48 protein-coding genes are annotated in these 57,671 nt (G+C 45.8%); 28 read left to right on the plus strand and 20 right to left on the minus strand.

Translation table 11 applies throughout. From position 1 onward, the window contains the following. Positions 1–330 precede the first annotated feature (330 nt). The 3 genes from M0413_RS17705 to cysK form a co-directional block, all read right to left on the minus strand. The gene (locus tag M0413_RS17705) at positions 331–1,326 is read right to left on the minus strand and encodes a TDT family transporter (RefSeq protein ID WP_249555098.1); all 996 of its coding nucleotides are present in this window, start codon (positions 1,324–1,326) and stop codon (positions 331–333) included. 119 nt (positions 1,327–1,445) lie between these two features. After that, complete coding sequence (locus M0413_RS17710; protein ID WP_069455210.1) at positions 1,446–2,522, minus strand: methyltransferase; 1,077 nt, start codon at positions 2,520–2,522, stop codon at positions 1,446–1,448. Between the two features lie 220 nt (positions 2,523–2,742). Beyond that, on the minus strand, positions 2,743–3,711 hold the full coding sequence (cysK, locus tag M0413_RS17715; RefSeq protein ID WP_011622282.1) for a cysteine synthase A: 969 nt from the start codon (positions 3,709–3,711) through the stop codon (positions 2,743–2,745). 245 nt (positions 3,712–3,956) lie between these two features. Here cysK and M0413_RS17720 point away from each other — a divergent pair, with 245 nt between their 5' ends. The 3 genes from M0413_RS17720 to M0413_RS17730 all read left to right on the plus strand — a co-directional run bounded on the left by M0413_RS17720 (position 3,957) and on the right by M0413_RS17730 (position 6,988). Continuing rightward, the gene (locus M0413_RS17720; RefSeq protein WP_249555100.1) at positions 3,957–5,249 is read left to right on the plus strand and encodes an RDD family protein; all 1,293 of its coding nucleotides are present in this window, start codon (positions 3,957–3,959) and stop codon (positions 5,247–5,249) included. Next, positions 5,246–6,367, plus strand: coding sequence for a beta-ketoacyl-ACP synthase III (locus M0413_RS17725; protein WP_249555102.1), 1,122 nt, complete (start codon positions 5,246–5,248; stop codon positions 6,365–6,367). The genes M0413_RS17720 and M0413_RS17725 overlap by 4 nt, the downstream gene beginning before the upstream one ends. 171 nt (positions 6,368–6,538) lie before the next feature. Beyond that, positions 6,539–6,988, plus strand: coding sequence for a hypothetical protein (locus tag M0413_RS17730; protein ID WP_140906620.1), 450 nt, complete (start codon positions 6,539–6,541; stop codon positions 6,986–6,988). A 59-nt stretch (positions 6,989–7,047) separates the two neighbouring features. Here the strand turns inward: M0413_RS17730 and M0413_RS17735 are convergent, their stop codons facing one another. After that, positions 7,048–9,408: a carbohydrate binding family 9 domain-containing protein gene (locus tag M0413_RS17735; RefSeq protein WP_349628477.1), complete on the minus strand. Its 2,361-nt coding sequence runs from the start codon at positions 9,406–9,408 to the stop codon at positions 7,048–7,050. 186 nt (positions 9,409–9,594) lie between these two features. Continuing rightward, on the minus strand, positions 9,595–10,374 hold the full coding sequence (gene cysZ, locus M0413_RS17740) for a sulfate transporter CysZ (protein WP_037426752.1): 780 nt from the start codon (positions 10,372–10,374) through the stop codon (positions 9,595–9,597). A 240-nt stretch (positions 10,375–10,614) separates the two neighbouring features. On the opposite strand from cysZ, the gene smc reads away from it, so the two are divergent. The 8 genes from smc to M0413_RS17780 all read left to right on the plus strand — a co-directional run bounded on the left by smc (position 10,615) and on the right by M0413_RS17780 (position 20,547). Next, complete coding sequence (gene smc, locus M0413_RS17745) at positions 10,615–14,043, plus strand: chromosome segregation protein SMC (RefSeq protein ID WP_249555106.1); 3,429 nt, start codon at positions 10,615–10,617, stop codon at positions 14,041–14,043. Positions 14,044–14,069: 26 nt separating this feature from the next. Beyond that, positions 14,070–15,110 carry a cell division protein ZipA gene (gene zipA, locus M0413_RS17750; protein ID WP_037419838.1) on the plus strand — a complete coding sequence of 347 codons (1,041 nt, stop codon included), beginning with the start codon at positions 14,070–14,072 and terminating at the stop codon, positions 15,108–15,110. Positions 15,111–15,208: 98 nt separating this feature from the next. Then, on the plus strand, positions 15,209–17,278 hold the full coding sequence (ligA, locus tag M0413_RS17755; RefSeq protein WP_249555108.1) for an NAD-dependent DNA ligase LigA: 2,070 nt from the start codon (positions 15,209–15,211) through the stop codon (positions 17,276–17,278). A 161-nt stretch (positions 17,279–17,439) separates the two neighbouring features. Further along, positions 17,440–18,078: a pyridoxamine 5'-phosphate oxidase gene (gene pdxH / locus M0413_RS17760; RefSeq protein WP_047535211.1), complete on the plus strand. Its 639-nt coding sequence runs from the start codon at positions 17,440–17,442 to the stop codon at positions 18,076–18,078. 18 nt (positions 18,079–18,096) lie between these two features. Then, positions 18,097–18,552 (plus strand): YaiI/YqxD family protein, encoded by a 456-nt coding sequence (locus M0413_RS17765; protein ID WP_055648128.1) that lies wholly within the window; start codon positions 18,097–18,099, stop codon positions 18,550–18,552. A gap of 148 nt (positions 18,553–18,700) precedes the next feature. Then, on the plus strand, positions 18,701–19,276 hold the full coding sequence (locus tag M0413_RS17770; protein WP_037419949.1) for a YceI family protein: 576 nt from the start codon (positions 18,701–18,703) through the stop codon (positions 19,274–19,276). 171 nt (positions 19,277–19,447) lie between these two features. Next, the gene (locus M0413_RS17775) at positions 19,448–19,804 is read left to right on the plus strand and encodes a DUF3802 family protein (protein WP_037419846.1); all 357 of its coding nucleotides are present in this window, start codon (positions 19,448–19,450) and stop codon (positions 19,802–19,804) included. A 362-nt stretch (positions 19,805–20,166) separates the two neighbouring features. Then, on the plus strand, positions 20,167–20,547 hold the full coding sequence (locus tag M0413_RS17780) for a SpoIIAA family protein (RefSeq protein WP_037426761.1): 381 nt from the start codon (positions 20,167–20,169) through the stop codon (positions 20,545–20,547). A gap of 67 nt (positions 20,548–20,614) precedes the next feature. On the opposite strand, the gene M0413_RS17785 is transcribed toward M0413_RS17780, so the two are convergent. The 3 genes from M0413_RS17785 to nhaB all read right to left on the minus strand — a co-directional run bounded on the left by M0413_RS17785 (position 20,615) and on the right by nhaB (position 25,614). Further along, the gene (locus M0413_RS17785) at positions 20,615–23,233 is read right to left on the minus strand and encodes a PAS domain-containing protein (RefSeq protein ID WP_249555110.1); all 2,619 of its coding nucleotides are present in this window, start codon (positions 23,231–23,233) and stop codon (positions 20,615–20,617) included. 156 nt (positions 23,234–23,389) lie between these two features. Next, positions 23,390–23,917 carry a disulfide bond formation protein DsbB gene (dsbB, locus tag M0413_RS17790; protein WP_037426767.1) on the minus strand — a complete coding sequence of 176 codons (528 nt, stop codon included), beginning with the start codon at positions 23,915–23,917 and terminating at the stop codon, positions 23,390–23,392. Between the two features lie 95 nt (positions 23,918–24,012). After that, positions 24,013–25,614, minus strand: coding sequence for a sodium/proton antiporter NhaB (nhaB, locus tag M0413_RS17795; protein WP_037419860.1), 1,602 nt, complete (start codon positions 25,612–25,614; stop codon positions 24,013–24,015). Between the two features lie 302 nt (positions 25,615–25,916). On the opposite strand from nhaB, the gene fadR reads away from it, so the two are divergent. Then, positions 25,917–26,642: a fatty acid metabolism transcriptional regulator FadR gene (gene fadR / locus M0413_RS17800; protein ID WP_037419862.1), complete on the plus strand. Its 726-nt coding sequence runs from the start codon at positions 25,917–25,919 to the stop codon at positions 26,640–26,642. A gap of 109 nt (positions 26,643–26,751) precedes the next feature. Here the strand turns inward: fadR and M0413_RS17805 are convergent, their stop codons facing one another. The 4 genes from M0413_RS17805 to sodB all read right to left on the minus strand — a co-directional run bounded on the left by M0413_RS17805 (position 26,752) and on the right by sodB (position 32,392). Further along, positions 26,752–28,278, minus strand: coding sequence for a SpoVR family protein (locus M0413_RS17805; RefSeq protein ID WP_249555112.1), 1,527 nt, complete (start codon positions 28,276–28,278; stop codon positions 26,752–26,754). A gap of 9 nt (positions 28,279–28,287) precedes the next feature. Then, entirely contained in the window at positions 28,288–29,556 is a 1,269-nt protein-coding gene (locus tag M0413_RS17810) for a YeaH/YhbH family protein (RefSeq protein ID WP_249555114.1), read from the minus strand. A gap of 65 nt (positions 29,557–29,621) precedes the next feature. Then, on the minus strand, positions 29,622–31,556 hold the full coding sequence (locus M0413_RS17815; RefSeq protein WP_249555116.1) for a PrkA family serine protein kinase: 1,935 nt from the start codon (positions 31,554–31,556) through the stop codon (positions 29,622–29,624). Between the two features lie 251 nt (positions 31,557–31,807). Continuing rightward, positions 31,808–32,392, minus strand: coding sequence for a superoxide dismutase [Fe] (gene sodB / locus M0413_RS17820; protein WP_011622352.1), 585 nt, complete (start codon positions 32,390–32,392; stop codon positions 31,808–31,810). Positions 32,393–32,619: 227 nt separating this feature from the next. Between sodB and M0413_RS17825 the strand changes: the two genes are divergently transcribed. Next, positions 32,620–32,952 carry a Grx4 family monothiol glutaredoxin gene (locus M0413_RS17825; protein ID WP_007649079.1) on the plus strand — a complete coding sequence of 111 codons (333 nt, stop codon included), beginning with the start codon at positions 32,620–32,622 and terminating at the stop codon, positions 32,950–32,952. 105 nt (positions 32,953–33,057) lie between these two features. Here M0413_RS17825 and M0413_RS17830 read toward each other — a convergent pair whose 3' ends face one another. Then, positions 33,058–34,296, minus strand: a complete 1,239-nt coding sequence (locus tag M0413_RS17830) for a uracil-xanthine permease family protein (protein ID WP_037426776.1) — start codon at positions 34,294–34,296, stop codon at positions 33,058–33,060. 215 nt (positions 34,297–34,511) lie between these two features. On the opposite strand from M0413_RS17830, the gene M0413_RS17835 reads away from it, so the two are divergent. Next, positions 34,512–35,594: a DUF2066 domain-containing protein gene (locus M0413_RS17835; protein ID WP_037426779.1), complete on the plus strand. Its 1,083-nt coding sequence runs from the start codon at positions 34,512–34,514 to the stop codon at positions 35,592–35,594. Positions 35,595–35,670: 76 nt separating this feature from the next. After that, positions 35,671–36,381 carry a DnaA inactivator Hda gene (gene hda / locus M0413_RS17840; RefSeq protein ID WP_037419883.1) on the plus strand — a complete coding sequence of 237 codons (711 nt, stop codon included), beginning with the start codon at positions 35,671–35,673 and terminating at the stop codon, positions 36,379–36,381. A gap of 112 nt (positions 36,382–36,493) precedes the next feature. On the opposite strand, the gene M0413_RS17845 is transcribed toward hda, so the two are convergent. The 4 genes from M0413_RS17845 to bepA all read right to left on the minus strand — a co-directional run bounded on the left by M0413_RS17845 (position 36,494) and on the right by bepA (position 41,090). Next, entirely contained in the window at positions 36,494–38,446 is a 1,953-nt protein-coding gene (locus tag M0413_RS17845; protein ID WP_249555120.1) for a hypothetical protein, read from the minus strand. Positions 38,447–38,725: 279 nt separating this feature from the next. Continuing rightward, entirely contained in the window at positions 38,726–39,106 is a 381-nt protein-coding gene (locus M0413_RS17850) for a DUF2069 domain-containing protein (protein WP_144375841.1), read from the minus strand. Positions 39,107–39,157: 51 nt separating this feature from the next. Further along, positions 39,158–39,508, minus strand: a complete 351-nt coding sequence (gene arsC, locus M0413_RS17855) for an arsenate reductase (glutaredoxin) (protein WP_037419889.1) — start codon at positions 39,506–39,508, stop codon at positions 39,158–39,160. 112 nt (positions 39,509–39,620) lie between these two features. Next, a complete protein-coding gene (gene bepA / locus M0413_RS17860) occupies positions 39,621–41,090 on the minus strand; it encodes a beta-barrel assembly-enhancing protease (protein ID WP_086904487.1) in 1,470 nt (489 codons plus the stop codon). A 112-nt stretch (positions 41,091–41,202) separates the two neighbouring features. On the opposite strand from bepA, the gene M0413_RS17865 reads away from it, so the two are divergent. Then, positions 41,203–41,436 (plus strand): sulfurtransferase TusA family protein, encoded by a 234-nt coding sequence (locus M0413_RS17865; protein ID WP_037419895.1) that lies wholly within the window; start codon positions 41,203–41,205, stop codon positions 41,434–41,436. Positions 41,437–41,634: 198 nt separating this feature from the next. After that, positions 41,635–42,735, plus strand: a complete 1,101-nt coding sequence (locus tag M0413_RS17870) for an AI-2E family transporter (RefSeq protein ID WP_144375842.1) — start codon at positions 41,635–41,637, stop codon at positions 42,733–42,735. A gap of 111 nt (positions 42,736–42,846) precedes the next feature. Here the strand turns inward: M0413_RS17870 and M0413_RS17875 are convergent, their stop codons facing one another. Continuing rightward, positions 42,847–43,764 carry a LysR family transcriptional regulator ArgP gene (locus M0413_RS17875; protein ID WP_037426785.1) on the minus strand — a complete coding sequence of 306 codons (918 nt, stop codon included), beginning with the start codon at positions 43,762–43,764 and terminating at the stop codon, positions 42,847–42,849. Positions 43,765–43,876: 112 nt separating this feature from the next. On the opposite strand from M0413_RS17875, the gene M0413_RS17880 reads away from it, so the two are divergent. From M0413_RS17880 to M0413_RS17925, 10 genes are all read left to right on the plus strand, one after another. Then, on the plus strand, positions 43,877–44,497 hold the full coding sequence (locus tag M0413_RS17880) for a LysE/ArgO family amino acid transporter (protein ID WP_037419906.1): 621 nt from the start codon (positions 43,877–43,879) through the stop codon (positions 44,495–44,497). Between the two features lie 245 nt (positions 44,498–44,742). Next, a complete protein-coding gene (locus tag M0413_RS17885) occupies positions 44,743–45,216 on the plus strand; it encodes a DUF2919 domain-containing protein (protein ID WP_037426787.1) in 474 nt (157 codons plus the stop codon). Between the two features lie 219 nt (positions 45,217–45,435). Then, complete coding sequence (locus M0413_RS17890) at positions 45,436–46,641, plus strand: HD-GYP domain-containing protein (RefSeq protein ID WP_249555118.1); 1,206 nt, start codon at positions 45,436–45,438, stop codon at positions 46,639–46,641. 68 nt (positions 46,642–46,709) lie between these two features. Continuing rightward, positions 46,710–47,561, plus strand: coding sequence for an NAD(P)-binding domain-containing protein (locus M0413_RS17895; protein WP_144375843.1), 852 nt, complete (start codon positions 46,710–46,712; stop codon positions 47,559–47,561). A 405-nt stretch (positions 47,562–47,966) separates the two neighbouring features. Further along, on the plus strand, positions 47,967–48,590 hold the full coding sequence (locus tag M0413_RS17900; protein WP_047535254.1) for a thiol:disulfide interchange protein DsbA/DsbL: 624 nt from the start codon (positions 47,967–47,969) through the stop codon (positions 48,588–48,590). Between the two features lie 430 nt (positions 48,591–49,020). Then, positions 49,021–49,287: a DUF4212 domain-containing protein gene (locus tag M0413_RS17905; RefSeq protein ID WP_011622295.1), complete on the plus strand. Its 267-nt coding sequence runs from the start codon at positions 49,021–49,023 to the stop codon at positions 49,285–49,287. Between the two features lie 11 nt (positions 49,288–49,298). Then, a complete protein-coding gene (locus M0413_RS17910; RefSeq protein WP_037419920.1) occupies positions 49,299–51,035 on the plus strand; it encodes a sodium:solute symporter family protein in 1,737 nt (578 codons plus the stop codon). A 150-nt stretch (positions 51,036–51,185) separates the two neighbouring features. Next, on the plus strand, positions 51,186–53,048 hold the full coding sequence (locus tag M0413_RS17915) for a DUF294 nucleotidyltransferase-like domain-containing protein (RefSeq protein WP_037419923.1): 1,863 nt from the start codon (positions 51,186–51,188) through the stop codon (positions 53,046–53,048). Continuing rightward, entirely contained in the window at positions 53,048–53,725 is a 678-nt protein-coding gene (locus M0413_RS17920; RefSeq protein ID WP_037419926.1) for an exonuclease domain-containing protein, read from the plus strand. Before M0413_RS17915 ends, M0413_RS17920 begins: the two co-directional genes overlap by 1 nt. A gap of 211 nt (positions 53,726–53,936) precedes the next feature. Further along, on the plus strand, positions 53,937–54,536 hold the full coding sequence (locus tag M0413_RS17925; RefSeq protein WP_037419929.1) for a lecithin retinol acyltransferase family protein: 600 nt from the start codon (positions 53,937–53,939) through the stop codon (positions 54,534–54,536). A gap of 34 nt (positions 54,537–54,570) precedes the next feature. Here M0413_RS17925 and M0413_RS17930 read toward each other — a convergent pair whose 3' ends face one another. Together M0413_RS17930 and M0413_RS17935 are read right to left on the minus strand one after the other, a co-directional pair. Next, entirely contained in the window at positions 54,571–55,635 is a 1,065-nt protein-coding gene (locus M0413_RS17930) for a ketoacyl-ACP synthase III (RefSeq protein WP_037419932.1), read from the minus strand. 92 nt (positions 55,636–55,727) lie between these two features. Further along, a complete protein-coding gene (locus M0413_RS17935) occupies positions 55,728–56,399 on the minus strand; it encodes a GntR family transcriptional regulator (protein WP_037419935.1) in 672 nt (223 codons plus the stop codon). Positions 56,400–56,715: 316 nt separating this feature from the next. On the opposite strand from M0413_RS17935, the gene gmhB reads away from it, so the two are divergent. Continuing rightward, a complete protein-coding gene (gene gmhB, locus M0413_RS17940; protein WP_249555119.1) occupies positions 56,716–57,267 on the plus strand; it encodes a D-glycero-beta-D-manno-heptose 1,7-bisphosphate 7-phosphatase in 552 nt (183 codons plus the stop codon). The last annotated feature ends 404 nt before the right edge of the window (positions 57,268–57,671 follow it).

Genomic DNA, 57,671 nt, shown 5'->3' on the forward strand with positions numbered 1-57,671 from the left:
TAATCATACTTTTTCAGTATGTGTAGATTTAAATTTAAGCAATATTAAATATACAGATTTTTATGCGGTATTTTTGAGTGTTTAATGTTGAAAATATCTTAATGAAAGGATTTAAGAATGGTTTTATAAAGCTGTTATAGCCTTTATTAAATTTTTGAGAGTTCTTTTTACTTTGTCAGTCTAAAGTTTTGTGAGTGAATTGATGGTGTGGATTTTAATTTGAAAAGGAGTGAATATAAATTCACTCCTTATTTTATTCTGTATGTTGTGTTATTAAATTTTTATTTAGTACGTTAAGTAGCCAAATACACTTACCGTATTTTATGCCTATTACTTAAGTTCAACTATAGTTGTGTCAATATTGGCCATTGGGTTGGGTAGATAATGAGTCAGATACCGAACAGCGACGTAGGCAACGACGACAGTGGCGACACCGAGTTCAAAATCTGCCAACAACCTTACCCATTGAGTGAGATCGGCCATTTGACTAAATTGCTCAAGCCAGTGAGCGGTTTTAAAGAGTGCTGTAGCACCGATCACCATGGGGAAAGTAAAGGCTGCATAACCAGGGCTAAAGGGCAATTTAAGTAAATGGAAAAAAGCAAGGTAGATAACCGCTGTCATTAAGATGGCAATACTTGCCAATAAGGCGACTAAGGCGATTGATGGTTGCTCACAAACCGTTAAATAGCCTGCAAGGGATAAACTTGCGGGAGCAGCAAGGATGGCAATAGTGGGCTTAGCTGCGTCAGGAATCGCTTGACAAAAGATCAAGCGATAGAGCATCAGTGGCAGCATGACTAAATAGGCGATCATACCGAAGGCTAAAATGGTGTTAACTAACCAAGGTTCACCATTGCTGGGGAAAGACACAGCAGCCACTATGATGCCAATGGGTGGCACAAACCAGCTAGGCACCATATGTTCGAGTTTGAAGTCGATAGCACGATAGTAGATAAAGGCGCCTAAAAATACGATATGAATCGCAATGGCGGCTAACCAAAGGGCTAATCCCGCATGGGGAAAATAGTGACCGAGCAGGTTAGACACTACCATTAATGCCATGGCAAAAGTCGGTATTACGCTGCCGACGACGGGATGGCTAAGTTCATTTTTGAGCACTGTAGGATGCAGCAAAAACTTACCGGCTAGCATTAGTAACAGTGCTGAGGCAATAATTGCACCAATTAATTGACCCCAGCCATTCAGTGAAGGCATTACACTTTCCCAAGTCCACCCTAAGCTTGCGATTGCGAGTGCGAGTCCGCCCATAGGGCTAGGTAATTTTGCGGCCTGTGCGGTCCAACGTTTACGCTTTGAAGTCATATTACTTACCTCTCAACACTGACATTAATTCGATGTATCTATTTGTTAATGTCAGTGTATGACTAAGGTGTTAATAAATAAAATTGATTAATTTTATCCATTGATTCAGTTTTTATTAACTAGCAAGGTTTTCGTTTACAACGAAGCAAAGTATGCCCAAGCCCAATATTGTCAGTATCCTCATCGACGTATAAACCTGCTTGATGCAGCAAGGCCATCAAGTCCTTAGAGTGGTACATTCGACTATTGCCATTGGCCATTGCGGTGAAGTACAAGCTCGTGGCGTTAACACAATAGGCCGAGGCGGCAGAAGGCTGTCTATCCCAGAAGGTTTCGACAATAAACAACTGACTATTGGCTGTCATCGCATTTGCGGTGCGTTGCAAAATGCTCAAGATTTGCGCCTTAGAGAAGCAGTCAAGAAACTGACTCATCCAATAGGTATCAGCACCTTCAATAAAAGGGCGCGACTCATCGAGTAAGTCGGTGGCAAAGGTATGGACTCTATCGGTAACGCCATGTTTTGCAGCATTTTCTTTGGCAATGGCTAATTGCCCTGGAAAGTCCATCAGGGTCACTTCAACCTTAGGATCGAATTTGCAGCAGCTTAGAGCCCACTTTCCGGTGTTACCACCAATATCGACTAAGTGTTTTGGACTATGGGCAAAGACTAAGGGTAAAAGCTGCGGAAAAGCATGATCAGAATAATAATGATCAAATGCAAACCAACTCTCTTTTGCGGCGTGAGGCAGATCTTTCAATGCGGGATAGATAGTTTGCCAGTCACCAAATACACTCAGCCCCGCGGGTTTACCAGTGAGTAGCGCCTTATCCAGCGTAAATAATCCCTGATAACATACATCCTGCACAAAGTTGAGGTTGATTGCTGCCATATCATCATGCAGTAAAAAATGACCTGTTTTATCGAGGACATAGGCGTCTTCGTTAAGCCATACCAGCCCCATGCTTAGTCCCATATCCAATAACACCCCAAGGGCGTATTCACTCAACAGGTTCGTTTGGGCTAATTTCGCTAAGGTCACCCCTTGCTCACCAGCCTTATCAATAGTGGCGAGCACTTCAAATTTGAGTAGACAATGCGCGACCTGAAAACTCACGGGTCCAAAGGCAATTTTCTGTGCCTCAAACTTAGCATCAAAGGCGCTTAGCGCTTTTGGATTTTGGTAAAAAGACATAAAAGACTGACGTTAATCTTGGAGAGGGCTATTTATAGCGGACTGAATTGTTAAAGCTAGCATTGCACGGAAAAACTATGAACTGTGTCCAATTTCACCAATAAATCAGGCTCTTGATAGAAACAATATTCGTTCGAAAGAGATATGCATGGCAAGAATTAACTGACAGACATAAAAATACCCAGACGGAGCTGGGTATCTTTATCAACAAGCGATGAGATTACTGAATATTTTCTTCGTCGCCAAATTGGCCTTGGAACAATACTGATGATAAGTAACGCTCGGCAGCCGAAGGCAGGATAACCACAATGTTTTTATCCGCAAACTCTGGCAGGGCAGCGATACGGTTCGCCGCAACCACAGCTGCACCAGAAGAAATACCGACTAAAATGCCTTCTTCTTGCATTAAGCGGCGCGCCATGTCGATGGCTTCATCGTTGGTGACGGTTTCAACGCGGTCGATTAACTCAAGATCTAAGTTACCAGGGATAAAACCTGCGCCAATACCTTGGATTTTGTGCGGACCTGGTTGCACAGGTAATCCCGCTAAGGTTTGAGTGATAACCGGTGAATCTGCGGGTTCTACTGCAACAGAAGTAATGGCTTTGCCAGCCACTTTCTTCAGGTAACGGCTCACGCCTGTGATAGTACCGCCAGTACCTACACCCGCAACAAACACATCCACAGCACCATCTGTATCGTTCCAAATCTCTGGACCTGTGGTTTTTTCGTGGATTTCAGGGTTAGCAGGGTTATTAAATTGCTGCAGCATAATGTATTTTTCAGGCGCTGATTGACGGATTTCTTCCGCTTTATCGATAGCACCTTTCATGCCTTTTGCGCCTTCGGTCAGCACTAGGTTTGCACCTAGTGCTTTAAGCAGTTTACGACGCTCTAAGCTCATAGTATTTGGCATAGTTAACGTCAGCTTATAGCCACGGGCGGCTGCCACATAGGCTAAGGCAATACCAGTATTACCTGAGGTAGGCTCAATCAGTTCGTGATCTTTGGTGAGCAGGCCTTTTTTCTCGGCATCCCAAATCATATTGGCACCGATACGGCATTTGACACTGAAACTTGGATTACGTGCTTCGACCTTTGCCAGCACTTTACCTTGGCTTACGCGGTTTAAACGCACTAACGGGGTGTTGCCAATAGTATATGAATTGTCTTCGAAAATTTTGCTCATGGATTGCTTGCTCCTATGTTTGCACTATTGAATCATAATCGCCTGTGGCGCATTTAGAAGTGATTGTTTGTTCTTCTTTATTCGATTTGGTTATTAAAGATAATCCTGTTATTCGCAAAGCCCAATTGGCTGTGGGTTTAACTGTGTTAACCTCTTGCTAACATCAATAAAAAATTACGCGTATAAAAGAATAACCACTTGATGTTTCACTTATAAAACCGCTATCGGAACCGGATTGCCACACTATGAAGCAACAACAAACGGACTTGGGCAAAGATCCAAGAACTATGGTCACCCCTAAGGCATTCACTATTGCCGAATCTGTGCTTTACACCCCGTTAGCGACGCCATTAAGGCGGGCGCTGGCGATGTTAATCGACGGATTATTCATCACTATTTTAGCCGAACAAATGGATTGGCTGTTTGTTCTGCTGGTGGTGGGGATTATTTATATTGAGAAACGCAGTCGCCAATTTGGCCGCGTACTCAAATGGGGCCTCTATGCCGCCATGCTGGGATTAATGCTCTTTAGCTCGGCGGGAAATTTGTGGGATTTGCATCAATCCAATCAATCCACCCGCGACAAGGTCTCCGCGCCCCAGGATAGTAAGACTGTTGTTAAGGCGATTCCAGATCTTGTCTCCCTCGGACTCTGTGAAAATACGGATTGTGCCCGTGAACAAATCCGTTCTTTGCAACAGACGCTCGAAACTCAGACGCTGGAAAATGTACCCATTGAGGGCATGTCGGCAGCTGAGCGCCGCGATATGGTATTAGATACTTTAGCTAGCACGGATTTATCCGAGGCTGATAAAACGCAGTTACGTGATGAAATCATGGCGGGCACTCTCTGGCCCGAGGTGAAAGTGTTTGAAGTCACTCTCGATTCAGCCACGGATTCAACAACACCATCACAATCACCAAAGCCAAGTCATTTGCTTGATGACAAGCTTGAACGTAGGGCGAACCCAGTGTCTGAACCACAAGCCGATGGATTAGCTAACGCGCATACCGATAAACAAGCCGCAGATGAAGATCTTAATTCCGTGCGTCAAACGGAAAGTAACAACACCGAAAACGCCGATGAGGAGGAAAGTGATACCCGCAGTGTGCTGGCGTGGATTAAAGGCTTTATGAGCGATATGGGCTTAGGGTTTGGTTGGGCGGCATTTTACTTTACCGTGTTTACCGCCAAATTTGATGGTCAGACCTTAGGTAAAAAACTATTAGGTATTCGCGTTATTCAACTTGATGGCGCTAAAATCAGCCTTTGGACCGCTTTTGGCCGTTATGGTGGCTATGCGGCGGGCTTTACGACAGGCTTACTTGGCTTTATCCAGATTTTTTGGGATGCCAATCGGCAGGGGATCCAAGATAAAATATCCTCCACAGTCGTGATAGACTTAGCGCAAATGCATAAAAAGCAACAATTAGAGCAGCAACAGGCGCAGGCTGAACACGCATTAGCCGCCGTGCCAACACAGAATAATGCGACGTCTGCTCACCTTACAACAAGCACCCGTTCGGAGCACCTATGAAACAGGTCGTTATTTCTGGCAGCGGTTTATTTACGCCGCCACACAGTATTTCAAATGAAGCTTTGGTGGAGAGCTTCAACGCCTATGTCGATATGTTTAACCTTGAAAATGCAGGATTAATTGAGCAGGGCCATGTCGCGCCGCTGTCTTATTCTTCCAGTGAGTTTATCGAGAAAGCCTCGGGCATCAAGCACAGATATGTGATGGTTAAAGACGGTATTCTCGACCCTGAAATCATGATGCCGCTTATTCCTGAGCGCAGCAGTGACGAGTTATCCATGCAGGCCGAAATTGGGGTTGAGGCGGCATTGGTGGCACTGAAACAAGCGGACGTGAAGGCCGATCAAATCGATTTAGTGATCGTTGCCTGTGCTTATACGCAGCGCGCTTACCCGGCGATGGCGATTGAAATCCAGCGGGCACTCGGTACTCGTGGCTATGGATATGATATGCAGGTTGCCTGTTCTTCGGCCACCTTTGCCATTGTGGCTGCCGCCAATGCGATTGCGACGGGCTCGGCTTCACGGGTGTTAGTGATTAATCCCGAAATTTGTTCGGCACAGGTGAATTACCGTGACCGTGACAGTCACTTTATCTTCGGGGATGTCGCGACCGCTATGGTGCTTGAAGAGCAAAGCCTAGTGGCCGCGAGTAAAGGCTTTAACATTGTTTCAAGCCGTTGTTTTACCGACTACTCGAACAATATTCGCAGTAATTTTGGCTTTCTCAATCGCTGCGATCCAAGTTCGGCGCATCAGGCAGATAAGCTATTCCACCAACAGGGGCGCAAAGTCTTTAAAGAACTGTTGCCGATGATTTATCAGCATTTAGATGAGCATCTGGCCGAGCAATCCCTCACGCCGCAGTCCTTTAAGCGTTTGTGGTTGCATCAAGCCAACATCAATATGAACCTGTTTGTGGTGAAAAAACTGCTAGGGGATGAGGTGACGCCCGATCAGGCGCCCGTGGTGCTCGATGAGTATGCCAATACCGCCTCCGCAGGCTCTGTGATTGCCTTCCATAAATATTCCGCTGACTTTAATGCGGGCGATTTAGGGCTATTAAGCTCTTTTGGTGCGGGTTACTCCATCGGTAGTGTGATTTTGCAAAAACGCTAAATCGACAAAAGCCCCATTGCCAGCAATGGGGCTTTTGCTTTTATATCAGCACATTGGGTTAAACGGCTTGATGCCGTACCTTAACCGAAAATGCTTTTAATCAGACAAGGCAGTTAACAGCCTTAAAAACAGTTTTTTAAAGCCTCAGTTGCAGTACGAGAACCTGTCACCATGACGCTTCTTTACCCTGATTCGGATATTCCGTTCCATCCCAATCCTGGCTGGTTTCTTGGCGCCTTTAATTGTTATGACCGCGAGGAAACGCTCGGGGAAACACTCAATCGTTACGATCCTTTAGATCCCGCGCAGCTGCAAGCGCTGTACGATGCTTATGTATTTGATGAGTTTGGTGAGCAGTTGGGATTTACCTCTGCCCACAGGGTCGCGATGGCGACGAATCTAATCGCTGCGCTGAGTGAGGCAAAGCATGATTTTGCCGCCTATTTAGCGATTGATGAGAGCGAGGAGGAATGGTGTTTTCCTTCAACGTGGGCATTCCCGCGGCCACGCTATCCCTTTGAACAGGCGTATCTTGCGCTGCTGCGGCATTGGGGAGTGGAGCTCACCGCAATGGGGATTGCGCTTCCCAGCCCAAGCTTATTGGGGATCCATGAGTCTTAGCTAGAATTCTGATTTAAGCCCACAAGCCTTGTTGTGGGCTTTATGCTAAACCTTTCTGCCTAGAGCAACCAGGCGTAGCTTAGCTTCATAAAATAGGTCTTCTCGTCCCGAGTGAGCCGCGTGAGTTCATCATCCGAGGTTAAACTGTCGGAATAGCCCAAATAGAACACGCTCTGGGGATTAAGTTTGTAGCCGTAGAGGATTTCATTGCCTAAGTGCGCCGCTTCGCTATCGGGCGACGAATACAAATACTGCGTAAGATTACGCTCGATTTGGGTGTAAATGCTCGATAGGCGAATAAAGCTGTGCAGACTCAGTTGCCAGTGCAGGCGCACATCCGAAAGGTTTGCGGTAAAGAGTTTATCCTGCTCGATTTCCATTTGTTGGTACTGGTGAGAAATTTCTACCGATAAACCGTTGGCAATTTTCCAATTGAATATCGGATTGATTAAGGTGTTGGTGCCTAATCTATCATTAAGAAAATCAATCTCATCGCCGTAATGGATCTCCAGCTCAAGGCTGAGGGCTGAAATCGGCGTAATGGCTCCGTAAAGCCAGCCTTGAGTTTCCTCATATTGATTGCTGTTACCTATTACGGCGAGTTGCGCTGTATTATGGCGTGGTCCGACCCGCTCACGGGTTTCTACCCCAAAGGACAATTCACTTTGTAGTGCGCCATACATTTCCCAAAAGATCTCAAATTCTTGCTCGAGTAGCTCTCCCGCTTGATTGTGGGTGATATCCCAGTCACCACCAAATTTTATCTTGTTAAACACCACTTGCGGATACCAAATTAAGCCACCGCCAGCCATAAAGGTGCGATAGTCAATTTTCTCTACAAAGCCCAAATCGGCACGAAAATTAGGGGAAACATCGTGATATTCGCTGTAGGCAAACCAATCGCGGGCATTGCGTTCATAGGTCAGTTGATACAAGGCGCCACTAAAATCCTCATCTGATTGGCTACGTAATACTTGTTCATTCACTTGGCATTGGCCAAATTCACAGTTTAAGGGCGTTTGACCGCAGAGTAGCCCTTCTGTCAGTTCTCCCTCCACATTGCCACAAAATTGTTGGTATAGGGCTGTGGGGTAACGTGTCTGGGAATGGGCGACCTGAGCAGTAAGTATATCTTGCTCAGTAGGCTGGTATTTGGCATCTAAACTTATGACATAATTGTGGTAATCATTATTATCATCGGTTTGTGCAGCAAATTCAGTCAGTTGATTGTCGGCACTGCTCTTAGCCGTGATAAGACCCCCAAAGGAAAAGGTTTTATCCATATCGAAGCGGTAACGCGCAGCCAGATTGAGGCTTTCCTCTGCTAATGAGGCGACCTCTGAACTTAAATTACCCGGCATTAAAAAGGTGGCTTGGCTGTCATTGGCGGCCAGCAGTGCCCAAGTGTGTTGCTCGGTTTGGCTGGTGAGTTTGAGGCCATAATCCGGCGATACGATATTGCGGGTATGTAGCAGATTCACTTGGGTATCGAAGTAGTCTTTATTATCGAGGAAGAAGGGGCGTTTTTCGTCGTAAAACAATGCGAAAGTACTGTTAATATCGAGCTGACCCGCATCGGATTCGACTTGAGAGAAATCGGGGTTAATGGTTGCATTCAACAAGGTGCGGGCATTCATTCCCCAGCGTAAATCAAACCCCGGTTCATAGTCCGTATCTGTTTGCCAACCATGTGCAGTTTTATGTTCATTGCGAGTTGCTACAAAAGCGGGAGTAATTTGCAGATCTTGCCCTTGCTTGGCGGAGGCTAAGCCTGTGGCGACACCGAGCTGACAGAGCTGGCAACTGATGTTGCGGTCAATTTTATGGGTGGAGAGACGATGGTTTTCATTACGTGGATAGTAGCGAATAAGCTCAAATCCCCAGTCTTGAATGGGCTTTTTATCGTCAAAGTTGAATAGCCGTAATGGCAGTTCGACTTCCACTTGATAGCCATCGGCGGTGATTTTACCGGCGGTTTTCCAAATGCCATCCCACGCTTCGCTCTCTTCGCCCGTGAGTTCATTCTCTATCGAGTCTAGTTGCACGCCCAGCGGGTTGATAAAAAACTGATAGGCCAAGCGTGCGTTATTGAGGGTATCGAGTTTGATCCTCACCAGATCATCACCCCAGAGATTATCCCTGTCCTTGAGAGTGGCACGAATGCGTTGAGGTTGACTGTCTTTGGCGATAAAGGCCACAAATAGGCTGGTTTGGGTGGCGTAGATTCTGGCCTCGGTATAAACCGGAACGGCAGTGTTTTCTCCGGGCTGAGTCTCATAGCGTAACTCGGCCAGCGCCGCGTGCTGCCACACTGCCTCATCAAATTCACCATCAATCTCGGCGGCATCAGTTAAGGTTGGAATTGTTAACTGAAATTGGCTAACTGAGCCGGCTTGACTCGGTAAGCTCAGAAACATCATGCTCGATAGCAGAAAGGGGAGAAACGTCTTCAACAACAGGGCCCAAAATAATCCATAAATTACGCGCAGTGTGCCAGAAGTTTTGAGTTAACAAGAATGAGTAATTGTTACAAGGATTGTATTTAAATTGGATTGAGTTAGAGCAAAAGCGCACTGGATGGCATGCATCCAGTGCGATAAGGATGATTATTCAGGTGCGACCACAGGATTACGGTAGGCTTCACGGTACTTATCGACCCACATGGCGGTGGCACCACAAATAGCCACAGGCATCACAATAAAGTTCACCACAGGGATCATCGAAAACAGTGTCACTGTTGCGCCAAAGCTGAAACTGGTGCCGCGGGTTTGATTCAGTGCAAAGCGCATATCCTTGAAGCTCACCTTGTGGTTATCGAAGGGATAGTCGCAGTATTGAATCGCCATCATCCAAGCACTGAATAAAAACCACAGAATAGGCGCCAAGGTTTGCCCGACCATTGGCACTAAAAATAGCAGTAAAAATACCAATGCACGGGGCAGATAGTATTTAAGTTTGATCCATTCACGGCCAAGAATGCGCGGTAAGTCTTTGACTAAGTCCATGCCTGAACCGGTATGCATGGGTTTGCCGGTTAATAGTTGTTCAACCTTTTCGGCCAGTAAGCCATTAAAAGGCGCGGCTAGCCAGTTCATCACTGAGCTGAACACAAAGGCTAGCATCACCAACATAGTGACAACCGCCAGCGGCCAGAGCAGAAAGTTAAGCCAGCTTAAGTATTCGGGGAGCTGGGCATTCATCCAAGTAAAGAGCAGATCGAGCTGACCGACAGCCACATAAATCACGGCGGCAAAAAGTAACAGGTTAATCATTAAAGGAATAAATACAAAAGTACGAAGACCTTTACGTGTGATCAAACCAAAGCCATCGAGAAAATAATTCACACCACTTTTAGCCTGTGAGGGCGAGGGAAATTTCTGTGTCATATCGTCATTCCAAAAAGTTGAGATACAGCGCGGGAGACAGATAACTGCGATTGTGATCAACTCGTCGCGAGATGACAAGCTAAAAGCCGCATGAATTCAATAAAAAGCGTTACAAAATGCGGCTTGCTTTGTTAAAGTTGGCCTCAGAATTCTATGACACGACTCGGGCTAATATTGGCCTGCACCGATATCTGCCATCGCCCTGATGGCTTTTTAAACTGAGACGCGCTAACTGGCACTATGAGATTAAAACAAATAAAACTTGCCGGCTTTAAGTCGTTTGTCGATCCCACCAAAATTCCGTTTTTACAGGCATTAAGCGCCATTATTGGCCCTAATGGCTGCGGTAAATCGAACGTGATTGACGCCGTGCGTTGGGTGCTAGGCGAAAGCTCGGCAAAGCATTTGCGCGGCGACTCCATGAGTGACGTGATTTTTAACGGCTCCAGCGCCCGTAAACCCGTGTCTGTGGCGGGCGTTGAACTGGTGTTTGAAAACAAAGAGGGCCGCCTAGCGGGCCAATACGCCTGTTATGAAGAAATCTCGGTCAAGCGGCAGGTGAGCCGCGACGGCGAGTCTTGGTATTTCCTCAACGGCCAAAAATGTCGCCGCAAAGACATCACCGATCTATTTATGGGCACCGGGCTTGGACCGCGCAGCTATGCCATTATCGAACAGGGCACGATTTCACGTTTAATCGAATCTAAACCCCAAGACTTACGTACTTTTATTGAAGAAGCGGCGGGGATTTCTCGCTATAAAGAACGGCGGCGTGAAACGGAAAATCGTATTCGTCACACCCGTGAAAACTTAGAGCGTTTAGGGGATATTCGCAGTGAGTTAGCCAAACAACTGGAAAAGCTCAGTCAGCAGGCTAAAGCCGCAACACAATATCGCGAGCTAAAGCAGGCCGAGCGTAAAACCCATGCTGAATTGCTGGTGATGCGCTACCAAGAACTGCAAAGCCAGATGACGAGTTTATCGGAGCAGATTAGCTCGCTTGAGCTGCAACAAGCGGCAGCGCAATCCTTAGCGCAAACGAGTGAGCTAGAAAGCACTGAGCTGCAAGTTACGCTTTCACAGTTAGCCGAGCAAGAGCAGCAGGCGGTCGAAGCCTATTATCTAACGGGTACTGAAATCGCAAAGCTTGAGCAACAGTTACAGAGCCAAAAGCAGCGCGACGCCCAGCTACATACTCAGCTCGAGCAATTAAGCGAGCAAATCACCCAAAACCAAGCCAAATTAGCCGCTTATCAAGCCAGTTTTCAAGCGCTGGAGGCAGAGCTTAGCCAACTTGCGCCGCAACATGAATTGCAGCAAGAAATGCTCGATGAGCTTCAAGTCCAATGGGAGATGAGTGTTTCGCGCAGTGAGGCACAGAGTGAAAGCGCCAGAGTGCTGGCGGCGGCCGCCGCTCAGCATAAGCTGCAATTAGAATTACACCGCAGCAAACTGGCGCATCAGCAGCAATTAAATGCCCATAAAACCCAGTTACATCAAGAACAACAGCAAGAGTTAGCCTCACTCAATGAGCATGCCCTTGAAGATAACAGCGCATCACTCAATGACGAGATTACCCAGTTAGAGCAAGCATTAGCTGAACAAGTTGAAATTAATCAAGAGTTTGAATCCACTCTGGCTACCGATACTCACGCGTTAGATTTGGCGCGCGGTGAGTTTGAGCAATTATCGCAGCGTTTAACTTCGATGCGGGCGCGCTTCGAACTGGTTGAACAATGGCTGGCAAAACAAGAAGAGTTAAGTGATAAGCCGCAGCTGTGGCAAAGTATTCAAGTGGAAAATGGCTGGGAAGCCGCGGCAGAGCTGGCGCTGCAGGGATTAATGACGCTGCCCGTGGGCGTTGACGCCAATGAGATAGGGTTTTATGCCGATGCAGCCTTGGCGGCGGATGCGCATCTCGATGGTTCTCCCATCTTAGGGGCAAAATTGAACCTTGCCCCTTGGCTTAAGAGACTTAAATGGGCCGATAATCTGGCCAGCGCACAAGCACAAGTGGCGAGCTTGGCGGCCGATGAGCGAATAGTGACCGCTGATGGTTATCTGCTCGGCAAAGGTTTTTTGATTGCCAAACAAGACAATAGCCAATCGTTAGTGCAACTGAGTAAAGAACAAACTCAATTAAGCGAAGCGATTAATGAGTGTGAGCAGGCGCGGGTAATACAGCAGTCAAAGCTCGATGCGTTGGCGCAGCAATTAACCCAAGTACGTGACAGCTTAAGCCAAGGTATCAAACGCTTACACCAGTTACAGCTCGATAAAGCCACCAAATCTACCCAGCTTAATAACGCAGAGGCCCAGGCCAAGCAGCGCGAAGTTAAACGGGGACAACTAGCAGAAACCGTTGCGCGAACGCGCAATGAGTTAGCCGAGCTGGCTGAGCAGTTAATGCTGCTTTCGGAACAAGAGGATGAATTGGCGGAGGCGCTAGCGTTAAGCCTTGAGAAACAGCAACAACAAAGCCTTGAAGCCCAAGGGGATTTAGCCCGTCACCAAATGCTAAAGGCACAAATTAGCGATGCCGAGCGCCGCTTAGCGAGTCTCAATGCCAGTCTGCAATCGGTCACCACTCGGATGGCGGTGAGCACAGAACAAATTGAATTACAGCGGGTACGTGTCAGTGAATTAGTCCACTCACAGGAAACACTGTCAGCCCAACTTGCCAGTGTTGTCGCACAGCAGGGTGATCAGCAAACGGCAAAGCTGAGTGAACAACTGGCGCAGCTACTCAATCAGCAACAGAGTCAGCAACAGGCACTTAAAACGCTCAGGGCACAACAAAGTTCGCTCACTGAAACGCTAAACAGTATAGGATTAAAGCAAAAACAAGAGCTTGGTAAGCTTGAGGGCTTGACTCAAAGCCTCAGCACGTTAAAGTTACGTCGTGAGGGATTAAAAGGGCAGGCTGACAGCCAGTTGGCAGCCCTGGCGGAACAGCAAATTGTGCTTGCTCAGGTGATTGATTCACTGCCTAGCGATGGTCAGCCAGACAAGTGGCAGCGTGATTTGGATCAGATCCGCCAAAAAATTATCCGTTTAGGTGCGATAAACCTCGCGGCGATCGAAGAATTTGAGCAACAAAGTGAGCGAAAATCCTATTTGGATCATCAAGATGAAGATCTCAATAAAGGGCTTGCAACACTAGAAGAAGCCATTCGTAAAATCGACAAGGAGACCCGCACCCGCTTTAAAGCCACATTTGATGCGGTCAACGAGGATTTAGGGCGATTGTTCCCCAAGGTGTTTGGTGGCGGGCGTGCTTACCTTGCGCTAACGGAAGACGATTTATTAGAAACGGGCGTGACCATCATGGCCCAGCCGCCAGGTAAGAAGAACAGCACAATCCATCTTCTTTCCGGTGGTGAAAAAGCCCTAACGGCTTTATCATTGGTATTCGCGATTTTCAGGTTGAATCCAGCTCCCTTCTGTATGTTAGACGAAGTGGATGCGCCCTTAGACGATGCCAACGTAGAACGTTTCTGCCGATTATTGAAGGAGATGTCGCAGAGCGTACAGTTTATCTATATCAGCCATAACAAAATTACGATGGAGATGGCTGATCAACTTATCGGTGTGACTATGCATGAGCCGGGTGTATCCCGTATAGTCGCAGTAGATTTAGAGCAAGCGGTGGCGATGGCCGACGCGTGATAACTAGAAGAAAGACAGGGTAACCAATGGAAGATTTGCAACTAGTTTTGTTCGTTTTAGGCGCCATAGCCATAGTTGCTGTGCTGGTGCATGGATTTTGGTCTATCAGAAGACAACAGCCTAAGTCATTGAAAGATAGTCCGATGGGCAATTTCTACAAAAAGCAGGCAGAGCGTGGCGAGGCTGCCCCCAAGCGTATCGATGCCGATGGTTTCGACGCCGATGGTATTGGCGCCGTCAGAGTTCGTAAAGCGAATGAAGCTCATACCCCAGAGGCACCTGCGTTTAACCCTTATTTAAAGCAAGAAGCCAAAGCACAACCGCAACCAGTGGAACCCGTTCAAGTTGAACCTAAACCACTGTTTAAGCAAGAACCAAGCATGGCGCAGCCCGACTTTAATTTGCAATCACCGAGTGTGAAAGAGCAACACCGCGGCCCTAAAGCATCGCGCCAAGAGCCAGTATTGCAAAGCCATACAGCGCATTTAAATCAAGCTCACGTTGGCCAATCCCATGCGGCGATAGTGGCGCAAAAGGCGGCTGAAGAGCAACGTGCCCAAGTGCAAATGCCTACCCAAACCGCGTTGTTTGATGATGAAGAGGCGTATGAAGAAGAGCAACCTCAAGCCGTTGAACAGGCCGATGATGATTTAGGTGAACCACGCGACGTATTAGTGCTGCACGTAGTGGCAAAAGAAGGTCAGCAACTTAATGGTGCCGAATTATTACCTTGCTTTTTAACCCTTAACTTTAAATATGGCGATATGAATATTTTCCATCGTCATGTGGATAATGCGGGTAATGGTAAGGTGTTGTTCTCCATTGCTAATATGGTAAAACCTGGTGTTTTTGACCCAGACAATATGGAGCAATTCAGCACCCAAGGCGTGGTATTCTTTATGACTTTACCTTGCTACGGTGATGCGCTAATGAATTTCTCTATCATGCTTAACTCGGCGCGCCAATTGGCGGATGATATCGATGCGGTTGTGCTTGATGGTCAGCGCCAACCTTGGGGCGAGTTTACTAAGCAAGATTATTTACACCGCATTCGCGCAAACGCTTAATGCACCGCCGCGAGACCGCGGTGATGGACAGATGGGGCCGCTAAATGCGGCCTCATTTTTTGCAACTTTTTGATGCTTAAGAATTCTGGATAATGAATATGCAAGACATTCAACTCGATAAACGCCTATCTGAACTGCTTTCACAAGCTGTTACGTCGGAAAATGCGCAGCCATTGATGCAGGCGCTCTGCCAATCTCTGAATGAACACAATATTCGTTACTATGTCGACGATGCGCCAAGCATTACTGACTCAGAATACGACAGATTAATGCAGCGGCTGAAACAGCTTGAGGCCGAGTATCCTCAGTTTGTTGCTGCCGATTCGCCTACCCAAAGAGTGGGCGGCATGGCGCTGGCAAAGTTTGAACAAATTACTCACCTTAAACCCATGTTAAGTCTTGATAATGCCTTCGATGAGGCGGACTTTAGTGCATTTCATAAGCGTGTCAGCGACAGAGTGGGGCAAGTGAGTTTTTGCTGTGAGCCGAAACTCGATGGTTTGGCGGTGAGCATTTTATATCGCAATGGGGTGCTTGAGCGCGCTGCGACCCGGGGCGATGGCACTGTGGGCGAAGATATTACCGAAAACGTTAAAACCATTAAGTCGATTCCGCTCAAACTGCGTGGTGACAACTATCCCGAATTGGTTGAAGTGCGCGGCGAAGCCTTTATGCCCAAGGCGGCATTTGAGGCGCTAAATGAGCGTGCACGCTTAAAGGATGAAAAACTGTTTGTGAATCCGCGTAATGCGGCAGCGGGCAGCTTACGTCAGCTCGACAGTAAAATTACCGCGTCACGGGCGCTGTCTTTTTATGCCTACGCCTTAGGTGTGGTGGAGCCGACTTCCCACGAGTTAGCTAAGACGCATTACGAGCAATTGCAGCAACTTAAATCTTGGGGGCTGCCAGTCAGTAGCGAGATTAAAGTCTGCGACGAACTCAGCCAAGTGTTTGGCTACTATCAAGATATATTGACTCGCCGCAGCGATTTACCCTTTGAAATCGATGGTGTGGTAATGAAGGTGAACGATATCGCCCAGCAGCAAACCTTAGGGTTTGTGGCCAAATCACCCCGTTGGGCGATTGCCTATAAATTCCCCGCGCAGGAAGAAATGACCCTGCTCGAAGGCGTAGATTTTCAAGTGGGCCGCACTGGCGCGGTGACTCCTGTTGCGCGCCTAAAACCTGTGTTCGTTGGTGGCGTGACGGTATCGAACGCCACTTTGCACAATGCCGATGAAATCGAGCGTTTAGGTGTGATGGTGGGCGATACCGTGATTATCCGCCGCGCCGGCGATGTGATCCCGCAAATTGTGGCCATAGTGCCAGAGCGTCGCCCTGAAGATGCTAAGGCGATTGCCTTCCCACAACATTGCCCCGTTTGTGGCAGTTTGGTTGAGCGATTAGAAGGTGAGGCCGTGGCGCGTTGTAGCGGCGGCTTATTCTGTGAGGCCCAGCGTAAAGAGGCGATCAAACATTTTGCCTCCCGCAAGGCATTAGATATCGACGGCATGGGCGATAAAATTGTTGAGCAGTTGATTGATAAGGAGTTGGTTCAAAGCCCGGCGGACTTATTTAAACTCACCGCCTCTATGATGACTATGCTGGACCGTATGGGAATGAAGTCGGCCACCAATCTCGCGCTGGCGATTGAAGCGGCTAAAACCACGACTTTGCCTCGTTTCCTCTATGCCTTAGGCATTCGAGAGGTGGGGGAGGCCACGGCGGCGAACCTTGCGACTCACTTTGGTAGTCTAGAGGCACTGCGCGTAGCTACCATTGAGCAACTCATTCAAGTTGAAGATATTGGTGAAGTCGTTGCCCAGCACGTAGCGCATTTCTTTGCTCAGCCCCATAACCTAGAGGTGATCGATGCTTTGATTGCGGCTGGTGTCAACTGGCCTGCGATTGCAGCGCCAAGTGCCGATGAGCAGCCATTGAAAGGGCAGACTTGGGTGTTAACGGGTACCTTAAATCAACTCAACCGTAACGATGCTAAGGCGCAGTTACAGGCCTTAGGCGCCAAAGTAGCGGGCAGTGTATCGAAAAATACCGATTGTTTAGTGGCGGGCGAAGCAGCGGGTTCTAAGCTTTCCAAAGCGCAGGAGCTTGGCGTGAAGGTGATTGGCGAAGACGAATTGCTCGCGCTGCTCGCTGCCAATACCTAATGCGAGTTTGATTTGATGAGTAAAACGCCTTGCTTAGCAAGGCGTTTTTGTTGAGGGTTCATCTTGGTTGGGCGCGGTTTTCTGGCGGAGCCATGATAAACTTGATCTATCCGCAGATTGCACAGATAGCAATCATTGTGCGCTTATAAAAAGGAAAACCTATGACAGATCTCAGTGATATTCGCCGTGAATACACCAAAGGTGGCTTAAGACGCGCCGATTTACCCCAAAACCCGATGCAGTTATTTGAATTGTGGATGACACAAGCCAGAGATGCGCAGTTAACTGATCCTACCGCGATGTGTGTTGCCACAGTGGATGAACATGGCCAACCTTTTCAACGAATTGTACTGTTAAAGCGTTTTGATGAAACGGGATTTGTGTTCTTCACTAACTTGGGCAGTCGCAAGGCACAGCAGATTGCGGCCAATAATAAAGTGAGTCTACATTTTCCTTGGCATCCGATTGAACGCCAAGTGTCGATTCTCGGTGAGGCGCAGCCGCTTTCTACCGCCGAAGTGCTGAAATACTTTATGACCCGCCCCAAGGATAGCCAGATTGCCGCTTGGGTGTCGCAGCAGTCGAGCAAACTGAGTGCCAGACAAGTGCTCGAAGGTAAGTTCTTTGAAATGAAAGCGAAATTTGCTAAGGGTGATGTACCATTGCCGAGCTTTTGGGGCGGTTACTTAGTTAAGCCGTCAAGTATTGAGTTTTGGCAAGGTGGAGAGCATCGCCTGCATGACCGCTTTCTCTACACTCGCCAAGCGGATGAATGGATGATTGACCGTTTAGCACCCTAATGGCTTTAGGAGCTTAATGTGGAACAGTATAAGATTTGGGTGGATGCCGATGCTTGCCCAAACCCAATTAAAGAGATTTTATTTCGTGCAGCTGAGCGAAAGGCGCTGCCGCTAGTGCTGGTGGCGAACCAAATGCTACGGGTGCCACCGTCACCGTATATCAGTCAAGTGCGTGTTGGCTCAGGCTTTGATGTGGCGGATCAATACATTGTCGACCATGTTGAGGCCACACATTTAGTCATCACTGCCGATATCCCGTTGGCGGCGCAAGTGATCGAAAAGGGCGCGCTGGCGCTCAACCCCCGCGGTGAACTCTACACCACTGACAATATTCGCCAAAAGCTTACGATGCGTGATTTTATGGAAGATTTACGTTCATCGGGTGTACATACAGGTGGACCTGATACTTTGTCTGCGGCCGATAAGCAGGCTTTTGCCAATAGTTTAGACAAATGGCTTGTGCGGGTTAAATGATAGTTCACTGGTCGCTAATCAATAAAAAGAGTATCTTTAGTGAAGCTTAGGTGATCTTTGTCACGGTTTGCTAAGTGCTGGGCAGCTTTGTACTTCATAACAAGGAGCTGCTGCTGGGTCTTACAACTCACAATTGAGGATGGATACGATGAATAAATGGATAGGAATCGCGGCATTATCGACGTTGATCAGCTTCAGCTCCGTTGCCCAATGGCAAGTGATTGAGCAGGATTCTAGGGTCAGTTTCGTGTCGGTAAAAAAGGGGGATATTGCTGAGGTTCATCATTTTAAGCAGCTAAAAGGTACTCTGAAGGATACTGGCCAATTTGAGCTAACAATTCCGCTGATAAGCGTAGCAACGGGTATTGATGTGCGTGATGAGCGTATGCAGCACTTATTGTTTGAAGTGTCACTGTATCCTGAACTTAACTTGAGTGCCCAAGTCGATAGTCAAATGCTCAAAGCGCTTGCCGTGGATGAGTCAAAGGTTGTTGACATCGAGGGCAAAATTGCCCTGCATGGAAAACAGCAAACAAAAACTTTTTCGGTAATTTTGACCAAAGTATCTGATAATAAACTGATGGTTAGTAGTTTTCAGCCGATAATTATCAATGCCAATGAATTTGGCTTGGTTGCTGGGGTTGATAAGTTGCGTGATATTGCAGGTTTATCTAGTATTAGCCAAGCCGTTCCGGTGTCGTTTGTACTAACCTTAACTCAGTAACAACAATAAGATTGGTTTAGATCAATACGTCAGCTGTTGTATTTAAGATAAGGTTATGAGGTGGCTGACGTATAATGCTCATACTGACCACTTAATGGGTGGATGTTGAGGCTTTTTAGATGTTAACAGTGTCCTTAATGGCGCTCGATTTAGTTGTTTTAAGGGTTAAAAATGGTCACAGATAAAGACGGTTACATGCATTTAATCCAGTATTTGACTGAGCATCTTGGCTTGTTCGAAACGCCTGATACCCAAAATGTGTCCGACGATACTGTGATGGAATTGTTTGAGGAACAATTATCCGCGCAGATTATTATGGTCTGTGGTCAAAATCCGTCACTCTCCTTTAGTGAGCGTAATACCATTATCCGTGAGGTCGATGCCATTGTGTATGATCTCGAGGAAATTCTCGCCTCTGTAGCCAATCATAGGGCAACACCTGAGCAAACGCTGTTTATCACTGAATTTTCAGGACTCATCAAAAATTTATTTGATCAAGAGATCGCAAAATTTCAATCCCATGCTTAATGTTTGAGGCTAGTCATCGGGTTACTCTTACTCCCATTGCTTATCGTTAGCTCTTGGGAATTGAAGTCGTGTTTTAATCCCGTTCCTTGCCTTCAGCAATTGCATATTGGTTTTTCCATCATGGCTTGTCTCTTCACGCTGGATTGATTGCCGTTGTTAGTAACAACCCTTTGTGCTCATTTTTCTGTTTTCTGTCGATATTCGCACAAAAGCCTATGTGGTTAGGGGAGATAAGCTATCACTCTGCTTATTTTGCTTTCCGAGCCGTAGAAAAATCACCAGTTGTTTAAGCATCTTTGCTTACAGGGTATATCTTTACTCTATAACGATATTTTTGGGTGATATACGAAGGGAGATGCATAATGTTAACCATATGTCCTAGCTATGCCGATGATTTATTAACCATTGCTGTTTCCGGTCAGGTAACGCATCAGGATATTGAAACCATTTTGTTTCCGGCCATTGAAGCTAAGTTATTGGATCATGCTTGTATTCGTTTATGGTATGAATTTAGTGCTGATTTTATGGGTGTTACAGTTGGAGCACTTTGGGACGATGCTTTACTCAGTGTGTTCCATTTCAGTGATTTCGCGCGGGTAGTGATGATTGCGGATACGCAAATGCTTGGGACTATGGTCAATACGTTAGCTTTTATGTTGCCTTGTCCGGTTAAAGTCTTTGGCGAAAATGAGCGTGTACTGGCTAAGGAATGGCTAGACGACGACAAAGTGATTGCACTGTAACAGAGAGTAACTGCTCGGATTGTTGATGCTTAATTTGTAAAGCATAGAGCCGGGCGGCAAAGAGCTGTTACACCGTAGCCAACGGCCAATAGCACTCGATTTGAGTGCCTAGATTGAGTTCGCTGTTTACGATTAGCTCGCCATTTAACTCATATTTTATCCACAAATTGAGGCAGGATAGCGTTCCTGTGCATTGTCTTTGAAGTATGTCATGCCTGAGTTGCTCAAGATGAGCTGTCGAGATCCCCACACCATTATCCTGTAGCAGTATATGTAATTCATTACCTCGTTTATCGAGTTGCAACAGTATTTCGCGATGTTGATGATGCTCTTTAAATGCGTGTTGTAGAGTGTTATTAAGCAATCGATAGAAAAACTGCAAATATTGCCAAGCATTACCATCGATAATTAATAGTTCATCGCAGTTAAGATTTACTTTCACCTGTGCTTTGAGTAATTGTGGCTGTAATAGGCTGAGCAAATGTTGGAGAAACTGCGCTAAATGGAGCGGTCGTATTTCACTATGTTGATCAGTAAATAGCTGCGATATTTGTCTTAATCTTACGGCCTGTTGACTCATGAGATGCACCGCTTTAGCAGACTGGTCGACATATTCACCTTGACGAATCTGACATACTTGAGCGAGGAGGCGATCCTGCTCTTGCATCATTTGATTAATCACTTCGGCGAGGAAGTGCTGCATGAGTTTTAGACTTTGCTGTTTATTGAGGTTGAGCTGGATTTGCTGTGTAATTTCATGATTGAGCTCACCTATCTGCTCCCTCATTAAGGCGAGTTCTTGCTGGGCTAACTGAGTTTGATGTTGCTGTTCCTTCATTTGTTGCTGTTGTTGTTCTAGCAGTTTTTCTTGTGCTTTCTCTTGGCGCTTTTTGAGATCCACATTAAAGCCAATTGCACCAACGCCAATAGAATTATCTTCATCATCTCGGATATCAAACTTAGTCATCTGGTAAATAATTTCACCACGGGGAGTTGGTATTGGCTCTTCAAAATGCAGAGCATCGTGGCGATGGTTTACCCGTTGATCGTTCTGTTGGTAGAGTTGAGCGAGAGGAGCTGGGAAGAGTTCAAAATCCATGGCACCGATAATTTTTCGCCGTTCGATACCGAGTACTTCACAATATTTATGATTGACCAAGGTGTATCTGCCATTTAAGTCTTTGATATAAATGATGGTAGATGCAAAGTCTAATAAAGATCTTAATTGTTCCTTATGTCGATTCAATTCCTGTTGAACATGTTGTTGACTAAGTAACTGTTGTTCCAGTGCGAGATTGCTGGCATCTAAACTCGCCATAGCGATTTCAAGCTGTTGAGTACGCGATAAAAAAGTCTTTGCGAGTAATCCGACTTCGTCATGGCGCTCTTTGGCTTTGAGTTCGATGGAGGCAGAGTCATTGCGTTTAAGCGCTCTGACCATTTCCATTATAGGAGCCATGATTAGCCTATGTTGCAGTATGAACAAGGATATAAGGCCTAGCATTTGGATTGCGACTAAAGAAAGCCCCACTTTTTCAATCAGTTTTTTAGCGGTGTCTTGTAACGGCGCGACTGGTGTGACGACTAAAATTTTCCAATAAGTATGGGGCATAAGAAAAACAGAAACGAGTGAAGGCGCCTTTAGGACAGGATCCATTGTCAATGCGATTGAAGCGATACGTCGGGGTGTTGTGAAATGGTTTTTCGCGTTGTCATTCACAATTGCAGAGAGCATTTCTCGCTCATTATCGCTGCTTAATCGAGTGAGATTATCCATTTGCTCTTGAGTAAAAACGCGCTCAGCAATAGCTTGGTCGATAAAACTGCGATCTGCCAACTGAAGCGCTGATGCTATAGGAGTAAAAGCGTGCTCTACTTTAGCTAACGCATCAAAGCTCATTAAATGGTGTGTCGTATCAGACTGAGATTGGCGTGTATTATCACGATTAGGAAAAGCCAGTATTTGATTTTGATGGTCAATAGCCACGACATAGCCACTGACATCCAACATGGCATTGCGTAACAGCTGGTTGAGTTTTTCTAGACTAATATCCGTGGTAGCTGCACCGATAAATTGATGATCTACCCACATGGCGCTTGATGCGGTAACCATAGGTTCATGGGTTGTGGGATCGACATAGGATTTAGACCAAAAGACTTTACCCGCGGGGAAAAAACGGGTTGGTCGATACCATTCTTCAGTATGATAACTTGGGAAGTTATCACTGTTGTAGCTGTCTATCGCTACCAACTCACCGCGAATATTGTGCGCCCAAAACAAGCTGTCACGGAACTTTTGCCGATTAAATGCGCCTGGCTCAGGCCAAATACCGCCACCAGAGATGATGTCTTTTTGACTTTCTATCGAAAGTAAAACGGGAATACTTTTACTGAGCTGTTCAGGTTCATGGCGGTAGAGCATGGCGATTTGACTAATCGCATTCACTTGATTTTCGACTTGTGAGGTCATCTCCTGCAGTTTAGCAATAATTATTTGCCCGTGATTCTGATTAAGCAACGTCTGTTGCTCACTGATTTGTTGGGTCTGGATATTAAGGATGACCCAAGCAGTACTGAAAATCAGTATGCTGGCGATGATGAGTTGGAGCAAGCTGAGCTTAAACGGCAGGCTTTTTTGCCATTGGGTTAACGAGGCTTGTGGCGCAATGATAGGCCGTTTATCCATGTTATACGGGGTCCAAATGCCGCGATCATTGAGCCAGTTTAGCTTTTTTTGATCTAATTGCCATTGGCTTAAATCAAAGTTAAGTCATAACACTAACTAAAGTTATAAATGGAGAGGCATAAAAATAAGGCAGACCTTAAGTCTGCCTATTGAAACTTATTTATAGAGTGACGGTTTATTTGAGCCGCTGAGAATTGGCACAATAAACAGTAATAACATCACTAGATAACCACTAAAGGCAACGACCATCCATTCGGCCATTGTCACTCCCATAAATTGCCATGGCACATCGGTACACATACCCGTCGGCATCATGATGGCAGGAAACCATTCATGCAGTGGCATCCAGGCTGGAAATTCGGGTAAAAACGAGCAGGTAGAAAACGGTGAGGGATTGTTTTGCATATCCACTAAGGCTAATGCTAGCTTTAGGCCCCATGTTGCGCTTATTGCCCAACCCAGTGCTCCCAAAATTCGAACGATACGGTACTTTGGCACCGTCATTCCCACAAGTCCTGCAGCCAAAATACCGAATACAGCGAGTCTTTGGTAGATACACATCACACAGGGATCTAATTTCATCACGTATTGAAAATATAAAGCGGCCGCTTCAAGGACAATCGCAGAGCCTGTCAGAATAAACCAAGATGCACGGGAATGGGCAAAGCGAGTGAATGCTGTCAAAAGTGAACTCCGTATCAACAAAAAACGCCCTTGAAGATAGGGCGTTTGTTTGACTGTACTGAACTCATAAAGTTCAGTCAACTCTGATATTTATGTTAGTGAGCTGCCGCAGGCGCTAAGGCTTCCTTAACACTGTGGTGCAAAATCGCATGGGAATCATAGAAATACTGCGTCATTTGCTCTAAGAAACCCATTTGAATCGCCATTACACCCACAACCGATAGGACGATCGTGTAAGGCAATGCCATCCATACCATTCTGCCGTAGGACAAGCGGATGAGTGGTGCAAGTGCTGATGTCAGTAAGAACAGGAATGCAGCTTGACCATTGGGTGTTGCAACTGAAGGCAAGTTAGTTCCAGTGTTAATTGCCACAGCCAACAGGTCGAATTGATCGCGGGTAATTTGACCATTAATCAAAGCCGCTTTGACTTCGTTAATGTAGACCGTCCCCACAAACACGTTATCACTGACCATAGAGAGTAAACCGTTAGCAATATAGAAAATCACTAATTGGGTATTACCTTCGTGGTTCAGCGCCCATTGGATCACGGGAGCAAATAGTTGTTGATCAATAATCACTGCGACCACGGCAAAGAATACCGCTAACAGTGCCGTAAAGGGGAGAGCTTCTTCGAAGGCTTTTCCTAGGGCATGTTCATCGGTAATACCGTTAAACGCAGTGGCTAAAATAATCACGGATAAACCAATCAAGCCTACAGAGGCTAAATGTAACGCAAGACCTGCAATCAACCAAACCCCAATAATGGCTTGAACAATAAGCTTCATTTTATCTTTATTGGTACGACGTGCATCTTCATAGGCTGCATAGTCACAGAGGATTTTATGAACAGCATCAGGTAATTGCGCACCGTATCCAAAGATACGGAATTTTTCGACTAAGTAGCAGGTTAAGATACCAGCAATCAGGACCGGCACGGTAACTGGTGACATACGAATTGCAAACTCACCAAACTGCCAGTTAGCTTGGGCGGCAATAATTAAGTTTTGAGGCTCGCCAACCATAGTACACACGCCACCTAATGCGGTACCAACGCCTGCGTGCATCAATAGGTTACGTAAGAAGCCACGGAAAGACTCCAGCTCAGCTTCGTTGAGTTGGGCATCACCTTCCTCGTTTTTATCTTCTGAGGTATGGTCATGATCGGCAGAGAAATCTTTACCCGAGGCAACTTTGTGGTAAATAGAGTAAAAGCCCACAGCAACGGTAATAATTACTGCAATAACGGTTAAAGCATCTAAAAAGGCGGATAGGAATGCTGAAGCTAAACAAAACATTAAAGACACTAAGATTTTAGATCGGACTTTGGTGATCATCTTAGTAAACACGAATAGCAGCAGTTGCTTCATGAAGTAAATGCCAGCCACCATGAACACTAGCAATAATAACACTTCAAGGTTAGCTTCAATTTCGTGTAGCACTTGACTGGCTGAAGTCATGCCAATTGCAACCGCTTCGATGGCTAACAAACCGCCGGGTTGTAATGGATAGCATTTTAACGCCATTGCTAGGGTGAAAATAAATTCAAGCACTAATACCCAACCAGCCACAAAGGGACTGACATAGAAAAAGAGTATTGGATTGATTATTAAAAACGACAGTATTGCGATCTTGTACCACTTAGGTGAGTTACCTAAGAAGTTTCCAATAAACGCCTGACTCATTGTCATCGGCATGGCATCCTCTCTTCTAATTATGTTTTAAATTTCACAAGTTATTGTTAGTGACATATGTTTTAGGATTCAGTCTAGCCTAAAGAGAATGCTAATGTAACGAGTTACTCAAACCCAGATTTCAAAAAGCGGAGCTAATCGGCAAAATTGGTACAATTGCTATTGATTTGTGTCGATTTATTAAACATTTTTGTGACAATTGTACGCTGATGAAGCGGGGAGTTTCAGTCAATGGTTTCCATTTTTTACCGCTCTGGTATGATCAGTGACCATTATTAAAGCACAACAACTGGATAAGTGGGCTGATGATTATCAATGCCAAAGGACCTGCAAGTTTTGCAGAGAAGTATATTGTAAGATCGATTTGGGAAAATAAGTTTCCTCCAGGGTCCATTTTACCGGCTGAACGTGAGCTTTCTGAATTGATCGGCGTGACCCGGACGACGTTGCGTGAGGTGTTACAGCGTTTAGCGCGTGATGGTTGGTTGAAAATTCAACATGGCAAGCCGACTCGTGTCAATAATTTTTGGGAAACTTCGGGTCTGAATATTCTTGAGACGATTGCAGATCTCAACCCTGAGGGCTTCCCTGTACTAGTGGACCAATTACTCTCTGCTCGTACCAATGTGAGTGCAATTTATTTCCGTGGCGCACTGCGCAACAGCCCTGATACTGCGATGGAAGTATTGGCTAAAATCCATCAGTTAGAGGATACCGCTGAATCCTTTGCCGAGTATGATTATCTGTTGCATCATACGTTAGCGTTCTCATCGGGTAATCCGCTTTATGTATTGATCTTGAATGGCTTTAAGGGACTATACAGTCGAGTTGGGCGTTACTATTTTAGTAGTCCAGAGGCTCGTCAGTTGGCACTTAATTTTTATAAAGAGTTAGAACTGTTAGCGAAAGCGAAAAACTATCTCGATGTGCCTGCATTAATGCGTACCTATGGGATCAATAGTGGCAAAATGTGGCTGCAATTGCGTGATGATATGCCGTCTTCAATTGCTCAACAGGATTCGCATTCGTAGCTGACGCTGAGCATTCACTATCTGGGTGCTTGTTAACATCAGGTCAAATAAAATATGAAAGCCGTTTTCGCTAAAACGGCTTTTTTGTATGTTGTCTTACCACGGATTATCAGTCCGCTTTGGGCTGCTCAGGGCATGTAGCTAATAATGTAATGCTATTATCAGCGTTGGCTTGTTCAAGGCTAACACTAAAACCCCAAAGACGGTGCAGATGCTTGAGCACTTCTTTGTAGCTATTAGCAAGCGGGATATCTTTGTTGGGAACATACCTTAGCGTAAGGGATCTGTCGCCGTTTATTTCAACATTATGCACTTGAATATTGGGTTCAATATTAGACAAATTGTACTGCTGCGATAATAAATTACGAATATCTTGATAGCCCTGTTCATCGTGGATGGCGGATACGGATAAATAGTTACGTTTTTCATCATCATGGATGCCAAAAAGCTTGAATTGACGGATCACTCTTGGTGACAGGTATTGGCTGATAAAACTCTCATCCTTAAAGTTCTGCATCGCAAAGTGTAGGGTTTCGAGCCAATTACTCCCCGCAATATCCGGAAACCAGGCTTTGTCTTCATCAGTCGGAGCCTCACAGATGCGCCTAATATCGGTAAACATCGCAAACCCTAGGGCATAGGGATTGATACCGCTGTAGTATCGGCTGTTATATTCAGGCTGCGCTACGACGCCCGTATGACTTTGCAAAAACTCCATCATAAAGCGGTCAGTGACAACACCATCATCGTATAAATGATTCAAAATAGTGTAGTGCCAAAAGGTTGCCCACCCCTCATTCATGACTTGTGTTTGTTTTTGCGGATAAAAATATTGTGCCATTTTGCGTACGATCCGGATAATTTCCCGCTGCCATGACTCCAGCAATGGCGCATTTTTTTCAATAAAATAAAGAATGTTTTCCTGCGGCTCGGCGGGAAAACGGCGCTTAGTGGTCGACGGTTGCTGCTGTTGATGGGTGGGAATAGTGCGCCACAAATCGTTCACTTGGCTTTGCAGGTAGGCCTCGCGATCTTTTTGCCTCGCTTGTTCTTCCCTAAAAGAGATTTCAGCAGGACGTTTATATCTATCAACGCCATAGTTCATTAAGGCGTGGCAGGAGTCAATCACGCTTTCAACTTGCTCGACACCGTATTTTTGCTCGCAATCGCTGATATAGTTTTTAGCGAACACCAAATAGTCGATAATCGAACTCGCATCGGTCCAGGTTTTAAATAGGTAATTGTTTTTAAAAAAACTATTATGTCCAAAACAGGCGTGCGCCATCACTAATGCTTGCATTGTAATGGTGTTTTCTTCCATGAGATAGGCGATGCAAGGGTTGGAGTTGATCACGATTTCGTAGGCGAGCCCCATTTGCCCACGTTTGTAGCCTTGTTCGGTCTCAATAAAGCGTTTGCCAAAGGACCAATGGGTATAGCCTATGGGCATCCCAATACCGGCATAGGCATCCATCATCTGCTCTGCGGTGATGATTTCGATTTGATTCGGATAGGCGTTTAATTTGTAAATTGCTGCCACCCGTTCAATTTCCTTTAAATAACTTTGTAGCAGCTCAAAGCTCCCGTCTGGACCATCGCTTAAGGCTGTACGTGTTTTTGCTTCTTTAATCCCCATAGAGCCCCCTTAAACCGCCTGTTTTTTAAATAATTCTCTAAAGACAGGGTAGATATCTTCGGCTTGACGAATATGTTGTACCGCTATGTTGTCGTAGTGTTGTTTTAGGGATTCGTATTCACGCCACAGGGTTTGATGGGCACGATTGGTGATTTCGATATAGCTGTAATAGCGCACCAGTGGCAATATTTTTTGTTCTAACCATTGTCTACAGGTTGGTGAATCGTCGGCCCAATTGTCGCCGTCGGATGCTTGCGCGGCGTAAATATTCCACTCATTGGCAGGGTAACGCGCCTGTTGAATTTCGTGCATTAATTTCAAGGCGCTCGACACTATGGTGCCGCCAGTTTCCTGGGAATAGAAGAACTCATGTTCGTCTACTTCCTTCGCTTGGGTATGGTGACGGATATAGACCACCTCGAGGTTTTTGTAGGTACGAGTGAGGAACAAGTACAGCAAGATATAGAAACGTTTCGCCATATCTTTTGTCGCTTGATCCATCGAGCCTGACACGTCCATTAAGCAGAACATGACCGCTTGGCTTGAGGGCACCTCGCGCCTTGCAAAGTTGTTGAAGCGTAAGTCAAAGGTATCGATAAACGGTACTTTAGCAATCTTCTGCTTTAACTCCTCAATTTGTGCTTTTAAATCCAAAACCAGCTCAGCTTTTGTTCCAGGTATATTTTCAAGCTCTGCCAGTTCCTGTTCCAACTCTTTGAGCAATTTCTTTTTACTCGCCGACATGGCGATACGGCGCGCCAAGGATGAACGCAGTGAGCGCACAATATTGATATTGGCAGGCACCCCATCATTGGTGAATCCCGCACGGTAGATTTGATACTCAACGAGCTTGTTGAGACGGTTTTTTTGTAGATTCGGTAGCTCTAAATCTTCAAATAACAACTCAAGGTATTCATCCTTTGAGATTTCAAATGCAAAGTCATCATTACCTTCACCTGAATCGGAGGCATCACCTTTACCCGCTCCGCCGCCAGCACCTCCCGGTGGTCTGTCAATTTTATCGCCACGGGTGAATTGGTCATTCCCTGGGTGAACTCTGTCTCTTACGCCTCCTTTACCTTGATGGAACATAGGTTCACTGATATCCCGTGTGGGAATACTGATTTTTTCACCTTTATCTACATCCGTTACACTGCGACGCGTGACGGCATCGCTGACGGCTTTTTTGATTTGTTGCTTATATCGGTTGATAAAGCGTTGGCGGTTGACTGTGCTTTTTCCTTTCGCATTCAACCGTCTATCGATAAAGTTCGCCATATGCACCTCCCAAACCCCAGCGAAGGCTTTGGCAACACCAAAGCCTCGTTTTTAGTGAGCGCAAGTTAAGAGGATTTACGAACCCGTAAATACCACTCAGACAGGAGTCTGACTTGTTTTTTGATATAGCCTTTCTCCATCATTCGATTGACAAAATCATCGTGTTTACGTTGATCGTCAGTCGAGGTTTTGGCGTTAAAGGAAATAACTGGCAGTAAGTCCTCTGTATTCGAGAACATTTTCTTCTCGATCACAGTGCGTAGTTTTTCATAGCTGGTCCACAGTGGGTTATGGCCCTCATGACTTGCGCGAGCGCGCAGGACAAAGTTGACAATTTCGTTACGGAAATCTTTTGGATTACTGATGCCCGCAGGTTTTTCGATTTTTTCAAGTTCGGCATTCAGTGCGGCGCGGTCAAACAACTGGCCCGTTTCTGGATCCCGATATTCTTGATCCTGAATCCAAAAATCGGCATAGGTGACATAACGGTCGAAGATATTTTGGCCGTATTCAGAGTAGGACTCTAAATAGGCGGTTTGGATTTCTTTACCGATAAATTCGACATATTTAGGAATTAAGTAGCCTTTTAAAAACTCTAAATAACGTTCGGCGGTATCGCTAGGGAATTGCTCCTGCTCAATTTGCCGTTCAAGCACATAGAATAAATGCACTGGATTAGCGGCAATTTCGGAATGGTCAAAGTTAAATACCCGTGACAGGATCTTAAAGGCAAAACGAGTAGAAAGGCCGTTCATTCCCTCATCGACGCCTGCATAATCGCGATATTCTTGGTAGGATTTTGCTTTAGGATCAGTATCTTTTAAGCTCTCACCATCATAAACTCGCATTTTCGAGTAGATAGAAGAGTTTTCTGGGACTTTGAGCCTTGATAGTACGCTAAATTGCGCTAGGGTTTCTATGGTTCCGGGGGCGCAAGGTGCTTGAGATAGCTCGGAATTTTGTATGAGCTTTTTGTAAATCTGCAGTTCTTCTGATACCCGTAGACAATAGGGCACTTTGACAATATAAACCCTGTCGAGGAAGGCTTCGTTGTTCTTGTTATTTTTGAAGGTTGACCATTCTGACTCGTTAGAGTGTGCCAAAATAATCCCGCTATAGGGCAGGGCAGACAAGCCTTCCGTGCCGTTATAGTTACCTTCTTGCGTCGCGGTTAGCAGTGGATGTAGCACCTTAATTGGCGCCTTAAACATTTCCACAAACTCCATTATCCCTTGGTTAGCGCGGCATAATGCGCCGGAGTAGGCATAGGCATCGGCATCGTCTTGCGAGAAATGTTCTAGCTGACGAATATCGACCTTACCCACCAAGGAAGAAATATCTTGGTTGTTTTCATCCCCAGGCTCGGTTTTGGCAATCGCCAATTGGTCGAGAATAGAGGGGTAGACCTTGACCACACGGAATTTTGAAATATCGCCGCCAAACTCGTGCAGACGTTTCACCGCCCAAGGTGACATGATGGTTTTGAGATAACGGCTGGGAATATTGAATTCATCCCGCAATAGTTGACCATCTTCGTCCACATCGAAGAGACAGAAGGGATGATCATTCACTGGGCTTCTTACCCCATTAGCGCTCAGAATATAAATGGGCACTTTTTGCATCAATGATTTAAGTTTTTCTGCCAGTGATGACTTACCGCCACCCACTGGGCCGAGTAAGTATAAAATTTGCTTAGATTCTTCTAAGCCTTGGGCTGAGTGTTTTAGGTAGGCAACGATTTGCTCAATCGCATCTTCCATACCGTAAAAGTCTTTAAATGCGGGATAGCGTGAGATGAGACGATTCGAAAAGATACGGCTTAGGGTTGGATTTTTAGCTGTATCGATAATTTCAGCATCACCGATGGCGAGCAGTAATCGCTCAGATGCTGACATATAAGCACTGCGATCTTCTTTACAGATATCCAGAAATTCCTGCAAAGTGTATTCTTCATCGAGTTTTTGTTCGTAGCGCTTTTGGTAATGCTCGAAAATGCCCATATAAACCCCCTGAAACGCCAGTGATGTTATGGAAGGGATAACTGATTTTTCAGCTTCCTACATTAATCTTAGACACAAACTTGCTTGCTGTGTCAAAAAAATATCAAATAAAAACAATAACAAATGATTGCAATTGCAATTATTGCACTTGTAGTTATCAGGTGAAGTTTAACGGGAAGTCGAAGATGAATGATTTTTGAGGTAATAAAAAAGAGCCACTTGGGCTCTTTTTATGGATCGCTGAGAGACGATTAACCCGCGAAGTTTTGGTTCACGAAGTCCCAGTTAACTAATTGCCAGAAGTGGGCCAAGTAGTCAGGACGTACGTTGCGGTAATCGATGTAGTAAGCGTGTTCCCACACGTCAACAGTCAGGATTGGTGTCACAGTGCTGTCAGTCAGAGGTGTTGCTGCATTGCTAGTGTTAACGATAGCAACAGTGCCATCGGCTTTTTTCACTAACCAAGTCCAAGCGCTACCAAAGTTGTTTACCGCAGAATCGGTAAATTGTGCTTTGAATGCGTCGAATGAGCCGAAAGCCGCGTTGATGGCATCAGCCACAGGGCCAGTTGGCTCACCGCCAGCGTTAGGCGCTAAGCAGTTCCAGTAGAAAGTGTGGTTCCAAACTTGAGCTGCGTTGTTAAATACGCCACCAGTAGAAGTTTTGATGATTTCTTCTAAAGATTTGCCTGCGAAATCGGTTCCTTCGATTAAACCGTTTAGCTTAACAACGTAGGTGTTGTGATGCTTGCCGTAGTGGTATTCAATGGTTTCTTGAGAAATGTGTGGTTCTAGTGCGTTCTTTGCATATGGTAATGCGGGTAATTCGAAAGCCATTAGTATCTCTCCATGGTCTTAGGTTATCGTTTTTTAAACGTGCTCACTGGACACTATTGTACCGATAAAATTTGTGATGTGAATCATTGTTTGGCTAATTGATTAGATAGGCGTCATCGAAAAACTAATTGCAGGCCATAACCTTACAAACTGTGGGATTTTGTTCTGTGCTTAGCTGTCGTACAATAGCCAGCATTGAGTCAATGTCATCATACTTAGGAATTAAAATGGAAACAGTAGAGAAAATTAAACAGCAGATCGCTGAAAACCCAATCATTGTATATATGAAGGGTTCTCCTAAATTACCTAGCTGTGGTTTTTCATCTCAGGTAGCCCAAATCATGATTAACTGCGGCGAGCAGTTTGCGTTTGTGGATATTCTCCAGCACCCAGATATTCGTGCTGAATTACCTAAGTATGCAAACTGGCCAACCTTCCCACAACTGTGGATTGAAGGCGAGCTGATTGGTGGCTGTGATATCGTGGTTGATATGTACCAAAAAGGCGAATTACAGCCATTAATCAAAGCGACCGCAGAAAAGTACAAAACCGCAGAGTAATTACTCGTCACAGAGCGAGAAGAATAACAAAAAGCCGCTAAGTGAATAACTTAGCGGCTTTTTTATTGCCATATTCCTACTGAGTCAGGAATTGAAGGGCTGCACTTAGTGTGATGCCGCATCTCGATCGTGGTGTTTGCTCGCAGGTAATAGCAGATTCATGGTAATGGCGACAATCCCGCAAAGACTAATGCCTGTAAGGCTAAAAGAACCAATACCAAAGGCCATACCGCCAATACCGAAGACTAAGGTGACACCGACAATGCTTAAGTTACGCGGCTCGGATAAGTCCACGTGATTACGGATTAAGGTATTTAATCCTACAGCGGCAATTGAACCAAATAACAAACACATAATGCCGCCCATAACTGGAACGGGGATAGTTTGCATCAGTGCCCCTAATTTACCTACAAACGCCAAGGTAATGGCAGTGATGGCTGTCCATGTCATGATCCTTGGGTCGAAGTTACGGGTTAAAGTGACTGCACCTGTGACTTCTGAATAGGTGGTGTTTGGTGGACCACCGAAGGCTGCTGCGGCGATTGTTGCTACGCCGTCACCCGTTAAGGTGCGGTGCAGGCCCGGTTTTTTCATAAAATCCTTACCAGTGACATTGGAAATAGCCAAGATGTCACCGATATGTTCAACCGCAGGAGCAATGGCTACAGGGATCATAAACGCAATCGCATGCCAGTTAAATTCGGGGGCGACAAATTTTGGAATGGCGATCCAACTTGCTGCAGTGACTACCGCAAAATCGACGATACCAAATGCTAGACTCAGGCTGTAGCCAACGATAATGCCAGCAAGAATGGGCATCACCTTGAGTAACCCTTTAGCAAAAATCGCTACGGCAATGGTGGTACAAAGGGATACAAGCGAAATGATTAATGCCGTATTGGTTGCGACTAAGGTTAGACTGCCGTCGCCACTTTTGCCCAGCGCCATATTCACGGCAACAGGTGCTAAGCCCAGGCCAATGATAATGATGACGGGTCCTACAACTACAGGTGGTAACAGCCGATGAATAAAGTCAGTGCCGCGTACTTTAACTAAGGCGCCTAGGCATACATAGACCGCGCCTGCGGCCATGATACCGCCCATGGTTGATGGGATCCCCCAAGTTTGTACCCCGTAAAGAATCGGGGCGATAAAAGCGAAGGAGGAAGCCAGAAAAATAGGCACTTGGCGTTTAGTGATTAATTGAAATAGTAGGGTACCAATACCTGCGGTAAAGAGTGCAACACTGGTGTCGAGCCCAGTTAACAGTGGCATCAGTACTAGGGCGCCAAATGCGACAAACAGCATTTGTGCGCCCTGCAATGGAATAGCAAGTCGTCTCATTTATTATTCTCGTAAATTTAGGGTAAACCGCGAGATGATAACAGTTTGTTGCAATATGATCTTTATTAAATGATGTATTTGCGGGTGGCGATCACTGTTTTATGGCTTGTCAGAGTAGCGATCCTTATTCAGAGTATCGAATAAGGCTAAGACTCGCTAAAGGCGCGAACTATGGTACAATTTGCACTATCTGATGTTACTTCAACTACCCAAAGATGCTGAAATTTCTATTAAAGCCAAGCTTAGTCGCGTTTTTATACTGCCTGTTTACCGTTAATAGCCTGCAAGCTGTTGAAGTGAGTAAATTAGATGAGGCCGATGTACCGGTCACTTCCCGTGCGGTTCCAGAGCGTAATAGTGCGCTGAAAACCGCTTTAGAAAAAGTGATCATTAAAAACACGGGGACGGCCCGTTCTTTGGACAATAGCGTCATTCAATCGCAGTTGGCCAATCCTGATGCTTTGCTAAGTCAATTTGGTTATGTTGAACAAAATGGTCAATTGCTGCTGAAAGCAAATTTCGAGCATAGACGAATTGTGTCCTTGTTGCGTCAAGCACAACTCCCTGTATGGGGCACCCAGCGTCCATTGACCCTGTTTTGGGTGGCGATGCCCGGTGAAGGTGACACCATTCTATTAAGTGATTCTTCCACATCGACCGAGCGTCAGGCGTTTAGCTCTTTCTCTGATGAACGTGGGATACCTGTGCTATTGCCTATCCTCGATCTTGATGAACTCATGGGGATTAACCCGAACGATGTCAAAGGCATGTTTGCAGATATAGTGGCCAGTGTCTCTGGACGTTATCAAGCTGATTTCTTAGCGCTTGTTGCCATTGAGCCAGCAGGGAACCAGGTGCGTTATCGCTTAAATCTGTATTCTAAAACTACGATTGATTCATTAACGCCACCATTGTTTAGTTTTAATGGCAGTGCCGAAAATAGTGCGCAGGCGATCACAGCGATGATGGCTGCCCTAGGGGATTACTATTTTACTAAGTATGCTATTGCGGATTCTGGTGAGCAGGTTGGCGCCAGTGTGACCTTTGTGAACATTGATAAAATGGCACAAGTTGTCGAGGTAGAAAAGTATTTAAAACAACTGAGTGCGGTTAAGAATGCGACTTTGTCGCGCATTCAAGGTAACACTGTGACTTTTTCGTTAGATCTATTTGGCTCACAGACAGACTTTGAGCGCTTATTAAGTTTAGAGCCGAGAATTTCGGTGGTCGCTCCTGGAGAGTTTTCCGCCAGTGCGAGCCCTGCAGGTAAAACTGTCTATCAATGGCGGTTACCTTAAACTTCCCTCGTAGAGGCTGGGAAATACTCTACCCAGTCGCGTGGGGTTGATAATTTATTGATATTGAGACGTACGAGTGCCATTAAACTCACCGCTACAACTTTCATTGCCGGTTTATCTGCCAGACGATGAAACTTTTAATAGTTATTATCCTGCAGCGGGTAATGATGAACTTATTCAAAAGCTGCGCGCTAATGCTGAGGGGCATGGTGAAGCGGCTATCTATGTTTGGGGACCCGTAAAATCGGGACGTACTCACTTAATGCATGCCGCCTGTGCCCATGCGAATGAGCTCGACCGCCGCAGCTTTTATCTGCCACTTGGGATCCATGCGAGTATTTCGACGGCGCTATTAGAAGGTTTGGAACAACTTGATTTGATTTGCATTGATGATGTGGACGACATCGCAGGCCATCCCGTTTGGGAAGAGGCGATTTTTGATCTGTATAATCGTGTTGCTGAAAATAAACATTGCGCGCTGGTGGTGAGTGGTCGGTCTGCGCCTGCGGATGCAGGGTTTTTATTACCCGATTTAGTCTCAAGAATGCAGTGGGGACTCAATTATCAACTCCAGCCTATGGCTGATGATGAAAAACTCGCAGCATTGCAACGCCGTGCTGCCATGCGTGGGCTGCAATTACCTGAAGACGTTGGACGTTTTTTGCTCAACCGAATGGCAAGAGACCTACGTACTCTGTTTGATGTGTTAGATAAACTTGATAAAGCATCTTTAGTGCATCAGCGCAAACTCACCATTCCTTTTGCAAAAGAAATGCTGCACCTCTGAGCCGATACCGTATTAGCAAAAAGCCCGTCGCATAATTACGACGGGCTTTTTTATATCTCCAAATGAGCTGAAATACTGAAATCTTGTCTATCTGCTCGCTTAGATCAAGTGACTACTGCTGCGGATGGCGATGGCGATCGCCACTGAAGCGCAGCTCTGGCTCGGCTATGCTATCGCGACTGGCTGCGGTACTACTTTGTTGTCCTTTCACAATGGCAGCATTGGGCGATATCCCTAATGTTTGACGCCAGCTTTGCCCTTGGGTCATCGGGATGGGCTCGGGCAGGCTTGCTAGCAAGGTAATACCATCTAACTCGGGTAACATACCATCGATCACTAAGGCGGCACGGTTTAGCAAATTATCGGCGCCAATGCGGCCTCTTTGTCCCCAGTTGACGATAATCGTATCCGCGGTGATTACATCGGGTGCATTTGTCACTGCTACATCCCGCAGGATCTGATAGCGATAGCTCATCATCGCTTCTTCAAATAGCATTGCAGTGTCTTCGCGGGTGCTGGAATAATTGTAAAAATCATTGGCAATATCACCGGAGAAAAACGTACTGACATCCGAAGGTTGGTAGGCTTTTTGGGTGGCAGTGGCTTTCGCGCCCAAGAAGCTCACTCCAGCAAGCCCAGTCATTTCGGTACTCGTGAGGGGATAACTGCGGCTTACTTGATCTGAAATCAAACTCTTACTGGCATTTCGGCGACTATAGTCATCCAATAGTCTTGGACCTGTAAGTGATGCGTGCACGCTTCTTGGGAAGAAGTCATTAGCGTGGGCGAGCTCATGGTATAAGAGTGAGGCGAGGTCAGGGTTGATTTGGGCCAGAGTCCGTGTGGCACGCGTAGTGATTGGGAAGCCCTGTGAAGCATATTGATTATTTTTAACGTAACGCCATGGCATGATGAAATTCAGCTCATTGCCAAAGCTACTGCGATAATCTGGCGCTTCGTTGATGGTATCGCGCTGCATAGGTGTCAGCCAAAGGTCGTTGGGGTCGAGATAAATCGCCCCTGTAACAACCCAATAGAAAGATGGGCGCACATCATAACTAATCACCACTGCGGTGACCGATTGTAGCAGGCGGGCAAAGTCACTATTAGGATCCATCTGCCGTAAAAATGCGGCAAAATTGTCCCCCATCCAATCGTGGGACACTAGCACCCGATCAAGAATCGTATCGACATCAAGGTTATCCGAAACTTGACCTATCAGTGGCAGTTGATTGATTGTACAAGCCTCTTTTAACTGATTCGAGTACACACAGCTCGTTAAGGCTCTGGCATAAGGTGAGGTTGGATGATAAGCATGAGTACGTGCAAGTGGCGTATCAAAGTAACTGGAGCTTATCGTGGGCGCTGCTGTGGTTAATACAAAGGCTTCATCTGTCACTGCATTACCGTTAATCGTGGCCGATGCCCTAAGGCGAGTTAAGGTATCCTGAGCAACCGTGGGTGCGGTAAAGAGGGGTCTAAAGGGATCGCTTATGTCAAGGCTGACATCGGGGCCTTCGGCGATACACCAATTGATATTGGCGGCACTGAGGCCGGCTTGCTGACCAATTCGCAAGCTCACATCGTTACCCTCAACGGCTTGATGATCTTGACGAATATTCAGTAATCCGCCCGTGTTGTTATCGGCATTAATGCTGATGTCACCCGTCACATTGGTATTGGTGCTGGTGATTTGTAAGCGAAAGCGGTAGCTGCCCGCGGCCGGGAGCTCCATCGCTAACACAGGACTATTTTGACTAACGAGTTCAATGTTGGGGCCTTCGAGTTGTTGCCAACGGAAGGTGAGATCCTGCGAATCGCGATTACTTAGACTTGCAATAATGGCACTGGATTGTCCTACACCATATTGAGATTCCGTTTTAAACCGAATAGCACCAGTATCTGTGGTCACTAATGGTGTGACTGAGGTACAACGTGGCACATTGGTTGTGGGAGGCGTAACTGTGCCGCCATCGCTGTTGCTATCACCTCCGCCGCCACAGGCACTCAGTGTTGCTGCTGCGGCTATGATACTGAATCGACGAATTGGGCCCCATATTTCCATCATGACTCACTCCAATTAATTCGCTGTTATTGTTTGTTTTTGTTGTTTGACAGGCACGATTCACCGTCATTTATTGGCACAAAAAATGACTATAGCACGCTCTTTTAGTTACAAAAAGCGATCAAAGGTAGCTTAAATGTTATGGATTGTTTGTAGTGATTATTGGAGATAGGCGGGGCATTGATCATTTTGACTAAAAACGGATGGACTGACGCAGAGTGGCTGTCGGGCAATAAAAAGCGCGGTGTAAATCAACCGCGCTTTATTATATTCGGAATATTAGTCTTGCTTATCGGATTTTTTCTTCAGACCTAGGCCGAGTTCACGTCCACGGATACGAGCATAAAACGGGAACGCGACTAACAGCGCGCCAATGAGCAGGACCTCAATAATGGCAAAGGCCAATGCATCGGTCGTGACATACAACAAGGTGAGGGCGTGCAGCATATATAAGCATAAAATAAAGCTCGCCCATGCGTAGGTGTAAGGATTACCTTTTAAAATACCTTTGATGGGAAGCAATAAAGGCACTATCCATAATAGGCTGAATAATAATGTATATTCCCCATTTATACCTTGACCAATAAACCAGCCGCCCAGCAGCATAACAAGGGCAAGGTAGCCTAAGCGGCTAAGTGTCAGTAGAGAGCTTGAGGTCATGATTTTCCTAATCTAAACATCTTGGAACAGTGGTGAAATAGCCTGAACAACTTAGAGAATATTCAGTACATTTTCCGGTGGACGACCAACGGCTGCCTGTTGATTAGCCAGTACGATTGGGCGTTCAATCAATTTTGGCGTCTTGACCATGGCGTCGATAAGTTGTTCTTCGGTTAAAGCCGGATTGGCAAGACCTAGTGCTTGATACTCGTCTTCCTTAGTGCGCATTAACTCACGGGCGCTGAGTTTGAGCGTGGCTAAAATTCCACGAATATCAGCGGCGCTTGGAGGGGTTTTAAGGTATTCCACTATTGTGATTTCGCAGCCTTGTTGCTCGAGTAGGGCTAAGGTTTCGCGGCTCTTTGAACAACGTGGGTTATGGTAAATCGTTGCTTGGGTCATAGTACTCATGCTCAATCGGCTAAAACAATGGCGCGGATGATAGCAGAAAAAACAGCGCCCCGTCAGGGTGTTCGGGGCGCGATTATAGGCTGTAGAGATAAAATGGCTGATTTTACTTTAGGGCATCCATTTCTTTATCTGCCTGTTTAAATTGGCGGATCCGTGCTTCAATTCGCGCCAGTTGTAATGGATTACCTTCCGAGGCGCGATAGGCAAAGTTCAGTTGATCGATTGCGCCTTTATAATTCGCCCCCAGTGCCATTAACTCGGCATTGGAGAAATACTCCATCCCTTGGTTACCAAGTTTCTTGTAGGCAAGATTTAGCAACTGATAGGGCAGTTGATTCTGCTTATCGAGGAAAATCATATCTTCGAGCAGCGGAATCGCTTTGGCGGGATCACCAGCCTCGATATAGATATTGGCTAAGTTAGCGTTGATCACCTGCGAAGTGGGTTTCATCTTCCGCTGAGTTTCGAGTAACTTAGTTGCCTGGGCATAATCCTTACGTTCGTTAAGCAAATCCGTCTTAGTATCGAGATAAAACAAGTTGTTATCATCGATTTTTAATAGATCATCGACAATTTTTTCGGATTCATCAAACTTCTTCAATCTAAACAGTGCTAAGGCTTTGCCGTAGAGGGCCGCCTCTTTAAAGCTGTAGGTTTGCTTATTGAGCTGCTTTTCAAACATGCTCAATACCGCATCGTCGCTATAACTGGAAAAACGCACCTGAATACGGGCTTTAGCGAGCTGGAAGTTCAGATTATCCGGCACATAACGGTGGGGATATTGCTGGGCACGATCCCGCGCTTCGGAAATCCGTGATTCAGGTAAAGGGTGGGTTAACAGCATTTGCGGTGGCGTAGTCGTAAAACGGTAACGACTGGCGAGTTTGCCAAAGAAATCGGCGGAGGCATTAGGATCAAATCCCGCATCGACTAAAATTTGCATGCCGATACGATCGGCTTCTTTTTCATGCAGGCGGGTATAGTTGATTTTTGATTGTGTCGCCATGGCTTGGGTGGTTGCCAACGCGGCCATCCCTGCTTGAGGAACGGCGATCGTTAATAAAATGGCGCCGAGTAAGCCAGCTACGGTCGCTGGTCCGGTTTTTTGCTGCGCTTCGAGGGAGCGTGCTAAGTGACGCTGGGTCACGTGGGTGATTTCATGGCCTAATACTGAGGCCAGTTCACTTTCGTTATCAGCATTAAGAAATAGCCCTGTGTGCACCGCAACGTGGCCGCCAAAGAAGGCAAAGGCGTTGATTTCATCATTTTGCAGCAAGAAGAAATAAAAGGGCGTTTTGACTCCCGTGGCGTGGGCGACCAATTTGTTGCCCAGTTCAGTTAAATATTGGCTCAATACCGGATCGTTCAGCATGGGCGCCGATGAGCGAATAACGCGCATATAGGCATCGCCATAGACCATTTCTTTTTCTAGGCTGAAGGTATTGACGGCGGCGGTACCCAGATCGGGCAAGTCGTTGTTGGCAAAACTCTTTGCGGCTCCACCGAGTAACATTAATGAAAGCACACTCGCCGCAAGGGGTTTACATCGGGTCAAAAACGTCAAATTACGCAAGTGGATCCTTTATTTCTTTTAAGTGTCTCAACTAAGGCTTAGGTAGCCCTTAGCTTGTAGTTTGAATTGCAACTTAGGATAATAGCCCAAGTTCGTTCATAGCAAGTTCATTATGATTTTTATTGATTTAACATCATTGCGCTGCCCCGTTCCCTTGGTTAAGGTCAAACTTGCGTTGAAGTCTGTGTCTGCTGGTGACAGCTTACATATCCTACTCTCAGACCCAGGTTCCCGCCGAGATGTTCCCACTTTTTTAAAAAAACAGGGGCATCAGGTCGTGACGTTACACGATGATGCAAGCCAGTTAGGCCTATTAATTACAAAAGTTGATTTATCGCAGGGATAATCATACACAAAGCATGATTCAATGCCGCAGTCAAAATGGCGAGTTAGCTAGCTGACTGCAACTTAACCTAGGCTTGTCAGTCATAGTTAGCAGTTAACTGATTTTCAAGCATATACACAGTTAATCTACTGCGATAAGGTTAACTCATAAGTCACTTTCCTGCCTGTTGGGAAAGCCAACCCCCATTGGAATGAATGCATGTTTAGTTTTTTTTCTCGTTGGTATCAAGAGCGATTTAGTGATCCACAGGCCGTCACCTTATTGGCCATTCTAGTGGGTTTAGCGTTAGTACTTTATTTTGCTGGTGGTTTGTTAGCCCCGCTACTTGTTGCTCTGGTGTTGGCTTTTTTACTCGAATGGCCTGTGGCGCAAATGCTGAAATTGGGGATTAATCGCACGACGGGGGCTTCCTTAGTGCTAGTGCTGTTTTTAGGGATAGTGGTGCTGCTGACCTTTGGGCTAATCCCCAGCGTGTGGCGTCAAGGGGTAAGTCTGATGACGGATTTACCGAATATGATAGATAAAGGGCTACTGACCTTGCAGGGGTTAGCGACCCAGTATCCTAAATTTATAAGTACTGAACAGCTCGATTTAATGGTCTCCGAGTTGAAGAAATTACTTGATACCCAACATGTGCTCGACATTGCGAAACAGCTGATTGGTTACTCTGCGTCATTATTGGTGCTGATGGTGTACGCTATTTTAGTGCCATTGTTGGTGTTCTTTTTTCTTAAGGATAAAGATCAACTGATCCTCGGTAGTAAGCGTTTTTTCCCCACCAATCGTCAGTTGGCTCGAAAAGTGTGGTTTGAAATGCACCAACAGATCTTTAACTATATTCGCGGCAAAGTGATTGAGATTGTGATTGTCGGAGTGGCGAGCTACATCTTCTTTGCGTTTATGGGGCTGAGATACTCGGCCTTACTGGGGGTGTTGACCGGGTTGTCGGTGTTGATTCCCTATGTGGGCGCGACCTTAGTGACTCTACCCATTATGCTGGTGGCCTTTTTCCAGTGGGGTTTTAGCTCTGAGTTTGGTTATTTAATGCTAGGTTACGGCATTATTCAGGCCTTGGATGGTAACGTACTTGTACCTATCCTGTTTTCCGATGCGGTGGATTTGCATCCGGTGATCATTATTGCTGCTGTGTTAGTTTTCGGTGGTTTATGGGGCGTTTGGGGGGTGTTCTTTGCCATTCCATTAGCTTCCTTAGTGAAAGCGGTGATCAATGCTTGGCCTAAAACCGAGATTGAACCTGTAGCGATAGCGCAGGTGAAGGCGGATTCGACAGAAGCCTAAGCCGCTGGTAATAGGTAAAACTAATAGTTCAAAACTGGGCACGAGTGCTCAGTTTTTTTATCCGCTAACTATTTGTACTAACAATTGTTTTATTCACTCTTGCTGCACTCATTATTGCTGTAATAGATGCTGTGCGGTGGCGGCAAGGGCACGATAGACCAAAGTGGTTTGTTTGGCTTTGATATTCCAATGCTGCCAATAGAGGGGCACCCGAATGCGTTTTTCTGGGGTGAGCTCAATTAATATGCCTTTGTCTATCAAGGGTTTTGCCTGTAAGTGACCCACTAAACCGTAACCCAGACTTAAGTTAATCGCCTCTAAAAAACTCTCCGATGAGGGAATGCTGTGTTGCCACCATTGACCTGGCAACATTTGAAAATACTGGGCGAGATACTTTTCATGCATTTTATCTTTGGTCGAAAACACCACGGCCGGGGCTTTCGCAAGCTGCGCTTGGGTTATTTGAGCGCCGACATTATCGCTATTTTTTGCCCATTCGAAATAACGCGCCGCAAATGCTGGGGTAGCGACGCACATATATTCCATGGTTCCTAAAAACTCGCTGCTACAACCGGCCATGGGGTTGGCTGTCGTGGTCACGCAACCGACGGCCTCACCGTTTTTCAATAGGTGATGGGTGTAGGACTCATCATCGACAATCAATTCGAGCAGCCAGGCATGTCGGCTGAACATATCGGCCAATGCAGGCAAAAACCATGTCGCTAAACTGTCGGCATTGACTGCAATTCGCACCGTCGTGGGATGATTTGGGTCATCGGCATCTAACTCGGCTCTCAATTCACTCTCGAGTAGTTGCACCTGTGAATAGTGGCGCAATAAACGCTTCCCTGTTGGGGTCGCCACCACGGGCGTTGAGCGGATAAGTAAGGATTGGCCGACTCGTTCTTCTAATTGCCTAACGCGCTGTGACACCGCCGATTGGGTGATATGCAACACTTTGGCGGCGCGCTCGAAGCCGCCTTCGGAGACGACGACCGCAAGCGCTTTAAGATTGGCGTATTCCAACATGATTGCCGTCCTTAAGGTTATTAATTTTACTTATGATACATAAAAAACATTAGTTATATTAATTTTGTTGTTTTGTCTATGCTAGCGCCTTCTTCAGACATGAGAGGTAGTTATGCAAACGGCGTTTATACAAGGTATGGGCATTGGTGGTAGTTTGATCATTGCCGTAGGGGCGCAAAATGCCTTTGTGCTAAAGCAGGGGATTAAGCGAGCTTATCCTTTGCCGATTGCGCTGCTTTGTTCAATCATCGATGCCTTAATGATCACTGCGGGGGTTGCTGGGCTTGGGCATATTATTGAAGCCTTCCCGACCATCAAACATGTGGCCAGTTTTGGTGGTGCCGCTTTTTTGCTTTGGTACGGAGCCAATGCGCTTAAGGCCTCATTTGCCGCTAAAGGGATGGAGATGGATAATGCGCAAAATGCCGACACTTTGCGTAAAGCCATGCTGACCACGCTTGGGATCAGCCTGCTTAATCCACACCTTTATTTAGATACAGTCGTGCTGCTGGGGAGCATTAGTACTCAGTTCGAAGATGCCCATCGTCCTTGGTTTGGTGCGGGTGCGGTACTGGCTTCGTTTATTTGGTTCTTCAGCCTAAGTTTTGGTGCGCGTTTATTGGCGCCGATATTTAGCCGCCCAGCGGCGTGGCGATACTTAGATCGTTTTATTTGGTTGACTATGTGGAGCATCGCCGCGGCAATTATTTGGCCATATATGACGGTAAATTAATGTGCCTTTTTGAAGTTTTATGGCTGGTTGTCATGTTCAGGTCGAAGGGGCTAATCCTTCGACCTTATTCATATTAAGTTCAAATGGTTAAATCTACATATCGAAGGGAGTATGGGGTAGCGCACACGGCGGAAATGTTGATCTAACCGTTGAGTGTGCTTGATTTGTTTATCCCTCCCATTGAAATTACGCCAATAGGCACCATTTAATATTTATTGCTTAAGTTTTTACTAAATGGATTGCCGTTGAATTTTAGTCACATCACTTGGCTTGATGATAAAGGCCATATTAAACCGCCGATTTTTTTATATGTGATTTTGGCATTCCTCGCGCGAGGCTGGTGTATTTTTATCGCCTCCTTGACTCAAGCCAGTGATAGAGCTGAATTGGTAAGGCTCTTTTATCCTGAAAAATCAGACTTTTTACTTGCACTTGCGGCAGGTCTTGGTGCTGTAGTGCTTTATTTTGTCGTACTCGCGGAGCGGCGCCGCTCGCCCTCATGGATTCGGCCGTTGTTTGTCCATCTCAAATGGGGACTGTGGTTATTGTTATTAGTTGATGCGGTTTTACTGTCTCAGCGGTTAATTCACGGACAGTTTTTATTCCATTGGAGTTTGGCACTCGATGCCTTGGTGTTGTTTTGGTCCTGTCTTTATGTCTATCAGTCAAAACGACTGCGTTATTACCTCACGGATTGGCCGAAGGAAATAAAAACTTAAATAACATAGTAGTCTACATCTCTTTGTTATTACTGTTTTTTATGTCTTATTCGATGAAGTTAGCATAATTTATGTGTTCTATCCCTCAGTTTGATAAGCATTTTTTCACTAACAGCTTACTGATTTTGCTGAATCATCTATAGTTATATGTACTTAGCTTAAATGTACGCGCCAAGAAGTCATATTGCATTCTTGCGTGCATGAAAGGAGTCATATTGCGTGGCAAAAGCAGCTCATAAAAAATTACTACTCTCAGAACTTCAGCCCGGTATGCGGGTTAAGTTGCCTTTGTCGTGGACAAATCACCCATTCTTATTTAACCGAGTTGATATCAATAGTGCGGCTCAGATTGAGATGATCCGGGGGCTTGGTGTTCCCTATGTTTACCTCATTTCTGGCAGTAATGATGAGATTGATACTGCTGAAGAAGAGGTTGAAATTGAAGATATTGACGCCGCGCCACCAGAGCGAGATTTAAAAGCAGATACCCGTAAATCGATGCGTTTAAGTCAAAAACGTTTTTTAGAGAGTGTTAATCAGTGCCGTAATATGTATGGCAAGATAGTGAGCGATCCTGAAGGAGCGTATCGCCTGTCTGCAGCGTTAGTTGAAGATTTACTCAGTCATTTACAAGAGGTGGAAAAACCCTTCTTGACCTTAGTCGGGATGGACGAAAAGGATGTGAGTGTGACCCAGCATGGGGTATCAGTGGCGGTGCTCGCCATGATGATAGGTCATGCACTGGATTTACCAGCGAGGGATCTGCGCGATATTGCCCTTGGCAGTTTATTCCATGATATTGGCAAGCTAAAAGTGCCCGATGTGATCCGTCGAAAGCGTGGTGCTCTGACTCCCCATGAAGCCAATTACTTACAGATGCATCCTAATTTTGGCTATGACATGCTTAATCGTTCTGGGTTGTTCCCTAAAGAAGTACTAAATATCGTGTTACATCACCATGAGTTTGTTGATGGTTCGGGTTTCCCTGATGGGCTCACAGGTCATAAAATTCCCATCGTCACTCAAATCGTTAGTCTAGCAAATGATTACGATCAGCAACTGAGTGGTCAGCAAGCTTCTTCTCCTCAAGTTGCCCTCGGTTACTTATTTAAAAATAGAGCCAGTAAACATTCGGAATCGTTGATTTCTGTCTTAGTCAAGATATTAGGTATTTATCCACCAGGGACCTTAGTTAAGCTATCGGATGATAGCGTTGCAAAAGTCATTATGACCACGAAAGAGGTGAGTCAGCCTCAGGTGTGGGCCTGTAAAGAAGATGGTAGTGAAGCCTCGTTACGCTTTTTAAGTGATGAGGGCGTGACAGTGCAAAAGTCTTTGCGAGTTGAAGATTTAACTGAGGGCGCAAGGCGAACATTGCAGGTCGATAAGGGGATTAGTTTTTATTTTAGTTCCTTACAAGCTTGAATCCCTTTACCAGAGTTCCGTATGCTATTGGCCAAAATATATTATTAGCAGTAAGTAGGTCAGAGATAATGGAACACACTGTGGTGGAGAAAAAGAGTGTTGCGGTTGTAGGCTGTGGGTGGTTCGGTTTTGCGCTCGCAAAACAACTTGTTCAAGCTGGTTATCGCGTGACTGGGGCTAAGCGCCAGTGTGAGGATCTTCCTGCGTTAACACACGCGGGTATTGAGGCATTCAAACTACAACTTGGTGATGAGGCTGATATTGTTCCTGATGCACAACTGTTGCAAGACTTATTTCAGACAGACTTTCTTGTTGTTAATATTCCTCCTCGTCTAAAGCATGGTAATACAGCTTATCTTAACGAACTGAAACAACTCATCGACTTAACCCAAGGCTGGCAATATCAAGGCATAGTGTTTATTAGCACCACGGGCGTTTATCCCTCTCTTGATAAATCCATGACCGAAGCCGATGCCCAGGCCGAGTCACCTTCAGCGCAGGTGTTGCTGGATGCTGAAGCTTTATTTGCTCACCAATCTAATACTTGCGTGGTGCGTTTTGCTGGACTCGTTGGACCAAAGCGTCATCCGGGGCGTTTTTTTGCAGGCAAAACCGATGTGGCTGGTGGTAATGTTGCAGTCAATCTCGTGCATTTACAGGATTGCGTCGCGGCAGTCAGTTTAATTATTGACACTAAGCTAAAGGGAGAGAAGATCGCCTCTATCTATAATCTATGCGCGCCAGAGCATCCATCGAGAAGCGAATTTTACGGTGCTGCGGCTCTGTCACTGGGATTGGCTGAACCGCAATTTAATACCCAGCTGCAACCCAGCAAAGTGATTCTGGGGGATAAAATCGTCCGCGATCTGGGATTTAAGTATCAGTTTACCTCCCCACTTGCGATGCTAGCGGCCTGTTAGCGGCGGATTTACCACCTATTGTTAACAAATGTTTAAGAACAATGGCCATATTTTGAGGTATCTTAATGGCTTGTGCCTGTTGCAAACGACTTACGATTCAATGATGCGTGTTAATCATTCACTAGGGCGTGTTGACGTTTCGAGATTAGATTTTGTTCGTTCTGGCAAGCACGTGCTCGCGAAACGAGGAATGATGTGTAGTTATTCTACTCAAATGACGAGTGACAAAGAGCAAGGGCTTGCCAGACGAACCCTTCGGGCAGCATTTGGCTGGCTTTTCTGCCGCGTTATCGTCCGTTTATGTAGAATAACTACACAGCACGGACTTTGCCTTGCATAAAAGCCAGCCTAATTGCTGCAAAAATAACCATGAAACGTAAACACGCCCTAATAAGAAGAGAATATATGAAAACCCTAACTAATCTTGTTCGACCTTTGGCTGCTTTGGCCTGTGGATTGGTCTTAAGCGCCAGTTTTGCGCTGCAAGCGGCCAGTTTTGAAGAAGGGAAGGATTATGTCACTGTCGCAGGAATGAGCGAGGCGCAAAAGCCTGTGCTGCGAGAGTTTTTTTCCTATAACTGCCCACATTGCTACAAACAGGAACCCTTTGTCGCTTCCACGGTAAAACTCTTGGGCAAGGATGTAGCCTTTGAACGTACGCCTGTGGGGGCGGGTCGTCCTGCGTGGGAACTGAGCCAATTGGCTTATTATATCGCGCAAAAGCTCAATATGACCAAGCAAGTCCATGAGGCGATTTTTAAACAAATTCATGACAAGGGTGAGCAATTTACCCGCCCTGAGCAAGTGAAAGCCTTTTTTGTGGCTCAAGGTGCTAAAGCTGATGATGTGGATGCGGCGATGAATTCTGTTGACGCTAAATTTTCACTGATGAGTTACGATTCGCAAGCGGAATTGGCCGGGATTAAAGGTGTGCCATCATTATTGGTAAATGGCCGTTATTTAGTCACGTCTAAGGTTCATACTCCTGAAGAACTGGCTGAGTTAGTGAAGTACTTAGCCGCTAAATAATAACGTTGATACTGGCGTCTATGCTGGCGCCAATTTATCGATTTCCCATAACCCAGCCATGCTGGGTTATTTTTTGCCTGTCTGCTGACAAATCTAAGTGGTGTAGGTAGAGATGACAGCTCTCGTATTACACTCGAAGTAATACGATATTTTGTTTATATGACAGGCTATTACTACTTTCTAGTTGTTCCACTTATCACGCTAATTTGTCTCTTTCTAGCCTTAAGTTCTTCGACATTGGTCTAAGTTGCTCAAAAAACGACTTTTGCAACAAAATGTAAAATCATTGTTAAGATGATGGTTTTAAATGATATTTTATTTTTTGCTATGTGAGGTATTTCGCAAATTAGACTAAGGTCTTGATTGTGGTCACTCCAGCTGTTGCTAGATTTAACGAGACTTAAAAATAAAACAGCACAGGGGAGTCGCTATGGCGTTTGAAAATAATGATAAAGCAAAAGGTTACTGGAACGAGAATTTACGTCTGGTTTTGGGCCTATTAGCTATTTGGGCCGCAGTTTCGTTTGGTTGCGGCATTCTATTGGTTGATGTACTCAATGAAATCCATTTTATGGGATTCAAATTAGGTTTCTGGTTTGCTCAACAGGGATCGATGTATGTCTTTGTTGCGCTTATTTTTGTCTACGCGGCAAAAGCCAACGCCTTAGATAAAAAATATAACGTACAAGAAGACTAAGGAGCACTGAGATGGGTGTACAAGGATTAACTTATCTGATTGTGGGGCTGTCATTTGCCCTCTATATTGGGATTGCGCTCTGGACTCGCGCAGGTTCAACTAAAGAGTTCTATGTAGCGGGTGGTGGTGTTCATCCCGTTGTAAACGGCATGGCAACCGCCGCCGACTGGATGTCTGCGGCATCTTTCATTTCGTTGGCGGGTATTGTCTCTTTCGTCGGTTATGACGGCAGTGTGTACTTGATGGGGTGGACCGGCGGTTACGTTTTATTAGCCCTGTGTATGGCACCATACTTACGTAAATTTGGTAAGTTTACCGTGCCTGATTTCGTGGGTGAGCGTTATTACTCCCAAGCGGCGCGCACGGTAGCTGTTATTTGCGCCATCTTCATCTGCTTTACTTACATTGCTGGCCAAATGCGCGGAGTGGGCGTGGTATTCTCGCGCTTCCTTGAGGTAGAGGTAGATACCGGCGTATATATTGGTATGGCCGTAGTGTTTTTCTATGCGGTACTCGGTGGTATGAAAGGGATTACCTATACTCAGGTTGCCCAGTATTGCGTACTGATCTTCGCCTTTATGGTGCCTGCAATCTTCCTGTCTGTGATGATGACGGGTCATATCATTCCTCAAATTGGTTTTGGTGCTGAGTTACTCGATGCTGCGGGGAATAATTCTGGCGTTTATCTGTTAGAGAAACTGAATAATCTTTCTGTGGATTTAGGCTTTGCCCCTTACACCGATGGTTCTAAGAGCATGATCGACGTGTTCTGTATTACTGGTGCTTTGATGGTCGGTACAGCGGGCTTACCCCATGTTATTGTGCGTTTCTTCACCGTACCGAAAGTGAAAGATGCTCGTATATCAGCGGGTTGGGCGTTGGTGTTTATCGCCATCATGTACACCACAGTTCCTGCATTAGCGGCATTCTCTCGCGTCAATATGATCGAAACCATTAACGGCCCAGATCAAAAGGGTGTTGCCTATGAAACTGCGCCTGATTGGATCAAAAACTGGGAAAAAACCGGCCTGATCAAATGGGATGACAAAAATGGTGATGGCAAAATCTACTATGCCAAAGGCAAAATGGAAGATGCTGCTAGCCCTAACGAAATGAAAATCGACAACGACATTATCGTATTAGCAACGCCAGAAATCGCGAATCTGCCAGCTTGGGTGATTGCGCTGGTAGCTGCGGGTGGTCTCGCTGCGGCGCTATCTACCTCTGCGGGTTTGTTGTTGGTTATCTCTACATCAGTGTCACACGATTTAATGAAGAAAAACCTGATGCCAAATATTTCTGACAAGAAAGAGTTAATGTACGCTCGACTTGCTGCTGGTATTGGTATTGTTATTGCGGGTTACTTCGGGGTTAACCCTCCAGGATTCGTGGCGGCGGTGGTGGCATTCGCCTTCGGTTTGGCTGCGTCATCTCTGTTTCCTGCAATCATCATGGGGATCTTCTCTAAGACCATGAATAAAGAAGGTGCTATTTCAGGTATGGTGCTTGGCTTATTCTTCACCGCTGGTTATATCATCTACTTCAAGTTTGTTGATCCTACTGCAAACGTGCCTGCGAACTGGTTTCTTGGTATTTCGCCTGAAGGTATCGGTATGGTGGGCATGCTAGTGAACTTTGTGGTAGCAGCTATTGTCTGCAAACTGACCGCAGCGGCACCAGCTCATGTGCAGGAAATGGTTGAGTCTATCCGTTTCCCTAAAGGGGCGGGTGAGGCCAGCGGCCACTAACTTTCACCTAGATTAAGAGAAAAGGACGCGTTTGCGTCCTTTTGTTTTTGGTGGTGTCAGTGCAGAGTTTGAGCCTGACTTTAGTCGTATATGGCCTAACAATCGAGCGCGTTATAGTGGGATAAAATTCACCTAAAATAAGGTGTTGCTATGAACGCCAGCGAATTACAACCCGTTGTGCAGTTTTTAACGTCTACAGCTCCCTTTGATACTTTGCCCGATGAAACCATTCGCCATTGTGCTAAGTCAGTCATCGTCGGGTATTACAGTAAAGCCTCAGGGTTTGTGACCTTTGATGCCGATGCGCCGAAATTGTATTTGGTCCGCAGCGGTGCCTTTGAGGTGCGCGATCCCGAAGGAGTATTAGTGGATCGAGTCGCCGAAGGGGAGTTTTTTGGTTTTTCGACGCTATTGTCAGGGGAGAAGGTAGTCAATCGGGTCGCCATTCTTGAAGACAGTTTGGTTTACCACTTACCACAGGCATTATTCGATCAACTACGAAGTGAGAGTAGGCACTTTGATAAATTTTTTACCCGTGCTTTTGCCAAACGGTTACGCCATGAAGCGCGTTTTAAGGCTAAAGATCTGACGACCACCAGTCGTATTAGTACCTTAATGTCATCTTCACCGATTATGATCGACGCCCACGCAAGTGTAACGCAAGCAGCCCTTTTGATGCGTAACTCGCGGGTATCGTCTTTACTCGTCACCGATAATCGTAAGCTGGTGGGGATTTTAACCGATAAAGATTTACGCAATCGAGTGCTCGCCGCAGGGCTTGATGGCCGAATTGCCGTGCATCAAGCCATGACGACTTCACCGATTTCGATTTCATCGAATGCCTTGATCTTTGAAGCTATGCTATTGATGAGTGAACATAATATTCACCATCTGCCGATTATTGATGAGCAAAATAGCGAGGAAGTGAAAGCCATTGGCATGGTGACCAGTACCGACATTTTACGCGGTCAAGGTTCGCAGCCATTACTCCTCATTGGTGAAATCGAGCGCCAACGTGATCTCGCAAGTCTCATTAGTGTTAGTAAACAAATCCCCTTGTTATTGCAAAATTTAATCAGTGCTGATGCACGGGCTGAGGAGATTGGTCGCGTGCTGACCTCGGTCACCGATGCCTTAACCCGGCGCTTGATTGTGCTAAATCAGCAAATTCTCGGTGAGGCGCCGATGGCGTTTTGTTGGTTAGCCTTTGGCTCGCAGGGGCGGCAAGACCAAGCCGCCTGTTCGGATCAAGATAACGGCTTGCTGGTGGCCGAGGAAATGGATGATTATGCGAAAGGGTATTTCGATGCGTTAACCCATGCGGTTTGTGCAGGGCTTGATCAATGTGGTTATGCGTTTTGCCCTGGTAATATCATGGCGCAAAATCCCAAGTGGCGTATGTCGCTCAAAGAATGGCAGCAGGTTTTTGAAAAGTGGGTTGTCACGCCAGAGCCTAAGGCATTGATGCATGCAAGTATTTTCTTCGACATGCGTTCAGTCTTTGGCCCACAATCCCTGTTTGATGCCCTGCAGGATAAAGTGCTAGCACAAACCAAAGACAATGATATTTTCCTCGCGGGGATGACGGGTAATTCCTTAATAGAGTCGCCGCCTTTAGGCTTCTTTCGAAAATTTGTGTTAGAGCGCGATGGCAGTGAGGTAAAAGGCATTGATTTAAAGCATAAGGGTAATGCTTTGATCAATGATATTGCTCGCGTATATGCCCTGTCTGCGGGCATTAAAGAAGTAAATACCGCCAAACGCATTAGGGCACTGATGGACGCTAATATTCTTAATCGTAAGGATGCGCTTAACTTAGCCGATGCCCATGAGTTTATCGCCCATATGCGGTTATCAAACCAAGGTTATCAACATACGCAGGGACTTGAGATTAGTAACTATCTGTTACCCGCACATTTATCTTCTTTAGTTCGGCATCAATTACGGGATGCCTTCAAGGTGGTTCATGACGCCCAGTCGGGCATGAAGATGAAATTTATGCGGAGCTTTTAATGGGCGCTTGGTTGATTAATGCTAAGTTGCAATGGCGAGCACTGCGCTGTCAGCATCAATTATTTAAGGATTATTATCAGTCCTTAATCCCGCTGATGGCGCTGCCCATCAATCGTGCTCCCTTGATGGCGATGGATTTGGAGATGACAGGGTTAGATCCCCTTCAGGATCAAATCTTAAGCATTGGCTTAGTCCCCATTGAAAATGGAGTGATCCCCCTTGGTGAGGCGCAGCAAAAATTAGTGCAAATTAAGGGCAGTGTCGGCCAAAGTGCGACGATTCATGGGATTCTCGACAACCATTTAATCCAAGCGGTGAGCATTGAGGAGGCTATGGCATGGTTTATTGCTCAAACCCGTGGCCGAGTATTAGTTGCCCATCACTCCCCACTGGATTGTCGTTTTTTACAACAAGATATATTGGCTATCTACCATCAAGCCGTTTTACTCCCCGCTATAGATACCTTAGTACTTGAGAAACAGCGGTTATTACGTAAGCATTCGGTACTTAAAGAAGGAAGTCTAAGGCTTGGAGCCTGTCGAGAGCGTTATCACTTACCGATTTACGGTGCCCATAGTGCATTAACCGATGCATTAGCCTGTGCGGAGTTATTATTAGCACAAGTGGCGGCCATGGGGGGAGGTGCAGATATTTCGGTCGGGGATTTACTGACCTAATCACGTTAAGCCACTTCATTCGCAATCTTTTCTGGAACAGAAGGCTTTTCATATTTGATTAATGGCTCATTGACTACACTCACTACGAGTGAGGCATTTGCGATTGCTTAGCTTATACGGTGATTGGTTGCTATTGCCAAGTTGTGTTGAGCAAGTGGTGCACGCGAGTATTACTGCGTTGTATAGAGTGTTAAGCGAATAGGAGAAGATCATGCCACTACCGTTACTATGGATTGGCGGTGCAGCGATGGGCGCATTGATGCTCGCCGATGAACGCGAAAAGCGACAACAGCTTGAACGCAACCGACTATTAGGCAGCGTTCCTCGCCAAGTAAGCACAAAGCAGGCGATGATTACTGCGCCGAGCCAATGGCAAAAGGGTTTTAAGCAAGTCACGCCACAACCTGGGAGTATCGTTTGTTGTTATGTGTTTGGGGTGATTGAGCATACTGGGATTTGGTTAGCTGATGATTGCATTGTGGAGTTACATGGCTCAGGGCTTGTTCGAGCCGTATCGGTAAAGCGATTTTTAGCGGGTCGTACAGGTAGCCAAATTTTTATTGCCTGTAATCATCAACATCAACCGCTTATCGCCAATACCATTGTTAATCGGGCCGAGCGGGCGATTTATCAGTACCGTGAATATGACCTGTTTGACAATAATTGCCACCGATTTGTGTGGTCATGTTTGTGCGGTGAAGAACGAGCGATTAAAAGCTTTAATGAGCTAAATCAAAAACTCGCAGCTTATTTTGCGCAGGGGATTTACTGGGATGAAATGCATTTTGCATCAGCGCTTACAGATATATAAAGGCCATCCAATGATGGCCTTTATATGCATAAACTTACTTACAGAAATAGTCTACAGCGCGTTTTACCAACTCGATTCCACTTTGATCGCAAGGCGGTAATTGGGCATCACTGATTTGCACTGGCGTGACACGTTCACCCCATTGCAATAGCAATGCAGCAGAGGTTAATCCCGCACCAAAGGCGCAAGAAAGAATGGTTTGGTTAGGTTTAATTAACCCTTTTTCGAGTGCATCACAAATCGCGATTGGAATCGTTGCCGCCGATGTATTGCCATAGTTAGCAATATTCACAAAGGCTTTTTCTTTAGGGATCTTCATGCGGCTAACGAGGGTATCAATAATGCGCTCGTTCGCTTGATGTGGGATCACTAAATCAACTTCATCCTTATCGACGCCGCATTTTTCCAGCACTTGAGTGCTTAACTTATTCATACCATTAATGGCGCGTTTAAAAATTTCTTGGCCATCAAATTGGATGTAAAAGTCTAATGATTCGGCGGAGAATCGATCCATCGCGGTACCGAAACCCGCTTTGAGGATGTCCCGACCATCGGGATCGTTATTCAGCTCATAGCCTAATACGCCACCAGGGATATCGGTCGCTTCCACGACAACTGCGCCTGCGCCATCACCAAACAATACGGCGGTTTCACGGCGAGACCAATCGAGGTAGAAAGATAAGCGTTCGGCGCCCACAACGAGGACTTTCTTGCATTGACCACTCTTGATCTGTGAGCTAGCTAAACCTAAGCCGTACAAAAAACCACTGCAGGCGGCGTTGATATCAAAGGCTGCGCAGCTTGCACCAATATTGGCCTGCACTGTTGAGGCTATATTGGGGATCAAAGTATCTGGGCTAGCGCTGGCTAAAATGATCATATCAATTTCGCTGCCCTCAATCCCAGCCGCTGCAAGCGCACGCTTGGCGGCAACTGAGGCTAATTCCGAGGTGTTCACATGGCTGATATGACGTTGACTGATCCCTGTGCGTGATTTAATCCATTCATCGGACGTTTCGATAAAAGTGGCAAGATCATCGTTAGTCAAAGTGGCGGGTGGAACACATTTTCCCCAGCCAGTGATTGTGGCGTACTGCATGGTGTTTTCTCTCAAATAAAAAAGGCAGAACCTTTAGTGCTGCCTCAAATCGACAACAAAGCTTATCGGTATAACGAATGACAGTCCGTGATCTATACCACCTGTTTGGCGACCAGATCCCGAATTGTCATTGCGGCATGCAAAATATGATGTCGCAGTAACGCCGTGGCTTTCTCTGTTTCTCTTTGCTTACAATAATTGAGCAGTTCGCGGTGCTCGTGCTCTGCTGCGGGAATGCCTCCTGCGAGCAGTAATTGCAAACGAATATATCTATCGCAGTTGGTATTGAGGCCATGCACGACCTCTAGCGTATGTGGGCGATTGGCGGCTTGGTATAAACAGGTATGAAACTGTGTATTTAGCTCGCTCCAACTGGCGACTGCATCTTCATGTTTAAAGGCTGATTCCAATTGTTCTAATACGCGTTCAGCTCTTATTAAATCTTCTTCTTGAAGTCGTGGAATGGCTTTGGCGAGCAGATCCGTCTCGATCATGGCGCGCAACTCAAACAGCTCGGTCACTTGTTCAACGGATAATTCAGTCGCCGTTGCCCCTTTATGGGGTTCGAATTTTACCAGCCCTTCAGCTTCAAGTTGCAGCAAGGCTTCTCTTACCGGAATGCGGCTAACATTCAATGCTTCGGCTAGTGCGCTTTGTCTGAGTGGTTCTCCTGCGGCTATATCACCAGAAAGTATTTTCTCTCTGAGCACCTCTACAACTAACTGGGTGCGGGTTTTATGGACTATAGGCGTAGTTCGACTCATTATGACCGTCTATTTTTAGGTGTTTTATTGTTATCCGTGCAAGATTACCGTTAAAAACAGCACAAATAAAGGGAAAGCTCGATTGAGCTGCGTATCGACTAGATGGCAAAAACAATTATTCGCGGACGAATTCGCCCTTAAAGATGTGTTAATCGACCATTTATAGGCGTTACTATCGCAAATGAATTGTCAGAATATGAATCAAGCTCAAATTGCCAAGTGGTATCCGTCAACTTCGCGGTGCAATTTCTTGCAATGGATGGAATAATAGTAAAATTACGCATTAAGCGCTGTTTTTTGTGAGTGGAGTAGTACTGTGAGTGCAGTCAATCGAGCTGTTTTTTTGGACCGTGATGGTGTGATCAACAAAGATCATGGTTATGTGCATCAGGTAGATGACTTTGAATATATTGAAGGCGTATTTGAGGCGTGCCTTGCATTAAAGCAAATGGGATACAAATTGGTGGTGGTCACTAATCAGTCGGGAATTGCCCGTGGCATGTATACCGAAGACCAATTCCACAGTCTCACCGAATGGATGGATTGGAACTTTGCCGATAAAGGTGTCGACCTCGATGGTATCTATTATTGCCCGCACCATAACGAAAAAGGGATTGGTGAATATAAAGTCGATTGCGACTGTCGCAAACCCAAACCAGGAATGTTACTCGACGCGGCAAAATTTTTGAAAATTGATTTGTCCCAATCTGTGATGGTAGGAGATAAAGCCGACGATATGCTTGCCGCAAAAGCTGCGGGTGTACCAACGCGTATTCTTGTTCGCACTGGTAAAGCGATTGCGGATGATAGCGAGGCGTCTGTGGTGCTCGATAGCATTGCCGATGTACCGGTTTTTTTAAAGAAGTAGCCTATTCTTGCAACTTAAAGCGTGCATCAATCTATTTGAACCGTGAGATTGAACTTGAAGCGCGAGCTTAACAACAAAAAAGTGCGGTATTGGCTTTATCGTTTTGCTTAGTGACCGATGCTAACGGCGTTATCAGGCGATAAAGATAGCCAAAGTGATGGAAATTACAGCGAAATAGGCGCTAAAACCTAGGTTTGGTTTAAAAAATGCGCATTCACGTCGCTTTTTCTAATTATTTTGCCTAAAGGGGTTGCGGTAAAATCTGATATCCCTATAATGCGCATCCACTGGCCCAGCGGGGTCAACGGTGAAAGCCAAAAGCGCTAAATGCTTAAGGTAAATAACCATGCTCTTTAACAATTTATCAAGCAAATCTGTGTGGACACTCACAGGTGTTGAGTTAA

The organism is Shewanella sp. 8A (assembly GCF_023475945.1).
Classification (GTDB): Bacteria; Pseudomonadota; Gammaproteobacteria; order Enterobacterales; family Shewanellaceae; genus Shewanella; species Shewanella xiamenensis.

What these genes read in the sequence shown, in the direction of transcription:
- cysK (WP_011622282.1), bottom strand. Translation starts at nt 3,711, where the DNA reads ATGAGCAAAATTTTCGAAGACAATTCATATACTATTGGCAACACCCCG.
- M0413_RS17875 (WP_037426785.1), bottom strand. Translation starts at nt 43,764, where the DNA reads ATGTTGGAATACGCCAATCTTAAAGCGCTTGCGGTCGTCGTCTCCGAA.
- M0413_RS17720 (WP_249555100.1), top strand. Translation starts at nt 3,957, where the DNA reads ATGAAGCAACAACAAACGGACTTGGGCAAAGATCCAAGAACTATGGTC.
- ligA (WP_249555108.1), top strand. Translation starts at nt 15,209, where the DNA reads ATGCAAGACATTCAACTCGATAAACGCCTATCTGAACTGCTTTCACAA.
- M0413_RS17850 (WP_144375841.1), bottom strand. Translation starts at nt 39,106, where the DNA reads ATGACCTCAAGCTCTCTACTGACACTTAGCCGCTTAGGCTACCTTGCC.
- M0413_RS17775 (WP_037419846.1), top strand. Translation starts at nt 19,448, where the DNA reads ATGGTCACAGATAAAGACGGTTACATGCATTTAATCCAGTATTTGACT.
- M0413_RS17930 (WP_037419932.1), bottom strand. Translation starts at nt 55,635, where the DNA reads ATGCAGTACGCCACAATCACTGGCTGGGGAAAATGTGTTCCACCCGCC.
- M0413_RS17880 (WP_037419906.1), top strand. Translation starts at nt 43,877, where the DNA reads ATGCAAACGGCGTTTATACAAGGTATGGGCATTGGTGGTAGTTTGATC.
- M0413_RS17735 (WP_349628477.1), bottom strand. Translation starts at nt 9,408, where the DNA reads ATGATGTTTCTGAGCTTACCGAGTCAAGCCGGCTCAGTTAGCCAATTT.
- M0413_RS17785 (WP_249555110.1), bottom strand. Translation starts at nt 23,233, where the DNA reads ATGGATAAACGGCCTATCATTGCGCCACAAGCCTCGTTAACCCAATGG.
- M0413_RS17810 (WP_249555114.1), bottom strand. Translation starts at nt 29,556, where the DNA reads ATGGCGAACTTTATCGATAGACGGTTGAATGCGAAAGGAAAAAGCACA.
- cysZ (WP_037426752.1), bottom strand. Translation starts at nt 10,374, where the DNA reads ATGACACAGAAATTTCCCTCGCCCTCACAGGCTAAAAGTGGTGTGAAT.
- M0413_RS17920 (WP_037419926.1), top strand. Translation starts at nt 53,048, where the DNA reads ATGGGCGCTTGGTTGATTAATGCTAAGTTGCAATGGCGAGCACTGCGC.
- M0413_RS17725 (WP_249555102.1), top strand. Translation starts at nt 5,246, where the DNA reads ATGAAACAGGTCGTTATTTCTGGCAGCGGTTTATTTACGCCGCCACAC.
- M0413_RS17705 (WP_249555098.1), bottom strand. Translation starts at nt 1,326, where the DNA reads ATGACTTCAAAGCGTAAACGTTGGACCGCACAGGCCGCAAAATTACCT.
- M0413_RS17730 (WP_140906620.1), top strand. Translation starts at nt 6,539, where the DNA reads ATGACGCTTCTTTACCCTGATTCGGATATTCCGTTCCATCCCAATCCT.
- M0413_RS17905 (WP_011622295.1), top strand. Translation starts at nt 49,021, where the DNA reads ATGGCGTTTGAAAATAATGATAAAGCAAAAGGTTACTGGAACGAGAAT.
- arsC (WP_037419889.1), bottom strand. Translation starts at nt 39,508, where the DNA reads ATGACCCAAGCAACGATTTACCATAACCCACGTTGTTCAAAGAGCCGC.
- fadR (WP_037419862.1), top strand. Translation starts at nt 25,917, where the DNA reads ATGATTATCAATGCCAAAGGACCTGCAAGTTTTGCAGAGAAGTATATT.
- M0413_RS17845 (WP_249555120.1), bottom strand. Translation starts at nt 38,446, where the DNA reads ATGGAAATATGGGGCCCAATTCGTCGATTCAGTATCATAGCCGCAGCA.
- nhaB (WP_037419860.1), bottom strand. Translation starts at nt 25,614, where the DNA reads ATGCCGATGACAATGAGTCAGGCGTTTATTGGAAACTTCTTAGGTAAC.
- M0413_RS17710 (WP_069455210.1), bottom strand. Translation starts at nt 2,522, where the DNA reads ATGTCTTTTTACCAAAATCCAAAAGCGCTAAGCGCCTTTGATGCTAAG.
- M0413_RS17865 (WP_037419895.1), top strand. Translation starts at nt 41,203, where the DNA reads ATGATTTTTATTGATTTAACATCATTGCGCTGCCCCGTTCCCTTGGTT.
- M0413_RS17780 (WP_037426761.1), top strand. Translation starts at nt 20,167, where the DNA reads ATGTTAACCATATGTCCTAGCTATGCCGATGATTTATTAACCATTGCT.
- M0413_RS17935 (WP_037419935.1), bottom strand. Translation starts at nt 56,399, where the DNA reads ATGAGTCGAACTACGCCTATAGTCCATAAAACCCGCACCCAGTTAGTT.
- zipA (WP_037419838.1), top strand. Translation starts at nt 14,070, where the DNA reads ATGGAAGATTTGCAACTAGTTTTGTTCGTTTTAGGCGCCATAGCCATA.
- M0413_RS17925 (WP_037419929.1), top strand. Translation starts at nt 53,937, where the DNA reads ATGCCACTACCGTTACTATGGATTGGCGGTGCAGCGATGGGCGCATTG.
- M0413_RS17830 (WP_037426776.1), bottom strand. Translation starts at nt 34,296, where the DNA reads ATGAGACGACTTGCTATTCCATTGCAGGGCGCACAAATGCTGTTTGTC.
- M0413_RS17900 (WP_047535254.1), top strand. Translation starts at nt 47,967, where the DNA reads ATGAAAACCCTAACTAATCTTGTTCGACCTTTGGCTGCTTTGGCCTGT.
- sodB (WP_011622352.1), bottom strand. Translation starts at nt 32,392, where the DNA reads ATGGCTTTCGAATTACCCGCATTACCATATGCAAAGAACGCACTAGAA.
- M0413_RS17915 (WP_037419923.1), top strand. Translation starts at nt 51,186, where the DNA reads ATGAACGCCAGCGAATTACAACCCGTTGTGCAGTTTTTAACGTCTACA.
- M0413_RS17770 (WP_037419949.1), top strand. Translation starts at nt 18,701, where the DNA reads ATGAATAAATGGATAGGAATCGCGGCATTATCGACGTTGATCAGCTTC.
- M0413_RS17825 (WP_007649079.1), top strand. Translation starts at nt 32,620, where the DNA reads ATGGAAACAGTAGAGAAAATTAAACAGCAGATCGCTGAAAACCCAATC.
- M0413_RS17895 (WP_144375843.1), top strand. Translation starts at nt 46,710, where the DNA reads ATGGAACACACTGTGGTGGAGAAAAAGAGTGTTGCGGTTGTAGGCTGT.
- M0413_RS17805 (WP_249555112.1), bottom strand. Translation starts at nt 28,278, where the DNA reads ATGGGGATTAAAGAAGCAAAAACACGTACAGCCTTAAGCGATGGTCCA.
- pdxH (WP_047535211.1), top strand. Translation starts at nt 17,440, where the DNA reads ATGACAGATCTCAGTGATATTCGCCGTGAATACACCAAAGGTGGCTTA.
- smc (WP_249555106.1), top strand. Translation starts at nt 10,615, where the DNA reads ATGAGATTAAAACAAATAAAACTTGCCGGCTTTAAGTCGTTTGTCGAT.
- M0413_RS17870 (WP_144375842.1), top strand. Translation starts at nt 41,635, where the DNA reads ATGTTTAGTTTTTTTTCTCGTTGGTATCAAGAGCGATTTAGTGATCCA.
- M0413_RS17815 (WP_249555116.1), bottom strand. Translation starts at nt 31,556, where the DNA reads ATGGGCATTTTCGAGCATTACCAAAAGCGCTACGAACAAAAACTCGAT.
- M0413_RS17835 (WP_037426779.1), top strand. Translation starts at nt 34,512, where the DNA reads ATGCTGAAATTTCTATTAAAGCCAAGCTTAGTCGCGTTTTTATACTGC.
- M0413_RS17910 (WP_037419920.1), top strand. Translation starts at nt 49,299, where the DNA reads ATGGGTGTACAAGGATTAACTTATCTGATTGTGGGGCTGTCATTTGCC.